Below are 56861 nucleotides of genomic sequence, written 5' to 3' on the forward strand. Positions count from 1 at the left end.
CCGGTCCGGGCGGACGATGATGCGGCCGCCGGAGAGGCCCTTGCCCACATAGTCGTTCGAGTCGCCGTACAGCCGCAGCGTGATGCCTGCGGGCAGGAAGGCGCCCAGCGACTGGCCGGCGGTGCCGCTAAGGGTGATGTCGATGGTATCCGTCGCCAGGACATCCGTGCCGAACGTCTTGGTCACGACGTGGCCCAGCATGGTGCCCACCGAGCGGTCGGTGTTGATGACGTCGACGGCGATCTTCACCGGGCTGCGGTCGGTCAGCGCCTCCGTGGCCATGGTGATCAGGCGCTGGTCGAAGTGCTTGTCCAGCTCGTGGTTCTGGCCTGTCAGGTTCCGCAGCGGAGCGTCGTCGTCGAACTCCAGCCCGTGCAGGATGGGGTCCAGGTCCAGGCCGTCGGCCTTCCAGTGGTTGACGGCGTCCCGGGCGTCCAGCACCTCGGCGTGGCCGATTGCCTCCTCCAGGCTGCGGAAGCCCAGCTCCGCCAGGATCTCGCGGACTTCCTCGGCCAGGAACTCGAAGAAGTTGACCACGAACTCCGGCTTGCCGGTGAAGCGGGCTCGCAGCTCAGGATTCTGCGTCGCGACGCCCACCGGGCAGGTGTCCAGGTGGCAGACGCGCATCATGATGCAGCCTTCAACCACCAGCGGGGCGGTGGCGAAGCCGAACTCCTCGCCGCCCAGCAGCGCGGCGATCACAACGTCTCGTCCGGTCTTGAGCTGGCCGTCCACCTGCACCACCACGCGGTCGCGCAGGCCGTTGAGCATCAGGGTCTGCTGGGTCTCGGCCAGGCCGAGCTCCCACGGGACACCGGCATGCTTGAGCGAGTTCAGCGGCGAGGCGCCGGTTCCGCCGTCGTGGCCGGAGACCAGGACGACGTCGGCCTTCGCCTTGGTGACACCGGCGGCAACTGTGCCGATGCCCACCTCGGAGACGAGCTTGACGTGCACCCGGGCCGAGGGGTTGGCGCGCTTAGCGTCATAAATCAGCTGCGCGAGGTCCTCGATCGAGTAGATGTCGTGGTGCGGGGGCGGGGAAATGAGCCCGACGCCGGGGGTCGAGTGGCGGGTGCGGGCCACCCACGGGTAGACCTTCTGCGCCATCAGCTGGCCGCCCTCGCCGGGCTTTGCGCCCTGGGCCATCTTGATCTGAATGTCGTCGGCGTTGGTCAGGTACAGGCTGGTCACGCCGAAACGGCCGGACGCGATCTGCTTGACCGCGGAACGGCGCTTCGGGTCGAGCAGGCGGTCCACGTCCTCGCCGCCCTCGCCGGTGTTGGACTTGCCGCCCAGCTGGTTCATGGCGATGGCCAGCGTTTCGTGGGCCTCCTGGGAGATGGAGCCGTAGCTCATGGCACCCGTGGAGAACCGCTTGACGATGCTTGACACCGGCTCCACTTCCTCAAGCGGAACGGCGGGGCGCTCGTTCTTGAACTTGAGGAGGCCGCGGAGGGTCATCAGGTTCTGCGACTGGTCGTCCACGCCGCGGGTGTAGGCCTTAAAGATGTCGTAGCGGCGCTCACGGGTTGCGTGCTGCAGCCGGAAGACGGTCTCCGGGTTGAACAGGTGGGGCTCGCCGTCACGGCGCCACTGGTATTCGCCGCCGCCCAGCAGCGGGCGGTGGGGCTGCTCGATGCCGCCCTCGGGGTAGGCCATCTGGTGGCGGGCCGAAACTTCCGCGGCGATGACGTCCAGGCCCACGCCGCCCAGCTGCGAGTGGGTGCCGGCGAAGAATTCGTCCACGAGGTCCTGGCCCAGGCCAAGCGCTTCGAATGTCTGGGCGCCGGTGTAGGAAGCCACCGTGGAGATGCCCATCTTGGACATGATCTTCAGGACGCCCTTGCCGAGGCCCTTGATCAGGTTGTAGACGCCGTCCTGCGGGGTGACCCCGGTGACGTCGCCGGCAGCGATGAGCTGCTCCACGGATTCCATGGCCAGGTACGGGTTGACCGCGGAAGCGCCGTAGCCAATCAGGACTGCCACATGGTGCGTCTCGCGGACGTCGCCGGCCTCGACCACCAGTGCGGTCTTGGTGCGGTTGGCGCTGCGGAGCAGGTGGTGGTGCACGGCGCTGACAAGCAGCAGCGACGGGATGGGCGCCCACTGCGCGTTGGAGTCGCGGTCGGACAGCACCACGTACTGGACTCCGCGGTTGATGGCGCCGGAGACCTGCTCGCAGATCTCGGTGAGCCGGGCACGGAGCGCGTTCTCGCCGCCCTCCGGGCGGTAAAGCCCGCGGACCTTCATGGCCACCTTGTCGCCGTCGGCGTTCTCGATGTTGGCGATCTTGGCGAGCTGGTCGTTGTTGATGACCGGGAACGGAAGCTGGACCTGCGGCTGGCGCACCTGCTTGGTGTCCAGGAGGTTGCCGTTGGGCCCGATGGCACAGGTCAGCGACGTGACGAGTTCTTCGCGGATGGCATCCAGCGGCGGGTTGGTCACCTGCGCGAAGGACTGCACGAAGTAGTCGAAAAGCAGGCGCGGGCGCTTGGACAGCACGGCCACCGGGGTGTCCGAGCCCATGGCGCCCAGCGGCTCTGCGCCGGTGCGGGCCATCGGGCCGAGCAGGATCTTCAGTTCCTCGGTGGTGTAGCCGAAGGTGCGCTGGCGGATGTTCACCGACGCGGCGGTGTGGACCACGTGCTCGCGCTCGGGAAGGTCGTTGAGGTCGATCAGGTTGTCCTTGACCCACTCCGCCCACGGGTTGGCGGCGGCGACTTCGGCCTTGACCTCTTCGTCGTCGATGATGCGGCCGGCGTCGGTGTCCACCAGGAACATCTTGCCCGGGGAGACGCGGCCCTTCTTGACCACCTTGGAGGGTTCGACGTCGATGACGCCCACTTCGGACGCGAAGACGATCAGGCCGTCCTCGGTGATCCAGAAGCGGCCAGGGCGCAGTCCGTTGCGGTCCAGGGTGGCGCCCACGAGGTTGCCGTCGGTGAAGGAGACGGCCGCCGGGCCGTCCCACGGTTCCATCAGGAGGGAGTGGTACTCGTAGAACGCACGGCGGGCCGGATCCATGGTGGCGTGGTTTTCCCAGGCCTCGGGGATCATCATCATGATGGAGTGCGTGATGGGGCGGCCGGAGAGCCACAGCAGCTCGGCCACCTCGTCGAAGGACGCGGAGTCCGAGGCACCAGGGGTGCAGATCGGGTACAGCTCTTCCGGCGTATCGCCCAGCAGCGGGTTGGCGAGCTGGGACTGGCGGGCGCGCATCCAGTTCCGGTTGCCCTTGACGGTGTTGATTTCACCGTTGTGGGCGATAGTGCGGAACGGCTGGGCCAGGGGCCAGGAGGGGAACGTGTTGGTGGAGAAGCGCGAGTGGACGATCGCCAGCTTGGTCTTGAAGCGCTTGTCCGAAAGGTCCGGGTAGAACGGCTCAAGCTGTGCAGTGGTGAGCATGCCCTTGTAGACAATGGTGCGCGAGGACAGCGACGGGAAGTACACGCCGAACTTGTTCTGGGCGCGTTTGCGGATCCGCCACGCGCGGGAGTCCAGTTCGTTGCGGTCAAGTTCCTCGCCGGTGGCGGAGGCCAGGAACGGCTGGGAGAAGTAGGGCATGCAGGCGCGTGCCATGGCACCCACCAGGTCGGCGACGATAGGCACTTCGCGCCAGCCGAGGACCTTCAGGCCCTCGTCAGCCGCGAGGCCCTCGATCCCGGCCTTGGCGGCGTCTGCCTCGCGCTGTTCGGCGGGAAGGAAAGCGGTGCCGGCCACGTACTGGCCGGGGGCGGGAAGTTCGAAGTCCGTAACTGCACGGAAGAATTCGTCCGGGATCTGCATGAGGAGGCCGGCGCCGTCACCGGTGCCCTCGTCCGCACCCACCGCACCGCGGTGCTCAAGGTTGCGCAGGGCGGTGAGGGCGGCGTCCACGATGTCATAGCCGGGCTCTCCGCGGAGGGTGGCGATGATCGCAAGACCGCAGGCGTCCTTCTCCTGCTCCGGGTTGTAGAGCCCGTGTGCCTCCGGAAGGGCCGCGAAGCGCTTGAACGGCGACATGGCAGTCTCAGGCTGATCTGGTTCAGACCAGCTGGGAGTGTGAAGAGTTTGGGTCATGGGAGACGTCCTTCCTCCTGATCGTGCGTATGGAAGGGACACCGTTGGCCCCACTCGTCGGGCGCCGCTCACATGGGCACAACAAAGTGTTATTTACTGGAAATTGTAGGTCAGCATGGCCTGCTGAACTAACAGTTACGCAGGCCCCTGCCCCGGGCAACACCTGACAGCATTTCCATGCTGTCCGGGGCGGCCCCGCTGCCACGACGCTGTGGTGATTGGGCGCTTCGAGCGGTGGCTCTGCTGCCCTGCCTGGCCCGCGCGCTACTTGGTAGTGCCGGCTTCCGGCGCGCTTCCTGTGGCTGTGCTGCCGGACTTTCCGGCAACTGTTGCGTCCGGTCCGGGCGTGGGGCCCGCCGGCGCAGCCGCGGCCTCTTCCGTTGGGACGGAAGCATGCCGGGAACCGCTTTGGTTATCAGGGAGATTATCACGCGATTCACTATCTGAGACAACAGGGTCCGGATCCCGGACCTCGTCGCCGCCCTCCACGGCCGCCGTCCGATCATCATCCCCGGCGGGCTCCCGGCCCGGAAGATAGGGGCTGTCCGGGTCTGTCCGCTTCTTCATGCCCAGCAGGATGAACGCCACGAGCGCGGCCAGGAACACGAAAATGCTGGTCCACACGTTCAGGCGGGTGGTGATGCCGAACAGGGAGATCTGCTCGGCGTCGTCGATGCGCATCGCCTCGATCCACACCCGGCCCAGCGTGTAGTACATGGCATAAAGCCAGAACAGCCGGCTGCGGCGGAAGTTGAACTTCCGGTCCAGCGCGAGCAGGATGACGACGCCGGCCACGTTCCACAGTGATTCGTACAGGAACGTGGGGTGGAACAGGGTGTCCGCCGGGGTTCCGGCCGGAAAGTTCGGGTTGTCTGCGTCAATCTGCAGGCCCCACGGCAGGGTGGTGGGCCCGCCGAAGAGTTCCTGGTTGAAGTAGTTGCCCCAGCGGCCCACGGCCTGGGCCAGCAGCAGTCCGGGCGCCGCCGCGTCCAGGAAGGCGCTGAGCTTGACGCCGCTGCGGCGGCAGCCGATCCACGCGCCCACGACGCCGAGGACCACGGCACCCCAGATGCCGAGGCCGCCGCGCTGGATCTGCGGGATCAGGGAAAGGTCGCCTGTGCCGTCAAAACCGGGGCCGAAGTAGGCGTCCGGCGACGAGACCACATGGTACAGGCGGCCGCCGATGATGCCGAAGGGAATGGCCCAGACCACGATGTCCCAGACGCTTCCTTCAGGTGCTCCGCGCTTGGCCCAGCGGACGGAGGTGAGCCACAGGCCCGCCACAATGCCTGCCAGGATGCACAGGGCGTAGGCGTGGATGCGCAGCGTTCCCCACGGCAGGGGAATGTCGAAGCCGGACCAGTCCGGGCTCGGAATGCTGGCCGGCACCATTGCTGCTGCCTGGAGGAGGGTCTGCATGGCCTAGGCTTCTTCCCTGGTCAGTCCGGTGCGGCTCAGTCCGGTGCTGAGGTCCTTGGTGAGGGCGGCTACTGCGTCCACCCCGCCGTCGCGGATTGCGGCCACCAGGGCGGTGCCCACAATGACGCCTTCGGCGTAGGCGGCGATCTCGCGGACCTGGTCCGCAGTGGAGACGCCCAGTCCGACGCACACGCGTTCGGCGCCTGCGGCGTGTGCCGCCGCCACCACGTCCTTGGCTGCGGTGCTGACGGACGTCCGGGCGCCGGTGACGCCCATGATGGACACTGCGTAGACGAAGCCGCGGCTCGCGTCCACGGTGCGCTGCATGCGCTCGGCCGTGGACGACGGCGCCACGAGGAACACCCGGTCCAGCCCGTATTTATCCGATGCTTCCATCCACTCCGCTGCCTCATCGGGGATGAGGTCAGGGGTGATGAGCCCTGCTCCCCCGGCTTCGGACAGGCGGCGGGAGAACTCGTCCACGCCCATCCGGACCACGGGATTCCAGTAGGTCATCACCAGGACGGCGGCGTCCGTCTTGCTGGTGATGCCGGCAACCACATCAAAGACCTGGCGCACGGAGAAGCCCTTGGCAAGCGCCTCGGTGGTGGCGGCCTGGATGACCTGGCCGTCCATGACGGGGTCGGAGTAGGGAATACCGATCTCGATCAGGTCGGCACCATTCTCAGCCAGGGCAATGCCTGCGGCGATGGTCTCCTCCACGCTGGGGTAGCCGGCGGGCAGGTAGCCGATCAGCGCGGCGCGGCCTTCAGCACGGGCCTTGTCAATGGCCGCGGCTGACTTGCTGGTGGTCTGTGCGGTGCTCACAGCTGCTCCCCCTCTTTGCCGATTTCCGACTCGGCGGAATCCTTGTCCAACAGGTCGAACCATTCGGCTGCGGTGGCCACGTCCTTGTCGCCGCGCCCGGAAAGGTTCACGATGATGATTTTGTCCTGCGCGGAACCGCCGGCCTCGGCGGCTTCGGCAGCCAGCCGCTGCCCTACCTTGATGGCACCGGCCAGGGCGTGCGAGGACTCAATGGCGGGAATAATGCCCTCCGTGCGGCACAGCAGCCGGAAGGAATCCATGGCCTCGCTGTCCGTGATGGGCTCGTAGCTCACCCGGCCGATGTCGGCGAGGTAGGAGTGCTCCGGGCCTACGCCGGGGTAGTCAAGGCCGGCAGAGATCGAGTGGGACTCGATGGTCTGTCCGTCGTCGTCCTGCATGAGGTAGGAGCGCGCACCGTGGAGGACGCCGGGCTTGCCCAGCGTGATGGTGGCTGCGTGCCGTCCGGTGTCCACGCCGTCGCCGCCGGCTTCGAAGCCGTAGATCCTGACGGACGGATCGTCCAGGAAGCCGTGGAAGATGCCGATGGCGTTGGAGCCGCCGCCGATGCAGGCGCAGACGGCGTCGGGCAGCCGCCCGGCCTGTTCAAGGATCTGGGCGCGGGCTTCTTCGCCGATGACCTCATGGAAGTAGCGGACCATGGCCGGGAACGGGTGCGCGCCGGCGGCGGTGCCCAGGAGGTAGTGGGTGTTGTCCACGTTGGCTACCCAGTCGCGCAGGGCGTCGTTGATGGCGTCCTTGAGGGTCTGCGATCCGCTCGTGACGGGAATGACGGTCGCGCCCAGGAGCTCCATGCGGGCCACGTTGAGGGCCTGGCGGCGGCAGTCCTCTGCGCCCATGTAGACAACGCACTCAAGGCCCATCAGGGCGGCAGCGGTTGCGCTGGCCACGCCGTGCTGGCCGGCGCCGGTCTCGGCGATGACGCGGGTCTTGCCCATGCGCTTGGCGAGCAGCGCCTGGCCCAGCACGTTGTTGATCTTGTGCGAACCGGTGTGGTTCAGGTCCTCGCGCTTGAGGAAGACCCGGACGCCGCCGGCATGCTGGGAAAAGCGCTTTGCTTCGGTCAGCAGCGACGGCCGGCCGGAATAGTTCTTGTTGAGGTCCGCGATCTGCGCCCGGAATTCGGGGTCGTCCTTGGCCTTGTTGAACGTCTCCTCGAGTTCGTCCAGGGCGGCGATCAGGGATTCAGGCATCCAGCGTCCGCCGTAGCTTCCGAAGTAGGGTCCCGGGGCGTGCTTGAGGGAGCCGCCCTGCAGGAATGCTTCTGCGGCGTTGTTGTCAGCGTTTCCTGAGGGTGCTTCAGCCATCAGTCCCGTCCTGTTCGAGTTGGTGGTGCAAAAGTGTGTCGTCCCGGCAGGGCAGCCTGCCGGGCGTGCTCGGCGGGCGGGATCCATCCCCGCCCGCCTGTGCGCAGGTGCGTTGGCCTCAGCCCCGGGCTGCTATGGCGGCGGCGCCGGCTGCCTTGAACTCGGCGATCCGCTCCCGCGGCGACGAGTGGCTGACCAGCGCCTCGCCCACAAGCACGGCGTTGGCGCCGCTGGCGGCGTAGTGGGTGACGTCGCCGGCGTCGCGGACGCCGGACTCGGCTACCACGACTGCGCCGGCCGGGATCCGCCCGGCCAGGGAGGCGAAAACTGAACGGTCGACGTCGAGCGTCTTCAGGTTCCGCACGTTGACGCCGATGATGCGCGCCTGCGCGGCCACTGCCCGCTCGATTTCCTCTTCCGTGTGCGTCTCCACAAGGACGTTCATGCCAAGTTCGTGGCTGAGGCCGCTGAATTCGGCGAGCTGGGCGTCCGAGAGTGCAGCAACGATGAGCAGGATCAGGTCCGCGCCGTGGGCGCGGGCCTCCCAGATCTGGTACTCGTCCAGCGTGAAGTCTTTCCGCAGCAGCGGCACGTCGACGGCGGCGCGCACCGCATCGAGGTCGGCCAGGGACCCGTTGAAGCGGCGCTGCTCGGTGAGGACGCTGATCACGGAGGCACCGCCGTCGGCGTACTGCCGGGCGAGGGACGCGGGATCGCCGATGGCGGCGAGGTCACCCTTGGAGGGGCTGCGGCGTTTGATTTCCGCGATGACCTTGAGCTCGTTCCGTGACGGGGAGGTTCCGCCAAGGGCTGCCCACGCGTCGCGGGCAGGTGCCGCCGCCTCCGCCAGGTCCTTCAGTTCAGCCAGCGAAACGAGCTGCTTCCGGGCCTCCATATCCTCCCTGACACCAGCGTTGATGTCATCGAGAACAGTGGACATCAGTGGCCGGAGTTCTTCAGCTTGCTGCCTTCGACGCCGTAGCCTGCCTTACGCATGACGTATCCGAGGATCAGGCCCAGCACCATGACGCCGGCGCCGGCGATGAAGATGGGCGTGCTGGCGATCACGAAGGCAATGGATGCGATGAGGGCGCCCACCAGCATGACGATGACGCAGGTCCAGGCTGCGGGGCTGTTGCCGTGGCCGAGTTCCTGGCTGTGGTCGATGGCGCCGGGGGCCACCGTTCGGGTGCCGGACTTGGAAACGGATGCAGGTGCTTTGCTCATGGAAATCTCCTCAGGGTGAATACTGCTTACATTCTGCCATTTTTTGGCCGGTGACCGGTTATCCGCCGGGACCCTGCCGGGAGCGGCGGTGCGTATCCGCCGGGTCAGGTGGGATCGTCGCCTCGTGACAGCCGGTCCCAGCTGTCGATTTCATCCACGGGACCGGAGGCGGCAACGCTGCCCGTGGCCGGCACGTCATATTTCGTCCGCGCCTTCCAGTGCCGCGCGGCGAAGGGAATAACCAGCGCGGCGAGGGCCAGCAGGCAGCCTGCGACGACGGCGAGGACGGGAAAGGCGGTGACGGCAACAAGCGCCTGGCTTCCGGTGATGCCGGTCGCTTCCGCAATGGAGCCCTGGGCGGCCGCCAGCGGGTTGGCCAGGACTGTTGCTGCTGCGGCGACAATTCCAGCGGAGGCAAGGACAATGATGGCGGTGATGATCCACCGCGCAATCCTGCCCGCTATGGCTGCCGCCAGGCCGCCGGCGAGGGCCACCAGCGCCAGTGCAGTGACGGTGGTGGCAGCCTTGCTTCCCTGGACCTCAAGCGCGTCCTGCGCGGCCCCGGCCTGGCCCACCTGGTTCGGATCGAGCGTGACGGTCATCCAGGTTTGGGTGGTGGTGCCGAAGACCGCCAGCGCCAGGACCGCAATAAGCAGCACCAGCGTGGACTTGCGTGCCCACGCCGGCGTGCGCCTGCCGGCAGTCCCCGTTTGCGCTGCCGCCGGTCCGCTGCCAGTCACCGGGAGTCCGCCCCGGGCAGCGAGTCCGCCGAAATGTTCTGCAGGGAACCGGCCGTGTGGACCGCCCGGAGCGGTGCCGCTGCCTTGTTGACCGTTTCCAGGGCCTCCGTCGGGTTGACCGAATCAGCAACGATCCCGCCTCCGGCCTGGACGTACGCACGCCCGTCCCGGATCAGCGCCGAACGAATGGCAATGGCCATGTCCATGTCGCCCGCGAAGTCCAGGTAGCCCACCACGCCGCCGTAGATACCCCGGCGGTGCGGCTCGAGTTCGTCCAGGAGGCGCAGGGCGCGGGGTTTCGGGGCCCCGGACAGGGTGCCGGCCGGGAACGTGGCCTTGAGCACGTCATAGGCCTTGGCCTTGGGCGAGAGCCGGCCAACGACGGTGGACACCAGGTGCATGATGTGGCTGAAGCGTTCCACCTCCATGAACTGCGTGACGTCCACGGTTCCCGCTACGCAGACCTTGGAGAGATCGTTGCGTGAGAGGTCCACGAGCATCAGGTGTTCGGCGCGTTCCTTCTGGTCCGCCAGCAACTCGTCGGCGAGGGCTTTGTCCGCCTCCACCGTCTTGCCGCGCGGGCGCGAGCCGGCGATGGGGTGGGTGATGACTTCTTCACCGGTCACCGTGACGAGGGCCTCCGGCGAGGAACCCACAATCGAGTACTCCCGGCCGTCGGCGTCCTCGAGGCTGAAAATGTACATGTACGGGCTGGGGTTGGTGTTCCGCAGGACCCGGTAGACGTCCAAGGCAGACGCCTTGCATTCCATCTCGAAGCGGCGCGAGATGACCACCTGGAACACCTCACCGTCAACGATGGCTTCCTTGCCACGGTCCAGGGCCGCCAGGTACTCGGCTTCGTCCCAGCGTTCCTGGACGCTGGAGGCGAAGTCCAGTGCCGCCGGAGCGAGGACGGACACGGGCTGCGCAACGGGGCTGCTGACCTTGGCAAGGAGCGCCTTGACCCTGGCCACGGCGTCGTGCCAGGCCTCATCCACCCGTTCGGAGCTGTTGTCGAAGTTGATGGCGTTGGCAATGAGCAGCACCGTGCCGTCAACGTTGTCGTGGACGGCCATGTCGGTCACCAGGTTCAGCGCCATTTCCGGCAGGTGCAGGTCGTCCTCCGGAGGGCTCACCAGGCGTTCCCAGTGCCGGACGGTCTCCCAGCCCAGGAATCCCACCAGGCCGGAGGTGAACGGCGGCAGCCCCTCGAACCTGTCGGTGCGGAGGGCTTCGATGGTGTCGCGGATGGCGTCGACGGGGCTGCCGTCCACGGGAACACCCGCCGGCGGTTCACCCAGCCAGTGCGCGTGGCCGTCCTTGGTGGTCAATGTCGCCCGGGATTTGGCGCCGATGAACGAGTAACGGGACCAGGCGCCGCCCACCGCAGCGGATTCCATCAGGAAGGTGCCAGGCTGCCCCTGCGCCAGCTTGCGGTAAAGGCCGATGGGCGTCTCGGCGTCCGCGAGCACCTTGAGCCGGACGGGGATGACGCGGCTATGGCCGGCCAGTTCCCGGAACTCCTCAAGGCCGGGGCTGATGATTCCAAGGTCCTGCATGGCTATGCTGTTCCGCCTGTTCTGGTAGGGGCCGGTTCTGGAAGGGCCAGGTGCCTGGGGCCGGGAATCCCGGCGGTGGTTGCGCTTGGAGGGGGTGGCCCGGCCCCCTTCCGCAGCGGGCTGTCAGAAAAAGGGTCAGCCTGCCTGGCCTGTGGCAACAGCCAGGTCCCGGCCGTCGAAGCACGTGCGTGTGCCGGTGTGGCACGCGGCCCCCACCTGGTCAACGCGCACAAGCAGCGCGTCGCCGTCGCAGTCCATCGCCACCGATTTGACCCACTGCACATGCCCGGAGGTGTCCCCCTTGCGCCAGTACTCCTGGCGGGAGCGCGAGTAGAAGGTAACGCGGCCGGTGGTCATGGTCCGGTGCAGGGCTTCGTCATCCATCCAGCCCAGCATCAGGACCTCGTTGGTGTCGTACTGCTGGACGACGGCGGCCACCAGGCCGGCGCTGTCACGCTTCAGCGCGGCTGCCAGCTCCGCGGGAAGCGGGCTCGCCAGCGGGGCCGGGGACTGGCCGGGCGAAGTGGCTGCGGGCGCGGCAATACCGGGGTTCAGGACGGGGGCGGGCTGCTCAGACATCAGGTCAAGTCTAGTGCCTCCACCCGGCCCCCGATTGTGTGTGAACGACGGCACGCCAGCAGGGGCGGACGTGCTGCCCAACCCTGCGCGTGTCGTGCTAGTTTCACAAGTGATGCATTTCGTCGAACCGTCCCGAGAAGTCCTTGCCGAGACCCTGCTTGCGGCGGGACCTGACGCGCCCACGCTCTGCAAGGGCTGGCGTACCAGGGACCTTGCCGCCCACCTTTACCTGCGCGAACGCAAGGCGGCCGTGGGGCTGGGCCTGATCATCAAGCGCCTCGCCAAGGCCTCGGACCAGGCGACTGCCAGGCTCGCCGCGAAGCTCACCACGCCCGAGGAGTACGCGAAACTCGTCAACACCTTCCGCGCGGGGCCCCCGGCACTGTCGCCGATGAACATCAAGGCGCTGGACGAAAGCTCCAACCTCATCGAGTACTTCGTCCACACGGAGGATATCCGCCGGGCGGTTGACCGCTGGGCGCCCCGGGCACTGGACGAGGCCTACTCGGAAGCCCTGTGGGACGAACTCGTCAAACGCGCCGCCATCCTGTACCGCGGTGTGGACCTGGGCATCGTCCTGGTGCGCCCGTCCGGGCCTCGCCATGTGGCCAAGCGGGCCCCTGTTTCGGTGGCCATCGTGGGCGAGCCGGGCGAACTGCTGATGCATGCCCACGGCCGGACCCGCCACGCGCTGGTGACCTTCGAAGGCCAGCCGGACGCCGTCGCGCTGCTCCAGTCAGCGGAAGTCGGGCTCTAAAAACAACGCGGGGTCACATCCGGCTCAATAAACCAAGGTTTTTGGGCTGGAAGTGACCCCGCGTTGCTATTGGTCAGCGGACTTCGAAACCCGCGTCCCGGATGGCGTCCTTGACCTGCGACATCATGTTGTCCGGGCCCCAGTGGAAGATGGATGCTGCCAGGACGGCGTCAGCTCCGGCCGCGACGGCGGGCGGAAAGTGCGCAGGCTCTCCCGCGCCGCCGGAGGCGATGATGGGCACCTTGACGGCGGCCCGGACCAGCTTGATCAGTTCGAGGTCGAACCCGTCCTTGGTGCCGTCGGCATCAATGGAGTTCAGCAGGATCTCCCCCACGCCGCGGTCCGCGGCTTCCCTGGCCCATTCAATGGCGTCGATCCCGGTGCCTGTGCGTCCGCCGTGGGTAGTCACTTCAAATCCCGACGGCGTTGGCCGGGATCCCGGGCGGGTGCGGCGGGCGTCCACGGACAGGACGAGGACCTGGGAACCGAAGTGCCGGGTAATCTCGTTGATGACATCCGGCCGCGCCACCGCCGCCGTGTTGATGGACGCCTTGTCCGCGCCGTAGCGCAGCAGCTTGTCCACCTCCGCGACTCCCCGCACGCCGCCCCCAACGCACAGCGGGATGAAGACCTCTTCGGCCGTCCTGCGGACTACATCGAACGTGGTTTCGCGGTTGCCGGAGGACGCCGTCACGTCCAGGAAGGTCAGTTCATCCGCCCCGGCGTTGTCGTAGCGGTGGGCGAGCTCCACGGGGTCGCCGGCGTCGCGCAGGCCCTCGAAGTTGACGCCTTTGACGACGCGCCCGGCGTCCACGTCGAGGCAGGGAATGACTCGTACAGCTACAGCCATGGGATTCTCCTGGAAATCAGATGCGGCAGGCGTGGATGCTGCTGACCAGGATGGCGCGGGCGCCGAGATCGTACAGCTCGTCCATGATCCGGTTGGTTTCCTTCTTGGGCACCATGGACCGGACGGCAACCCAGTCCGAGTCGCGCAGCGGCGAGACCGTGGGCGATTCCAGGCCTGGCGTGAGGGCAGCGGCCTGTTCCACGAGCTCCTTGCGGATGTCGTAGTCCATCAGCACGTACTGGCGTGCCACCAGCACGCCCTGGAGCCGGCGGATCAGGACCTCGATCTCCTTGGCCGTGCCGTTCGCGGCACCGCCTTCGCCGGTCCGGCGGATCAGGACGGCTTCGGACTTCAGGATGGGTTCGCCGAAGATCTCCATCCCGGCGGCCTTGAGGGTGTTGCCGGTTTCGACGACATCCGCGATGGCGTCCGCGACGCCCAGGCGGACCGAGGACTCCACGGCGCCGTCCAGGCGGACCACCTTGGCCTTGATGCCGCGCCCGGCAAGGTAGCCGCGGAGGAGGCCGTCGTAGCTCGTGGCAAGCCGCTTCCCTTCCAGTTCCTCAACCTTGGCGAAGTCTCCCACGGGACCCGCAAAACGGAACGTGGAGGCAGCAAAACCAAGCGGAAGGAGCTCTTCAGCCTCCACCTCGGCGTCCAGGAGCAGGTCGCGGCCGGTGATGCCGACGTCGAGCGTTCCCTGGCCGACGTACACGGCGATGTCGCGGGGACGGAGGAAGAAGAACTCAATCTCGTTGTCCGGGTCCACCATCACCAGCTCGCGGGAATCACGGCGCTGGCGGTACCCCGCCTCGGACAGCATGGCGGATGCGGCTTCGGACAGGGAGCCCTTGTTGGGGACGGCAACTCGCAGCATGGAAGGTCTTTCTGGGTGGAGGGAGGTCTAGGTGTGCAGGCAATGCAGGCCACGGCGGGCACCGGCGGCGTGGGGCGCGCCGGGCCGGTGGCTACAGATGCTTGTAGACGTCTTCCAGGGTGAGGCCTTTGGCGAGCATCAGGACCTGCAGGTGGTACAGCAGCTGGGAGATTTCCTCGGCCGCGGCTTCATCGGATTCATATTCGGCAGCCATCCACACTTCGGCTGCTTCCTCAACGACTTTCTTGCCGATGCCGTGAACACCGGACTCCAATTCAGCGACGGTGCGGGAGCCTTCCGGGCGGGTGGCTGCCTTCTCGCTGAGCTCAGCGAACAGCGTCTCGAAATTCTTCACGCCCTACAGCCTACTTGCTGCGGCCCAAAGGGCGCTTCCCGGGCCGTTGCATGACGGGCGCGATGTGAGCGAATACACACGCGCCCGCCATGCGGGGCGTGCTACTTGCCGTACTGCTTGAGCACAACGGCAGTGGCGAGGGCCGCGGTGACGGCCTCGTGGCCTTTGTCTTCCTTGGAGCCCGGCAGGCCCGCACGGTCCAGGCCCTGCTGTTCCGTATCGCACGTCAGGACGCCGAAGCCCACCGGGACCCCGGTGCGCACGCTGACATCGGTGAGGCCCGACGTCGCGGCCTGGCACACGTAGTCAAAGTGCGGGGTTCCGCCACGGATGACGACGCCGAGGGCAACCACGGCGTCAAAGTGCGGCGCCAGCCGCGCGGCAGCCACGGGAAGCTCAAAGCTGCCGGGGACGCGCAGGACAGTGGGCTCGGCAATCCCGGCGTCCTTGGCGGCCCGCAGGGCGCCGTCCAGGAGGCCATCCATGATCTGCGTGTGCCAGCTTGCTGCCACGATGGCCAGCCGCAGCTGCGAGGTTTCCGCGGGGTTGAGGGTGGTGAGGTCGATGTCGGGGGCGCCGTGTCCGCTCATAAGTCAGTTCTGTTCCGTTCAGTCTTGTGGTGTGGTCAGTCTTGTTCGTGGTCAAAGGAATCAGCGGCGGCGGGGACGGCGGCCACGTGGGTATCGAGCGTCAGCCGGTGCTCCATGCGGTCCTTCTTGGTCTGCAGGTACCGGATGTTCTGGTCGCGGGAGGGCACCTCCGTGGGGACCATCTCCACCACCCTGACACCGGCCTTCGCCAGCCTGTTCTGCTTGTCCGGATTGTTGCTCAGGAGCCGCACCTCGTGCAGCCCCATTTCCGCGAGCACCTGGGCGGCAGCCTTGTAGCAGCGGGCATCCACCGGCAGGCCCAGCTGCTCGTTGGCCTCGACGGTGTCGAAGCCGGCTTCCTGCAGCGCGTAGGCCTTGATCTTGTTGGCGAGGCCGATGCCGCGGCCCTCCTGGCCGCGCAGGTACAGCAGGGTGCCGCCCTGCTCGCCGATCATCTCCAGGGCGTAGGCAAGCTGTTCCCCGCAGTCGCAGCGGTAGGAGCCGAAGACATCCCCGGTCAGGCACTCGGAGTGCAGCCGGACCAGGGGTGCTTTCCCGTCCTTGGGCGGGTTGGGGGAGCTGACGGCAAGGTGCTCGTGGCCGGTGACCAGGTCCGTCCACGCCTGGGCAATGAAGTCGCCGAAAGCCGTCGGCAGCTGCACGATGGGTCCGCCGCTGACGGGATGGGGCATCTGGCCGTTGCCCGCCTCCAGGTGGTGGCCGTTGCCCGACCCTGAAGGGTGGTGGCCGTTGCCCGAAGCTCCGGAAGCCGTCATCGTATCTCCTCTTCTCCGCCCGCGCGTCCTGCCCGGGTATTGCTGCCAACCGATGTGCCCGCTGCCTCGAGGTAGGCCACCAGGTCTTCAATCGAGATCAGTGGGCACCCGTGTTCGGCAGCGAAGGCGCGAAGCCCGTCCAGCCGCATCATCTCACCGTCGTCGTAGACAACTTCGGCGATTACGCCCACAGCTTCCAGTCCGGCGAGCCGGCACAGGTCCACGGCCGCTTCGGTGTGGCCGGGGCGTTCCCGCACTCCCCCTTTAACGGCCCGCAGCGGGAAAATATGCCCCGGACGGGTCACGGCCTCCGGCCCGGCCTGCGGATCCGCGAGGACGCGGGCCGTCAGGGCCCGGTCAGTTGCGGAGATCCCGGTGCTCACACCCAAGGCGGCATCACAGGACACCGTGTAGGCCGTACCTTTGGCGTCCTCGTTGACCGCCACCATCGGCGGCAGTGCCAGGGCGTCCGCCCGGTCCCCGGACAGCGGAACACAGATAACACCGGAGCTGTAGCGGATGGTCCACCCCATCAGGGCCGGGGTGGCATGCTGGGCGGCGAAGATGATGTCGCCCTCGTTCTCCCGGTCCTCGTTGTCCACCACCAGCACGGGCCTGCCGGCGGCGATGGCCCGTACGGCTTCTTCGATGGTGTCGAGTCCAAGGGCAGCCGCTGGCCCGCCGGTTCGGGCAGCAGGGGCGGCGGATCCGGCCGGCCCTGCCTGTTCCAGCTTTACTGCGGCGTTCATCGGGTCCCTCCCTCAACGGCGGCGGGCGACGGGGCATTGAACGCCAGCAGGCGTTCGGTGTACTTGGCCAGGACGTCCACTTCCAGGTTCACCCGGCTGCCGGTGCTCTTGGCGCCGAGGCCGGTTTCAGCCAGGGTTGTGGGAATGAGCCCCACCTCAAACCAGGGCGCCTGCTCACTGGCCTCACTGACTGCGGTCACCGTGAGCGAGACGCCGTCGATGGCGATGGAGCCCTTTTCCGCTATGTAGCGCGCCAGGTTGGCGGGCACGCCGAACCGAAGCCGCTCCCAGTTGCCGAGGGCCTCGCGTTCCAGCAGCACCCCGACGCCGTCCACGTGCCCCTGCACCACATGCCCGTCAAGCCGGCCGCCGGCCGGAACGCAGCGTTCAAGGTTGACCGAATCACCCGGCGCAAGTTCGCCAATGGTGCTGCGGACCAGGGTTTCCCCCATCACGTCAACGCTGAATTCCTTGCCGTTGATCTCCGTGGCCGTGAGGCACACCCCGTTGACGGCGATGGAGCCGCCGAGCGCGAGCCCTTCGGTGGTGCCGGGCGCGTGGAGCCGTACGGTGGCGCTGGCGTTCCCGTCCCGCTCCACGGACAGGACGTGCCCTTGTTCGGCAATAATTCCGGTAAACATCAGTAGCCTCCCTGGGCTGGCTCCGCGCTGTCGCGGGTTGGTTGAGGATCCAGTGCAACGGTCCGTTGCGGTCTAAGGTGAAGTCGCAGGTCCCGGCCCAGCTTTCGCACGGCACCGCCGTCGGACCCGTCCCAGTCCCATTGCTGGGCATCGGCGAGGGTGGTGATCCCCAGGCTCCCGAGGGCCGGCGTACCGGAGCCCAGCAGGGTGGGCGCCAAATACACGATGAGTTCATCGACCAGCCCGGCAGAGAGGAACGCGCTCAGGATGCGCGAGCCTCCCTCCACCATGACGTGGCGTGTCCCGGATCGGTACAGCATGGTCAGTGCCTCGCGCGGGTCACGGGTGCGGAGATGCGCCACGAGTCCGTCTGTTCCGCGTACGGCGGCGCCGGCGGGGACGTCCCGCAGCCCCATAACGGCCCGCACCGGCTGGCTCGCCGCCAGTGCTCCCGATGCGTTCCGGGCGGTGAGCCGCGGATTGTCCACCAGGACGGTCTGGGTGCCCACCAGGATGGCATCGATCCGGCTGCGGATGGCATGGTTGTCGGCCAGGGATTCCGGGCTGGAAATCCACTGGCTGGTGCCGTCCTCGGCCGCGATGCGGCTGTCCAGCGTCTGGGCGATGTGGAGGGTGACGAAAGGCCGTTTCGCCGTCACAGCCTCAAACCATTGGCGGTTCAGGTCCAGGGACTCCGCGGCCCCGAGCCCGCTGCGGACGCGGACGCCCGCGGCGCGCAGCGTTGCCGCTCCGCCTGCTGCCGGGTCATGCGGATCATCCACCGCGTACACCACGTCCGTTATTCCGGCGGCAATGATGGCCTCGGCGCAAGGGCCTGTGCGTCCCACGTGGTTGCAGGGTTCCAGGGTAACCACCATGGTGCAGCCGGAGAGATCCAGGCCCGCGGCTGTTGCCTGGCTGATCGCATCCGCCTCTGCATGCGCGGTGCCGGCGCCGCGGTGGAAACCGGTGACGAGGTGGCGGCCTGCAGGATCCACGACGACGGCGCCCACCAACGGGTTCGCCCCCCGCGGGCCCCGCAGGGCTGCCTTGAGGGCAGCCCCCATGGCTCCGGACTCGGCAGCACTGAAGGCGGTAACCACCCCGTCAGCGTGCCCCGGGGGGTGGCCCGGATGCGGCTCCGTGCTGATTGCGTCAGCCGTGGCCGGGTTGCCCGCCGTCATGCGGCGACCGGCGCGGCGGCTGCGCCCTCCGGTGAAGCGGCAGGGTGTTTGGCATCGAAGAGCCATCGCTTGGGGTTCATTCCGTGTCGTTCCTTCCCTCTCGAACCGCGATGGCTCCGGGGGTTTACGACAGCAGAAGGCTGCGGCGCCGGAATGGCCCCACAGATACAGCTGTACGTGCTTCTCTCATCCAGACTTTAACTGTCGGTACCGGAATTTCACCGGTTCAACCGTCCGCCGGGATTTCCTTGCGGAAACCACCGGCTCGCGGGTCGCGGACTGTCACCGCCGGTTCGGACTTACACCGACCCCGGAGCACGTATGTGTGTTGCTATTGTGCCATAACCGGCACCGGCTCCCGGCTATTCCCCCGTCACCGCGTGTAACGTCCTGCCTGCCTCCCGGCGCAGCCTCTCGATGGCCGCCGCGGGGTCTTCGGCGCCGTAGACGGCGGAGCCGGCAACGAATACGTTGGCGCCTGCTTCCGCGGCCCGGACGATTGTTTCTTCAGTGATGCCGCCGTCAACCTGGATGGCCACCCCGATCCCGGAGCCGTCGATGGCAGCCCTGGCCCGCCGGATCTTGGGCAGGGTGAGGTCCAGGAAGGCCTGGCCGCCGAATCCGGGCTCCACCGTCATGATGAGCAGCATGTCCAGCTCGGACAGCATGTCCAGGTAGGGCTCCACGGGGGTAGCCGGCCGGATTGCCATGCCGGCTTTCGACCCCCTGCTGCGAAGTTCGCGCGCCAGCTTCACGGGCGCGATCGACGCCTCCGCGTGAAACGTGACGGACGCCAGGCCGGCGTCGGCGAAGCCCGGCGCCCAACGATCTGCGTCAGCGATCATCAGGTGCGCGTCCAGGGGTATGGGGCTCACCTCTTGGATGCGCTGCACCACAGGCAGTCCGATGGTCAGGTTGGGGACGAAGTGGTTGTCCATGACGTCCACGTGCACGGCGTCAGCGGTGCTGATGCGCTGCAGCTCGGCCTCCAGGTTGACGAAGTCGGCTGAGAGGATGCTCGGATTGATGCAGCATTGCGTCACGGGGGAACCTTTCACGGGTCAGGGCTTCTTATGGATGAGCGCGAGGAACATGGCGTCTGTGCCGTGGACATGCGGCCAAAGCTGGGCCGTGGAGTCATGCCCGGCGTCCAGCTTTCCGGGGAGGCTGACGGCGTCCAGCGCCGCTCCGGCGTCAAGGAGTTCCAGGTCATCGCGTTTGCGGAGGGCATCAGCCACGACGGCCGTCGTCTCCGCCGGATGCGGTGAACAGGTCACATAGGCCACCACTCCCCCCGGACGAACCGCTGCCAGGGCGGAGGCCAGCAGCTCGCGCTGCAGTGGACCGAGGTCCGCGAGGTCCTTGGGTGAACGGCGCCACCGGGATTCCGGCCGGCGCCGCAATGCGCCGAGGCCGCTGCAGGGGACGTCCACGAGGACACGGTCGAATGATTCGGGCGCTTCGGATCCGACCTCGCGGCCGTCTCCGGTCCGGACCTGCCAGGTTTCCGGCGGCACGGCCGAGAGCGCCTGGCTGACGAGCTTGGCGCGGTGGGGAGCGGGTTCATTGGCCAGCAGCGTTGCGCCCCGCTGCCTGGCCAGGGCGCCCAGCAGGGCTGCCTTTCCGCCGGGGCCGGCGCAGAGGTCCAGCCACGCCTCCGCCTTCGAATTGCCTGTCCCGCCTGCCGGCACGTCGAGTTGAACGGCGGCCATGGCGCGGGCCACCAGCTGCGAGCCAACGTCCTGGACCCGGGTGGTTCCTTCCCGGACGGAGGAGTACCGCCCCAGGTCACCGCCGCTGGAAAGGGCAGAACCCTGGACGAGCTCGCCCGGAATGGCACCGTTCTCCAGCACCTCGTCCAGGTTGCCCAGGCCTGGCAGGGCCACCAGGTTGACCACGGGGGCGGCGTTGTCCGCTTCCAGGAGGTCGTTCACTTCGCTGGCCTGCCGGCCATGCGCCACCAGGGACTGGCGCATGGCGCGGACGATCCATTCCGGGTGGGCGTAGCGGAGTGCAGCGATTCTTGTTTCGTCGGTCTCTCCGGCCACCAGCACGTCCAGCCACTCCTCAAGGGTGCGTGCAGCAACCTTGCGGAGGACAGCGTTAATGAGCGCTGAGGGCCCTGCTCCGATCACGGCACGCGCCAGGCCGACGGTCTGGTCGAGGGCGGCGTGTGCAGGGACGCGCATGGCCAGCAGCTGGTGGGTTCCGATTCGCAGCGCGTCCAGGACTGCCGGGTCAAGCTGGTCAAGCGGGCGGTCCACGCAGCGCGCCAGGATGGCGTCGTAGGTGCCTTGGCCCCGCAGGGCACCGTACGTAAGTTCGGTGGCGAAGCCGGCGTCGCGCTTGTCCAGCCCGTGGTGGCGGATCCGTGCCGGCAGCACGAGGTTGGCGTAGGCGTCCTCGGCAGCGACGGCGCGCAGGACTTCGAAGGCCACCAGCCGCGCGGGATCGGCCCGGCGGGTCCGTTGGGAGGGCGCGTTTTCCGTGAAGCTGCGCTGCGGACCGCGGTTGCGTTCACGGCCCTGGGCATTCCGCCGGCTGCTGTCCCGGGATCCCCCCTTGCCGCGGCCGCCGCCCGCAGCGCCGCGCCCGGCGTTGCCGCCTCCGCCTGGATTGCCGCCGGACGCGCTCATTCGAACACCACACTTTCAAGGGAAGCCATGCCGCGTGCCCAGTCGGCAGCGGCCATCATTTTTTTGCCCGCAGGCTGGATGCGGGTCAGTTCCACGGCGTGCGATCCCGTGCCGACCAGCACGCTCTTGCCTTCGAGGAACAGGGTCCCGGGGGCAAGGCCGGTGACATCGGGCCGCAGCCGGACCGGTTCCAGCTTGACGCGCTGTCCGTCCAGGAAGGTCCACGCACCGGGTTCGGGGGTTACGCCCCGGGCCTGCCGCCCGATCGCCAGCGCCGGATGGTTCCACTGAAGGTGGCCATCTTCGAGGGTCAACTTCGGCGCGTGGGAAACCTCGCCCGCCTGGGGTTGCGGGAAGGCCTTCCCTGCCTCGATGGCGGACAATGTCTGGGCCAGGAGCACGCCGCCGCTGTGGGACAGCCGCTCAAGGAGCTCTCCCGCCGTGTCCTCCGGCCCCACTGATTCCGTGAGGGTGCCGAACACGGGTCCCGTATCCAGTCCTTCCTCCAGCTGGAAGGTCACCGCTCCGGTGACATCGTCCCCTGCCATGATGGCGCGCTGTACCGGGGCCGCGCCGCGCCAGGCCGGCAGCAGGGAAAAGTGCAGGTTGATCCAGCCGTGCCGCGGGATCGCGAGGGCGGCCGGCGGAACCAGTCCGCCGTAGGCCACGATGGCGGCGACGTCAGGGTTTACCCCGGAGATCCTGGCCGTTGCCTCCGCGTCCACGCGGGCGGCGTGGATGACCTCGATTCCCAGGTCAGCCGCGCGCGCAGCGACGGGGGACGGCGTGAGCACGCGCTTGCGGCCCACGGGGGCATCCGGGCGCGTCAGGACAGCAGCAACCTCGAAGCCGGCTTTTACGAGCGCATCCAGCGAAGGGACGGCGACGGCGGGGGTTCCCGCAAACAGGACCCTCACCCTGCGCCGCCGGCTGCCCCGGCGCCAAAGCTCGAGCCCCGCGGGGAGCCTTGGGCGGGGCCGCCGAAACTGGACCCGACAGTCCTGGCGCGTTTCGTCGTCGTACGTTCGGCGATGGAGTCGTAGTTGGCGTTGCGGATGGACCGCAGGGCGGTCTTCCGGTCCTCACCCTCGAGCCGGTCCGTGTAGAGGATGCCGTCCAGATGGTCGTTCTCGTGCTGGAAGCAGCGGGCCAGGAGCCCCTCCCCCTCCACCGTGACAGGGTTGCCGTGCATGTCGACGCCGGTGACGCGGGTGGCGCGGAAACGCCGCACCGGAAAGCTGAGGCCGGGGATGGACAGGCAGCCTTCCACATGGTCGGGCTGGTAGTCCTCGCTGTTTTCCAGCACAGGATTGATGATGTGGCCCTCGACGCCGTCGATGCGGTAGGTAAAAACGCGCTGGCTTACGCCTACCTGCGGCGCGGCCAGGCCTGCACCGTCCACGTCCTCCATGGTTTCGGTCATGTCCGCGACCAGCTTGGCCAGCTCCGGCCCGAATTCCGTCACGGGATCGGCAACTGTGCGCAGCACAGGGTCACCAATGATGCGGATATTCAGGATAGCCATGCGCTGTAGTTCCTCACGATTGACGGCAAAGGGGACCAATCCAGTTTAGGCGCAGAGAAACTGCTAGGCCGTTTGCACCTGCGCCAGCGGCGGCGGGGCGATGGGAAGCAGCGCCGCGCCGGCGCTGATGGTGTCCGCGGACAGCTCCCAGACCCGCCGCAGGGCGCAGAACTTCCACCAGTGATGCTTCAGGACTTCCGGGTTGGCGCGCACGGGACGGACCTCCGTCTCACCGATGGCCACCGCCAGCAGGACAGGGTTTTCACCGTACTGCCAGGGCTCCCACGTCCCTGCCTCGGGGTCCACCAGGCTTTCTTCGGCCTTCATGCCGGCCACCAGCTGCATCACCACTTTGTCATCGAGCGGCTTGACCAGGCCGTCCCGCGTGGTGCCCTTGGTCTTGTAATCGATCAGGCAGACGCGGCCGTTGATGCGGGCCACCAGGTCCAGGGTGCCGGCGTACCCCACGGCGTTGTTCCAGACGGTGATTTCCGGGGCGATGGGTTCCACCCGGAACAGGTCCCACCATTCATCGAACCGGACAGCGAAGGCCTCTTCCCCGTTGGCGGCCAAGGCCTCGCGGGCCTCCTTCATGGCGTGGGGACGCCCCAACGCACGAAGCGCCACCTGCTCGCAATAGTTATGTACCCGGTCCCCGCGCTTCGCCGCGTCATCGCGGTAGTTTTCGGCAGCCTTGGCCGCACGGTTGACGGCCTGCTTAATTTTGGCCGGGCTCCCCAGGCAGTCCGCCAGCAGCGGATCCTTGGCCAGGCTGCTCGCTCCCATGTACCCGAACCAGCCGTCCAGTCCGTGCGGCTGCTGGCTGATGACCGTGGTGATGGAGGGAACCGAGAACTGCTCCGACGTGGAGCGGGCGTACATCCGGCCGTATTCGGTGGCATGGGCGAGGAGTGGAGCTGTCATAGAAAAACTCTTTCACAGGGGGCCGACAAAATCTGCAGGCAGGATCCGCAAACAAAAAGGCCCGTTTCCGCTGCGAACGAGCGGAAACGGACCTCTGTGCGGTGGGCGATACTGGGTTCGAACCAGTGACCTCTTCGGTGTGAACGAAGCGCGCTACCACTGCGCCAATCGCCCTGATGCATTTGAATGCTAGCCGACGTTTACGTAATTCAAAAATCGCCGGCCTCGACCCGCCCGGGCCGCCCTGCTGCGGCCCCGCAACAGGGCAAGGGAAGAGCCAAAAGGTCCCCGTCCGCCGTCGTGAATTACACCCCTGTAACTCACCTGCTTCCGCGCCAGCACTGGGAAGCACGGTCACGCCGCGCGCACCTGGCGGGGGCGATTTGGAGAATCCCTGAACCTCCTATATTGTTTTTACTCGTTGGAACGCGAGGAAATGCCGGGAACGGCAAGGAATCAACCCTCCAAAATGCGGACGTAGCTCAGCTGGTAGAGCACCACCTTGCCAAGGTGGATGTCGCGAGTTCGAATCTCGTCGTCCGCTCGCAGGACACTGTCACAGCAAAAGTTCTCCGGAACCGACGCTTACACGGTGGGTTGGCCGAGAGGCGAGGCAGCGGCCTGCAAAGCCGTATACACGGGTTCGAATCCCGTACCCACCTCGGTGAAAACCATGGTTTCCGGATTGAACCGGATGCAATGGGCGATTGGCGCAGCGGTAGCGCGCTTCCCTGACACGGAAGAGGTCACTGGTTCGATCCCAGTATCGCCCACCAAGCAAGGAAACTTGCTTCATGCAGTACGCACCGGCTCCGGCCGGAACGCACTTCATACGCGGACGTAGCTCAGCTGGTAGAGCACCACCTTGCCAAGGTGGATGTCGCGAGTTCGAATCTCGTCGTCCGCTCTCTTACTCTAAAATCCCATAAGCCGGGCTTCCGGTTCCGGGCGATTGGCGCAGCGGTAGCGCGCTTCCCTGACACGGAAGAGGTCACTGGTTCGATCCCAGTATCGCCCACATGCAGCAGCTCCCCGGAGCTGCTTTTTTCTTGCCCGGTAGCCTGCATCCGCTACGGGCGAACGGCCAAAGCCCCCGGTTTCCTTGTTGGGTGTTCCCCGCAGGGCTAGGATCGAACGCGGAGGAGCGACCTGGCTCCGCGATTGAAGGGAGGTGCTCGTGGGACTGATTGACGATCTAAAGGGCAAGGCTCAGGGTCTCATCCGCGGCAACGAGCAGGCCATCAAGAACGGCATCAACAAGGCCGGTGATTTCGTCGACACCAAGACCGGAGGCAAGTACTCGGGCCACGTCGACAAAGTCCAGAATGGCGCTTCCAAGCTCATTGACAAGAACGGAACCCCGGGCCAGGCACCTGCCGCTGAGCAGGTTCCGCCGGTCACTCCCGTCAACCCGGTTCCGCCGGCTGACAGGACTCCGTAACAAGGATTTGGCCAGGGTCTTGCCCTAGCACGTCAAGGGGGTGCAGGTCCCGCCGGGAGGCGGCACCTGCACCTTTGGCGTTTAAGGACTGCCGGCATTCAAGGACGACGGCGGGTGGCCGGCAGCCGCCTGAGGCCTAGGACGGCTCGTGGTTCTGGCCCTCGCGGGCCAGCGCGGTGAGGCGGGAGACAGCGCGGAAGTACTTCTTCATGTAGCCGCCGGTCATCATGTCCTCGGTGAAGAGCTGGTCGAACGGCACGCCGCTGGCAAGGATGGGCACGTCCTTGTCGTACAGCCTGTCGGCAAGCACCACGAACCTGAGCGCCACAGCCTGCTCCGTGATGGTGTGCACGTTGCGCCACACCACCCCGTCAATGCCGTCGATCAGCTGGCGGTAGCGGCTGGGGTGCACCCCGGCCAGGTGCGCAATCAGGGTGCTGAACTCGTCCTGCGCAACCGTCTTTCCGTCGAACTCCGCCTTCATGTGGGAGGACAGTTCGCTGTTCTTCAGCGGGGCCGGCGCCGCGGGCAGGCCCCGGTGGCGGAAGTCTTCCCCGTCAATCCGGATGACGTCGAACTGGTCCGCCAGCACCTGGATCTCGCGCTGGAAGTCCACCGCCGCGAACCTGCCGTCGCCCAGCGATCCTGGCAGCGTGTTGGAGGTGGCTGCCAGTTTCACCCCGGCGTCGGCCAGCTCGCGCATCAGCCGGGACATCAGGACAGTGTCGCCCGGATCGTCGAGCTCGAATTCATCGATGCAGACAAGTTTGTAGCTGCTGAGCGCCTCAACTGTCTTGCGAAAGGACAGGGCACCCACCAGGTTGGTGTACTCCACGAACGTGCCGAAGGCCTTCGGGCCGGGCGCCGCGTGCCACAACGAGGCCAGCAGGTGGGTCTTGCCGACGCCGAACCCGCCGTCAAGGTAGATGCCGGCGCGGGAACCGTCCTTCTTCGCGAACAGTTTCTTGAACAGCCCCCCACCGCCGTTGGAACCGACGCCGTCGGCAAAGCCCTCCAACGCCCGCACGGCGGCGGACTGGCTGGGCTGCTTGGGATCGGGGCGGTAGCTGGCAAAGGAAACCTGGCCGAATCGCGGTGACGGGTAAAACCCTTTAAGGAGTTCATCCACCGAAACTGCCGGAGTGCGGGCGGCAAGCTGTTCGATCTGTACCAAGGTGGTCCGTTCTGCTGGTGGGTGGTCCCCAGAAAGGATACCGGCATTGCGCCCGGGCTTTTAATGCCGCAGGTCCCTGTGGCGGCCGGCGTGATGAAGGCAACATTGCGCCCTGTTAACGGAATGCGGACATGGCCCGGGGCGCTGGCTAGGGTGGAACCAGGTCCCCTTCAGGTCCAGCAGGCCGCCCGTGTCCTCAATGAAAGGCCAGGAAAAATGCCCTATCCCGTTGAACAGAATGAGAAGTTCGCCGCCTACGCCCACCCGGAGCGGCTGGTTTCCACGGAGTGGCTTGCTGCCGCCCTGGAAAGTGGCGCTGCCGCCAACGGAGAGCTGGTGGTAGTGGAATCCGACGAGGACGTGCTCCTGTACGAAACCGGCCACATCCCCGGCGCCGTAAAGATCGACTGGCACACGGACCTCAATGACGAAGTGACCCGCGACTACGTGGACGGGGCCGCGTTCGCGGAACTGGCGGCGTCGAAGGGGATTTCCCGTGACAGCACCGTGGTCATCTACGGAGACAAGTCCAACTGGTGGGCCGCCTACGCCCTGTGGGTCTTCACCCTTTTCGGCCACGAGGATGTGCGGCTCCTCGACGGCGGCCGGGACAAGTGGATTGCCGAAGGACGCGAACTCACCACGGAGAAGCCGGCACCTGCCAGGGCCGACTACCCGGTTGTTGAGCGCAACGACGCTCCCATCCGCGCCTTCAAGGAAGACGTCCTTGCGCACTTCGGCAAGCCGCTCATCGATGTCCGCTCCCCCGAGGAATACACCGGCCAGCGCACCCACATGCCGGCGTACCCGGAAGAAGGCGCCCTGCGCGGCGGCCACATTCCCACTGCTGCGTCGATCCCGTGGGCACGCGCTGCCGCCGCGGACGGCACCTACCGCAGCCGGGAGGAACTTGAAGCCCTCTATCTTGGCGAAGCAGGCCTGAAGGCAGGCGACGACGTCGTGGCCTACTGCCGTATCGGCGAACGTTCCAGTCACACCTGGTTCGCCCTCAAATACCTCCTCGGCTTCGACACCGTCCGTAACTACGACGGCTCCTGGACCGAATGGGGCAACGCCGTGCGCGTACCGATCGCCAAGGGTGCGGAACGCGGTTCCGTCCCTGCCGCCGTCGGCGCCTGACGCGGCCCGCGGCGGCGTAATTGCGTAGACTTGGACTGATGACTACTCAAGCCTTGCCTTCCGCCCTGGCGGCAATCGTGGACGACTTCCAGGCCCTCACTGAACCCGAGCGGCTCCAGTTGCTGCTGGAATTCTCCCAGGGCCTCCCGGAACTGCCGGACCGGCTCAAGGACCACCCCGAACTGCTGGAACAGGTCGTGGAGTGCCAGTCTCCGCTCTTCCTGACCATCGAGACGGAGAGTGAGGGCGGGCCCGGCGCCGCCGTGCGGCTGTTCTTCAAGGCCCCTGCGGAGGCTCCCACAACACGCGGCTTCGCCGGCGTGCTCCATGAGGGCCTGGACGGGCTGTCCGCCGAGGAGATCCTCTCGGTTCCGGACGACATGCCCGAGCTCCTGGGGCTCACCAGGGCCATCACGCCCCTGCGCATGCGGGGCATGACCGCGATGCTGGGGAGGATCAAGCGCAGGGTCGCTGCGGCTACTGCCGGACGTTCCTAGCACCCGCGGCGGAAAGCACCCATGGCACGCAAGAGCGCAGCACAGGGAACCCCGGCAACAGCGGCTCTGGCCGCGGCCGGGGTTCCCTTTGTGCTCCACCCGTATACCCACGATCCCGCAGCCGCTAGCTACGGTGCGGAAGCGGCCGAGGTCCTGGGCGTCGATCCATCGAGGGTCTTCAAGACCCTCATGGTGGAAGTGGAGGGGCGGCTGGCCGTGGGAATCGTACCGGTCAGCGGAACCCTTGACCTGAAGGCGTTCGCCGCAGCACTGGGAGCCAAGAAGGCGGCAATGGCAGATCCCGCGGCGGCCCAACGGCGCACCGGCTACGTGCTCGGCGGCATTTCACCGCTGGGCCAGCGGCTGCCGTCCCCCACTGTGCTGGACGCCAGCGCCCTGGCGCTGGACACCCTGCTGGTCTCCGGTGGCAGGCGCGGGCTGGACATCGAGCTGGCACCGGCGGACCTGGTCCGCCTCACGGACGCCGTCACGGCCTCCATCAGCTCACTCGCCCCCGGAAGCCATTGAGCTCAAGGCGCCCGGGTTGAGCCTGGGAGCCAGCTGCTGCCGCAGCCAGGCCTTGACCTGGCCTTCCCAGCGGTCGGGGTCGACATTCCATTCCTTGGTGTGCCGGGCCTGGTGGAAGGGCTCGAAGGTCACCATCTCCGGGTTTCGCTCCGCAAGCAGGGCCGAAGGCTCGTAGGGCACATATTCGTCGTCCACGCTGTGGAGGATCAGGGTGGGCGTCCGCAGCTCAACTGCGCGGGACACCCAGTCCATCACCTTCAGGTCCACGGGCGCGGACAGTCCGGTGAGCCGCCTGCCCAGGGGGTGCCCCAGCATAAGCTGGCCATACCGCCCCACCAGGGAGGGGATCCTGTTCAGCTGTGCGTGGTGGGCCAGCACATTGACCCAGTCGGTGACGGGCGCATCGAGCACCATGGCCCGGATCAGGTGCCGGTAGCGGGACAGGTCGGCGGTCTGCAGGCAGATGGCGCCTCCCATCGACCAGCCGAACAGCACGATTTCTTCCGCCCCGTTGGCCAGCGCGTACTCGATGGCAGCTTCAATGTCACGCCATTCCGTGGAGCCCAGGCCGTAGCGGCCGTCGTCGGCGGATGGCGCCAGGCCGTCATTCCGGTAGGAAACCAGGAGGCTGGTGAGCCCCAGCTCCAGCGCGGGACCGACCGCGCGCAGCGCCTCCTGCCGGGTGGCGCCGCGTCCATGCACCATCACCGCCCAGGTTCGGGCCGTGCCGCCGGCGCGGACCAGCCAGGCGGGAGCCTGCCCGCGCTCTACGTCGATGCTGACATCCTCATAGGGAATTCCGGCGGCGGCAGGGTCCGGATAGACGGCCCCGCTCCACCAGCCGCGGCGCGCCGCGGAAAGATCGCCGGCGTATACCGCCTCAACCTCGCGCAGCACGGTCCTGTCGGCGGGCGAGTAGGAGACGATGCGGCCGATCCGTGCGTGCCCCTTGCCGCCGTCGAAGAAGAATCCGTAGACGCCGTCAACCGTGGTGTCGTCAGTCGCGGCAAAGATGGCCCGCTGCCCCTGGCCGTCCCTGATGACGGCAAGCATCTCCTGGTCCGACGTCCGCTGCCGGGCGGGAGTGATGACCCGGCGTGCGAAGTACACCGCCAGCGCCGACGAACCGGCGCCCAGGAGTCCGGCCAGGCCGCCCCCGCCGATCGCTCCCCCGATTGCCCATTTTGCCCGCAACGACATTCCACCGGTTTCGGGGCCATGAACGGGGGCGGGGCGGGTTCGCTGGAAAGGTGCCATGGAACTATTCTTACCGCCCGGGCACCGAAGCCCGCATTTCGCCGCGGACCGTCAGGCCTGCCCCTGCCCGTCGCCGGTGCGGCGCCCCCTGCGCATGGACCGGCTCCGGGACTAGGCTAGGGCCATGAGTGAACCGATCGTCATCCTGACCGAAGAACCCCTGGGGGCGGACGACCGCCTGAACATCGAGCGCCTGGTGGACGGAGCGGAAACGCGCCTGGTGGTGCTCGTGCCCGCAAACACCGAGCGGCACCTGCTGGTGGACTTCCTTGAAAACCTTTCGATGCTGGACATTGCCAAGGCATTCAGGGAGCTCACTGCCCACACCCCCGATCCCACGCAGGAGCGGGCACAGGCAGCGGAGACCCTGGCCGTATCCCTGGCCGCCCTGGAGGGACTGGGCACAGGCGTCACCGGGGAAATAGTGGATGGCGGGGCCGTCAACGGGCTGGTCGCCAAGGTCCGTGAAACCGGCGCCGGGCAGGCCGTGGTGATCACCCGGCCGCATGCCGTCGCTGACACCTTCCATACGGACTGGGCCAACAAGGCACAGGACCAACTGGGCGTGCCGGTACTCCACCTGTATGCAGGCTCGGGATTTATCGGCGACTCGTAAGCGTTGACAAGTCTATGAGCATCTTCGGAAACAGCATCTTCGGAAACAAAGCCACGGAACCGCCGGCCACGGAGGCGCGTCCGGCCGGGGCCGGCGTCCCGGGCAACGGCGTGGAAAAAACCGACGCGCAATGGCGCGAGGAGCTCACGCCGGAGGAATACCACGTGCTCCGCCAGGCGGGAACCGAGCGTCCGTACACGGGCGAATACTGGGACACCCACACTGCCGGCGTGTACCAGTGCCGCGCCTGCGGAGCGGAACTGTTCACCAGCAACGAAAAGTTTGATTCCCACTGCGGCTGGCCGTCCTTCTGGGCCCCGCTTGCCGAAGGAAACGTCCGCTACATCCACGACCGCACGCTGGGAATGGACCGGGTGGAGGTCCGCTGCGCCACGTGCGACTCCCATCTGGGGCACGTGTTTGAAGGCGAGGGCTACGGGACCCCCACCGACCAGCGCTACTGCATCAACTCCATCTCCATCCGGCTGGTTCCCGCCGAGGAACCGCAGGTCAAAGGCCCGGAACAGGAGTCCTGATCCCGCAGGGAAAGACCTGCTCCGGGCACTGGAAAGGGCTCTGAGCCAAAGTAATTCTTATGTTTGGCTACTTTTTCAATTAGCTCTGCTGGTTGCTTGCTACGCTCGCCATAGATAGCAAGCAACCAGAAAGGCAGCCGACGATGACCGAAACCCTGACCACCGCCGTCACCGGGATTTCAGCCGAAAACAATGACTGGCTCCGGCTCAAGGCAGCCGCCACCGCCATCCAGGCCTTCCAGGTCCAGGACGGCTCCATTCCGGATCCCGCACACCACGCAGCAGCTGCTGCCCTGGTAAATGAGATCATCGATGCGCTTCGTGCCCTCAGCCCAGCCTTCCCGCATGATGCGGCGTACCTGGAAGCTGCCTGCACCGACTTCTCGCGGTGGGCCCAGGCCGGGTTCGCCACCCCCGACTTCCTTTCCTCCCTCCTGGCATTCCAGCCCCAAAAACAGCGCCGGGACGGCCTGCAGCACCTGGTTGTCTTCCCCATGTACACCCAAAACGGCAGCAGCAACCGTCTGGTGGAGGCAGTCCTGGTCGAAGTGATCTGGCCGGAGTTCATTGCCGGCCTTGAGGCGGGAGACTACTCGAACAAGCTGTTCGTTCCCATCCGCTTCGTGGACTTCACCGCCGGCTATGACACCAATTCCGCCGTGCTGTTCCCTGAGACCGTCGCTGTCAGCAAGACCCCCACCTTCACCTGGGGGGCCATCTTCGCAGACCGGGAGGCGGCCAGGTTCCGCCGCGTCCTCAAGGCCGCAGCCGAGACCACCTGCCTGGAACTGCCGGAAGGGGCAGCGGAGATGCTCGCCGACCAGGACCTGACCGAGGCCACGTTTGTCATGTGGGACCTGATCCACGACCGGACGCACATGCGAGGCGACCTGCCGTTCGATCCGTTCATGATCAAGCAGCGGATGCCCTTCTTCCTGTACTCCCTTGAAGAACTGCGCTGCGACCTGACCGCGTTCCGCGAATCCGTGCGGATAGAAAAAGACGAGGACGCCGATCCTGAAGCCCGCCGCCACGCCAAACTGGTGCAGTACGCCATCATCTTTGACCGCGTCTTCCGGTTCGCGATCACCGGCAGCCGCGTCCGGAACTACGACGGCCTGGGCGGCCAGCTGCTGTTCGCGTGGCTGCACCAGCAGCGCGTCCTGCACTGGACGGACACCCGGCTGACCATCGACTGGGATGAAGTAGCCAATGCTGTCATCGCCCTCGGCGCCCGCATCGACGACCTGTACTGGCGCTCCATCGACCGCCCCAAAACCGCCCACTGGCTGGCTGCATACCAGCTGATCTCCGCCACCGTCACGCCCCACCCGGCATCTGTTTGGGCCAAGGGGCCGGAAGCGCTGCCCTTGGCGGGGCCGCCGCGCGGCCTCACCGACCAGGTGCTCGATGACGAATTCCCGCTGTCCATGTTCTACGAAGCACTGGAAAAGAAGATGCGCCCGGTCATTGAATCCACTGCCGGCATCACTGGAGCATCCGCGCTGTGACAGCTGCTATGGAGTCGGCAAAACCGCCGCTGAACGTCCTGGTTTCGGGCGGCAGCGGCGCGTCCGGCGTCGCCGTGGCCCGGGCACTGCGCGAGGCCGGGCACCGTGTGTTCACCGTGGGCTCAGACCCGGAGCGGATCAGGTCCGCGGCAGGACGGGCGGGCGACGGCGTTGCCCCCTTCGTGTGCGACCTTGCACGCCTGGAGGAGGTGCGGCAGCTGCGGGCTGATGTCACCGCCGCTGCCGGGCCGATGGATGCTGTGATCCACCTGGTGGGCGGCTGGCGGGGCGCACAGGGGATCGCGGACCAGACCGACGAGGACTGGGACTTCCTTGAGCGCGGAGCAATTACCACGCTCCGCAACGTCTCACGGGTTTTCTACGACGACGTCGCCGCCTCCGCGTGCGGGCGGTTCGCCATGGTGTCCTCCACCACCGCCGCCGAGCCCACCGCGGCAACGGCCAGTTACGCCGCCGCGAAGGCAGCGGCCGAAGCCTGGACCCTTGCCATCGCTGATGGCTTCAGGCGCGCCGCCGGCAGGAACGGCGGCAGCGCGGCAGCCGCCGTCGTGCTGGTGGTCAAGGCGCTGGTCGATGAGGAACTGCGCCGCCGCCACCCCGAACGGTCCTTCTCGGGCGCCACCGACGTCGAGGACCTGGCGCGCGCCGTCGTCGGACTCTTTGATGCCCCGGCCGCCGAACTGAACGGCCGGCGGCTGCAGCTGGCGGCGTCACTGTCCCCGGCCCGGACTTTACCTACACTGAAAGCGTGAGCAAAGCCATGACAACAACCGCTGAAACCGCCGCCGGTATCCGCCTCCATGATCCGAACGTGCGGGGTTTCGCCTCGGACAACTACTCTGGCGTCCATCCCGAGGTGCTGGCGGCACTGGCGGCCGCCAACGACGGACACCAGGTCTCCTACGGCGAGGACGACTACACCGCCCGGCTGCAGCAACTGATGGAGGGCCACTTCGGCCCAGGCATCGAGTGCTTTCCGGTCTTCAACGGCACCGGCGCGAACGTCCTTTCACTGCAGTCGCTGCTCCCCCGCTGGGGCGCGGTGGTCTGCGCCTCCACCGCCCACATCAACATGGACGAGAACGGCGCGCCGGAACGCATCGGCGGCATCAAGCTGCTGCACGTCCCCACGCCGGACGGCAAGCTCACGCCCGAACTGATTGACCGGGAGGCCTGGGGCTGGGGGGACGAGCACCGCGCCCAGCCGCTGGCCGTGTCCATCACCCAGACAACGGAACTTGGCACCTGCTACACGCCGGAGGAAGTCCGGGCCATTGCCGGGCATGCCCATGCCAAGGGGATGAAGCTGCACATGGACGGTGCCCGGCTGGCCAACGCCGCAGCCCACCTTCAGGTTCCGCTGCGGGACTTCACGCGCGACGCCGGGGTGGACATCCTGTCCTTTGGCGGCACCAAGAACGGCCTGCTGTTCGGCGAAGTGGTGGTGGCACTGAATCCGGAAGCAGCCCACGGGCTCCTCTACCTGCGCAAGATGGACATGCAGCTGGCCTCCAAGATGCGCTTCCTGTCGGCGCAGTTCATCGCGCTCCTGGAAGGTGACCTGTGGTTGCGGTCCGCCGCCCACGCCAACGCCATGGCCGCCCGGCTCCGCGCCGCCGTCGACACCATCGACGGCGTCCGGCCCACCCAGGAGACCGAATCCAACGGCGTCTTTGCCGTCCTCCCCGAAGGCGTGGCCGACAGGCTGCGCGCGTCGTTCCGCTTCTATGACTGGAATGAAGCCACGCGCGAGGTGCGCTGGATGTGTTCCTTCGATACCACCGAAGAGGATGTGGATGCCTTCGTTGCCGCACTCCGCCGGGAACTGCACAATGGCGGGAACTGACGGTCCGCGCCGGAAGCCGGCGGCGAGCCTAACCGCCCTGCCCCGCCCAGTTGCGTAACCTGCGAAGGTGAACGCACTTGACCAGGTTCCCCCGGAGTTTCTCCACGCTCTGGGAACCCTCAGGAAAGCCCAGTGCCGCCGGGAACTGCGCCTGGCGGAGATCCCGGCGCCGGCCCGGCTGGCGCCCTTTGCCGTGGCCCTGGGCGCAGAAGTTTTTGCCCCCGGCTCCGGCGCTCCCGGCACCCCGCTTCACGGCCCCGCCGCAATGGCACTCGCTGCGGCGTCCGGAACGGAAGACGAGGACGGGCTGGAACTGGCGACGGGGCGGTTCATCCTCCTCCACGACCCCCAAGGCTCCGAGGTCTGGGACGGGGAATTCCGCATTGTCACCTATATCCGTGCGGAGCTGGAACCCGAGATGGGCAACGACGAAATGCTCGGAACAGTCGCCTGGACCTGGCTGGTGGAGGCACTGGAGAACCACAAGGCGGCGTACCGGGCCGCCGGCGGCACTGCCACCAGGGTCCTCTCGGAGAGTTTCGGCACCCTGTCCGAAAGGCCCGGATCCATCGACATCGAACTGCGCGCGTCCTGGACGCCCGCCACGTCCGACGTCCAGGCCCATCTTGAGGCCTGGTCCGACATGGTCTGCACCTTCGCCGGCCTTCCGCCCCTGCCGGACGGCGTGACGCCGCTGACGCTGCGCCGCCGGAACTGAGACCGTTTGTCAGTGGCGGACCGAAGGCGGACCGATGGCGCAGGGCCGCGGACGGGATGGCCGGGCAAGGCACCGGCCCGGCAGGCAGGCGTTTACCGGCCGGCCGGTAAACTGGAGGCATCATGACCCCTAACATTCCGGAAAACACCACGGCCGGCGTCCCGGCCGCTGATGCCGCACCCCACATCACGGTGGAAGGCTTTGACAGCCCCGTCCCCGAAATCGTTGAGCTGGCTGCTCCCCGGGAGGGCGTTCCGCTGGTCATCCAGACGCAGTCCGGCCTGGAGCGCTGCGCTGCGGCCATCGCCGCCGGAGCCGGACCGGCAGGGGTGGACGCCGAGAGGGCTTCCGGCTTCCGTTACGGGCAGCGCGCTTTCCTGGTCCAGATCCGGCGCGAGGGCGCCGGGACCTGGCTGATCGACCCCGAACCCTTCGAGAACCTGGACATCATCAACGATGCCCTCCGCGGCGTCGAATGGATCCTGCACGCCGCCAGCCAGGACCTGCCCTGCCTCTCAGAGCTGGGCATGTGGCCGGACAAGCTCTTCGACACTGAACTTGCCGCCCGGCTGGCCGGGCTGCCCCGCGTGGGCCTGGCCGCCGTCATCGAACAGCTGCTCGGCTTCGGACTCGCCAAGGAGCACTCGGCAGCGGACTGGTCCACCCGGCCCCTGCCTGAACCCTGGCTGCGGTATGCCGCACTGGACGTCGAAGTCCTCACGGAACTGCGGGAGGAACTCATCGAGCTCCTCCAGGCCGACGGAAAGCTGGAATACGCCGAGCAGGAATTTGCGGCGATCCTGGCCGCCGGATTGCCTCCAGCCCGCGTGGACCCGTGGCGGAAGACCTCCGGCCTGCACCAGATCAGGGACCGCCGGCAGCTGGCAGCAGTACGTGAGCTGTGGCTGGAGCGCGACTCCCTGGCACAGAAACGGGATGTGGCACCGGGACGGCTGATTCCCGACTCCGCCCTGGTGGCGGCGGCCAAAGCCATGCCGACCACCGTGCCGCAGCTGCTGGGCACCAAGGGCTTCCACGGCCGTGCGGCGCAACGTGAAGCGCCCCGCTGGCTGCGCTGCATCGCAGCTGCCCGGGATCTCGAAGAGCTCCCGCCGCTGCACCTGCCCACCAACGCGCCGCCTCCGCCCCGTGTCTGGGTGGACCGGGACCCGGAGGCGGCCGCCCGCCTGGCCACCGCCCGGCCGCTGCTGCAGGCAAAGGCAGAGTCGCTGAGCCTCCCGCTGGAGAACCTGCTCACCCCGGATTACCTGCGGCGCGTGGCCTGGCGGCCGCCGGCGGAGATCACCGAAGCAGCAGTCGCCACCGAACTCCGCGCCCTGGGCGCACGTGAGTGGCAGGTGGAACTGGCAACGCCCCTCATCGTTGAAGCGTTCCTGCACCCGCAGCCGCTGCCCGCCAAGGAAGCCAAGGCGGACGCCACCGCAGCGGGCAAGTAGGCGCAGCCGTCTGCACCGCCACCGGCTCCCAAACCGATTCCCCAGACGCTCTCTCACTTGATGCGTGAAAACCGCCAACGCTCTCTCACTTTCTTGAAGAGAGTGATAGAGCGTTGGCCAAAAATGGGCATTAAGTGAGAGAGGGTCCATTCAATCCGGGGACCTTGCGGGCTAAGTTACTCACGAGTAACATCGAACGTATTGCCGCCGGGCCATTGCCAGCAAAGGCATGCACCGGCGCCTACGTCTCGATGAGGAGTTATACGTGAGCCACCAGGGAAGCGGCGCATCCATGCGCACTGTCCGGGACGTCGTCTTTGTGGACGGCCTCCGCACACCATTCGGCAGGGCCGGGGACAAGGGCATCTACGCCGGCACCCGGGCTGACGACCTGATAGTTAAGTGCATCCGCGAACTGCTGCGGCGGAATCCGTCCCTGCCGCCCGCGCGGATCGATGAAGTGGCCATTGCGGCAACCACCCAGACCGGAGACCAGGGCCTCACCCTTGGCCGGACGGCTGCCCTGCTTGCCGGACTGCCCAGGACGGTTCCCGGCTTTGCCGTTGACCGCATGTGCGCCGGAGCCATGACCGCGGTGACCGCCGTGGCCGGAGGGATCAGCTTCGGCGCGTACGACGTTGTGGTGGCCGGGGGCGTGGAACACATGGGCAACCACCCCATGGGCTCAGGCACCGACCCGAATCCGCGGTTCATGTCAGAGCGGCTGGTGGACCCGGCCGCGCTCAACATGGGGAACACGGCCGAGAACCTGCACGACCGCTTCCCGGCCATCACCAAGGAACGAACGGATGCCTACGCCGTCGCCTCGCAGGCCAAGTACGAGAATGCCCGCCGCAACGGCCGCATCCAGCCGGACCTGGTTCCCGTCGCGGCCCTGAAGCCCGGTCAGGGCTGGACACTGAACACCGCGGATGAACCGCCGCGGCCAGGCACCTCCCTGGCCGACCTCGCCGGCCTCCGCACCCCGTTCCGGGCCCACGGCCGCGTCACCGCCGGAAACGCCGCAGGCCTGAACGACGGCGCCACCGCAGCGGTCCTGGCGTCCGCCGAGGCTGCCGCCGAGCTGGGACTGGCGGTCAAAATGCGGCTGGTCAGCTACGCGTACGCCGGTGTTGAACCAGAAGTCATGGGAATCGGGCCCGTGCCGGCCACCGAGAAAGCGCTGAAGAATGCGGGGCTCACCATCGCGGACATCGGCCTCTTTGAAATCAACGAAGCTTTTGCCGTGCAGGTGCTCAGCTTCCTGGACCATTTCGGCATTCCCGACGACGACCCCCGGGTCAACCGCTACGGCGGCGCCATCGCCGTGGGCCACCCCCTGGCCTCGTCCGGTGTTCGGCTGATGACCCAGCTCGCCCGGCAGTTCGAGGAGGACCACTCCGTCCGGTACGGCATCACCACCATGTGCGTCGGCCTCGGCATGGGAGCCACCGTGATCTGGGAAAACCCGCATCACCCGGAATACACAGACAACAGCGGAGCCCGGCCCGGGGGCTCCGCCGCCACCGAAACCGCTTCCGAAGGAGCCGCATGAGCGCCGCAGATTTCACCAAGCTTGCAGAAATGTTCCCGAACGAGACCGTCACGCACTCCTACGTCCAGGACATCGAACTGCCCGCTCCGGCGGGCAAGCCCAGCCCCGGCACGTTCGCGCTCATCACCCTGGACAACGGCCTGGACCACGCCAAGCCCACCACGCTGGGACCCAACACCCTGGTTGAGCTCGGCACGGTGCTGGAGGGCCTTCGCGAGCGCGCCGGCCGCGGTGAGATCGTCGGCGTCGGAATAACGGGCAAGCCCTACTACCTCGTGGCCGGCGCCGATCTTTCCGCCGTCAAGAACCTCGAAAAACGCGAGCACGGGCTGTGGATGGCGCAGCTGGGCCACGATGTTTACGCAACCCTGGCCAACCTTGGAGTCCCCAGCTTCGCCTTCATCAACGGCGCAGCCCTGGGCGGCGGCCTCGAAATCGCGCTGCAGTCCACCTACCGCACCGTGTCCACCGGAGCCGGGGCACTGGCATTGCCGGAAGCCTTCCTCGGACTGGTCCCGGGCTGGGGCGGTGTCTACATCCTGCCCCGCCTCATCGGGCCGGAAAACGCCGTGAAGGTGATGATCGAAAACCCGCTCAGCAACAACCGGACGCTGACCGGCCCCCAGGCATTCAGCCTCGGCATGGCCGACGCCATCTTCGAACCGGCCGATTTCCTGGAGCAGTCCCTGGCCTGGGCGGCGGGAGTCATCTCCGGCGACGTCATCCCGGAACGAGCCAACGCCGTCGACCCTTCCGAACCCGAAACTGCCGCCAGGTGGGCCGGTGCGGTCGCGGCCGGGCGGGCCTTCGTGGAGGCCAAGACCTCCAATGCAGCGCCCGCCCCCGAAAAGGTCCTGGACCTCCTCGAGGCGAACCGCACCATGACCCAGGCCGAATCCGCCGCGCTTGAATGCGAAACGCTGGCCGGACTCATGCAGACCGATGAATTCCGCGCCACCGTCTACGCGTTCCTTGACCTGGTCCAGAAGCGCTCCAAGCGGCCGGCCGGGGCCCCGGACCGCAAGCTGGCCCGCCCGGTCACAAAGGTGGGAGTTGTTGGCGCCGGCCTGATGGCCAGCCAGCTGGCCCTGCTGTTTGCCCGCCAGCTCAAGGTCCCCGTGGTGATGACGGACATCGACCAGGCCAGGGTGGACAAGGGCGTGGGTTATGTCCACGCTGAGGTGGACAAGCTGCTGGGCAAGGCACGCATCAGCCAGGACGCCGCCAACCGGACGAAGGCGCTGGTCACAGGCTCGGTGTCCAAGGAGGTCTTCGCGGACGCCGACTTTGTGATCGAAGCCGTCTTCGAAGAACTCAACGTCAAGAAACAGGTCTTCGCGGAACTGGAGGAGATCGTTACCCCGGACTGCATCCTGGCCACCAACACCTCTTCCTTGTCCGTCACGGCCATGGCGGAGGACCTGAAGCACCCGGAGCGCGTGGTGGGCTTCCATTTCTTCAACCCCGTGGCCGTCATGCCGCTGCTGGAAATCGTCCGTGCCCCGCGGACCGACGACGCCGTCCTCGCCACCGCGTTTGAGCTGGCCAAGGGCCTCAAAAAGACTGCCGTGCTGGTCAAGGATGCCGCGGCGTTCGTGGTCAACCGGATCCTGCTGCGGCTGATGGGTGAAGTGACGGCCGCCTTTGACGAAGGCACCCCGGCTGAAGTGGCCGACAACGCCCTGCGGCCCATGGGCCTGCCGATGACGCCCTTCACACTGGGCGCCATGGTGGGGCTTCCCGTGGCCCAGCACGTGCAGGAATCGCTCCACGCCGCCTTCGGCGAACGGTTCACGGTATCCGCCAACCTGCAAAAGCTCATCGACAACGGCGTGAAGGGCCTCTGGGCGGCCGGCCCGGACGGCTCGAAGGAGATCCCGCAGTCCACGCTGGCGCTGATGTCCTTCGGCACCTCCCCTTCCACGGCGGAGCAGGTGCTGCGGCGCACCCAGGACGCCCTCGCGGAGGAAATCGGCCTCATGCTCGCAGAAGGCGTGGTTGCAGGGCCGGAGGACATTGACCTCTGCATGATCCTGGGCGCCGGATGGCCCATGTTCCTCGGCGGCATCACCCCGTACCTTGACCGGGTGGGTGCCTCCGAACGCGTCAACGGCAGGCGCTTCCTGCCGCCGGGAGCGGCGTCCCGCCCGGCCTGATCAGCCGGCCGGATCACCCGGCCAGCAGGCCGCCGTCGAGCTCCACACCGCGGTGTGCCATTGACCGGGCATAGGCGAGATCGTGCGTGACCAGCACGACGGCGGCGCCCTCCCTTGCCGCGGCACGCACCGCAGCGTCCAGCAGGGCCAGGCCGTCGCCGTCGAGCGCCACGGTGGGTTCGTCCAGGGCCAGGACCGCGGGTTTGCGGGCAAGGACCGTGGCCAGGGCAAGGAGGCGCTGGCTGGACGCGGGCAGTTCGGCGGGGTGCTCACCGGCAGCCCCTGCCAGGCCGACGGCGGCCAGCGCCTCGAGGGCCCGGCCCGGCACCTCACCGGGGTGGAAGAGGCTGTCCAGGCCGAAGCGCACCTCCCGGAGTACGGTCCGCTCGAACAGCTGGTCCCGGGGTTGCTGGAACAGCAGGCCCACTGATCGGGCCACCGCGCCGGCCGGCGTCCCGGCTATGTCTGAGCCACGGACGAGGACTTGCCCGGAGGCGGGCCGCAGCAGTCCGTTAAAGTGGCGCAGCAGCGTTGATTTCCCTGCACCATTGGGGCCGGTCACTGCCACGATCTCCCCGGGGTTGACCGCCAGGTTGACGTCCCGCAGCACCCGCGGTTGCCTGGCGGGGCCGGGACCGCCTCCCGGCCGCGTGCGGCGAGGGGTCTTCCTCCCGCCATCCGGGTAGTCGAAGGAGACGCCGCGGAGTTCCAGCACCGGGACGGTTGGCGCCGTGCCAGGCGGCACACTGGCTGGCACGGCCGGGCGCGCTGCTCCGCGGGGCCGTGCCGCATCCTTTCCTTCCGGCAGGCTGCCGGGGCGCCGGATGCCCGACGGCAGCAGGCCGGAGCCCGGATGCAGTTCGGCAGGGGTGCCGCTGGCCGTTACCCTGCCGTCCACCACAACATGCCACGTCCCGGCGTCAAGGAGCGGCGTGTCGACCACCTGGCTGAGGATCACGACGGCGGTGCCTCGCCTGACGAGGTCCCGCACCAGCTGTGCCAGTCCGGCGGTGCCGGCGCTGTCCAGCGAAGCGAAGGGCTCGTCCATGATCAGCACCCGAGGTTCCGTGACGATGGCGCAGCCAATGGCAAGCCGGCGCAGCTGGCCGCCGGAAAGCCGGGCGGGGTGATGGTCCAGGAGGTCCGTGAGTCCCAGGAGCGCGGCGGTACGTTCCACCGTGGACTTCATGGCGGCGCGCTCCACCGCCCTGTTCTCGAGGCCGAACGCGAGTTCTTCGGCCACCGTGGCCCGCACCGTGGACAGGACGGCGGCTGGATCCTGGGGAACAAACCCGACCTGGCGTCCCCATTCCGCGGGATTGATGCGTGGATCCCCGCCGCCGCCGAACTGCAGGCGGGTACCCGCGAGCTCCAGGAAGCCATGGAGGGTTCCCCCGCTTCCGGGCGGAAGCCAGCCGGCCAGCACCCGGCCCAGGGTGGATTTCCCGCTTCCCGACGGTCCAAGCACAGCGGTGAACGTTCCGGGGACGAAGGCGAGCTCCACCCCGTGCAGGACCGGGGCGGCGTCGTCATGGAAAGTGAAGGTCCTGATGCCGGCCGAGAGTATCGGTCCGGCGGTTTCAAGGGCGTTCCGGCCGCCAGCCATGTCCTAGGTCCCCTCCGCGGCAAGCCAGAGCCGGGCACCGACCGCCGCTGCGGCGGCCACCAGCAGGACAACCCGGAGCACGCGCTGGAGTCGGGAATCCGGTACAACGCGGTAGCTGGTCCGGGGTCCCGGGTTGCTGAAGCCGCGGGACTCCAGCGCCGCTGCACGGGTTCCGGCGTCCTCGACCAGGGACAGGACCAGCGGGACCGCCTGGCGGCGGAAGGCCGCCACGCGGTGCAGGAGTCCGCGCCGGATCACCAGGCCGCGGGATTCCTGGGCCTGCCGGATCCCCTCCGCCCTGGAGGTGATGGCCGGCAGCAGGGTGAGGGTGGACGCCAGCACGAAAGCGAACCGGCCCTGGACGCCGCGTGCGGACAACGCCGCCACCAGGTCCGGAACGCTGACACTAAAGGAGAACACCAGGAGCGCAAGGATTACCGCTCCCAGCTGTGCCGCCCGTTCCACGGCGAAGGAAAGCCCCTCCGCGGTGACGCGGGCCGGCCCCCACTGCGCCAGGACGGTTCGGCCCTCGGGAAAGAACAGCCCATGCAGGACCAGCAGGGACAGCCCCAGCGGGAGCAGGACAGCCGCGGCGGCCGGGAGCATCCTGCGCGCCGTACCCGCGCGGGCCGACACGACGGCGGCCGCCGCCACGACGGCGAGGGACAGCGGCAAACTGGCTGCCGCCGTCGTAATGGCCGCCGTACTGCCGGCGGCTGCCAGCGAGGTGAGCGGGTGGAGGCGCATCAGACTGGTCAGGAACCCTGTTCCGGCATCTTGCCGGCCAGCACGCGGTGCCGGCGGATGAACGGGAACTGCAGCCGCGCGCGGCGCGGAAGCGCGTACGCCAGGATGGCCACCACGGTGAACACAATCGCTTTGTCCATGGGGTCGGAGATGAGCGCCTGTTTGGTGATGGCGGCCAGGAGGGTGTCGCCCATGGCACGGAAGGCACTGACGATGGCTCCGGTGGCCACGCCGGACGTGCCGCCAAAGACGAAGGCCGCCACCGGCGCGGACACCACGCCGCCGATGATGCCGGTGACGAACCCTGCCACGGGGGCGAGGTAGAAGCGGCGGAACATTCCATGGCGGGCGGCGAGGCCGGCAAGGCAGCCGATCAGTGCGGCCCCGGCGGCGAACGGCAGCACGGTGGGGTTGAAGAAGGACCAGACAATGCTGCTCAGTGCACCGGTCGCCGCGCCTGCCGCCGGGCCGGCCAGCACCGCGATGAGGACCGTGCCGATGGTGTCAAGGTAGAACGGGACCAGGGTGCTGCCTACGAACTGGCCCAGCACAATGTTCAGCACCAGCGCCACGGGGATCAGCACCACGGTGGAGGCCGGCAGCGTGGGCAGGACGGCGACAATCAGCAGCACGGCGCCGACGAGGAAGCCGGAAAGGGCGATCAGGGCGGACGCGCTGCCTGGTCCCCCGGTGATGTCTGCAGGCTGGTTCAGCACCAGGTAGACGTAGGTGCCGGCGATGGCCAGGGCGCCGAGGATTTCCAGCAGCCGGCGCCTGCGGGCAGCGGCGGGCGCCGGGGACGGCAACGTCAGGGAGTGCGATGACATGGAGGTTCCTTCAGGGTGCGGGGCGCGGGTGACCCGGAGTTCCCGGGCCGGGCGGAGCGCCGCCTATGTCACCTCGGCAGCAGCCGGCGGCGTGTGGCCGGGCCGGACGCGAACCATTCTACCGCGGCAGTTTTGCGCGGCCCAGCGAGGTTTCGGGGGCGCTCAGCCCAGTCGCCGGGCCATGCTCCCGACGGCGGACACCAGTTCCCGGAAGGCGGCTTCGGGCTGGTTTGCCGTCACCACCCTGGCATTGGGCGGAATGCCCCACAGTCCCCGGAAGTCCGCCACGGTGGTGCCCATCAGGAGCGGAGACCCGGTCTCGACGTCGACGGTGGCGGGCAGTGCCTGGAACTCCAGGGTGCCCGCGGCCACGCCCGCGGCAAAGAAGTCGTGGACATGGGCCAGGTATCCCTGGTCATAGTGGCGGTGGAATTCGAAGTAGAACCGCAGGGCATCGGACAGGTGCCTGATGAGCTTGTTGTCCGAGGTGCTGCGCTGTCCTTCGGGCTGGCCGGGCAGCACCAGCTCGGGAACTGTCGCGCCGGCCGCCTCGGCCAGCTGCTGGACGTGCGCCGGGTGCAGCTCGATCCGCTCAGTGGTGTCCAGCGAGCAGACCACCGGCAGTTTCTCCGGCGGCTGCCCGCGGAAGGCGGCATAGACTTCCTTGGCCGCGTGGGGATCCACGTGCGTGTTCCACTCCGCCGTGGGCGTGGTGTTGCCCTGGTGGTAGAAGCTTCCGCCCATGATCACAACCTTTGCCAGCAGCTCGGGCAGCCTGGGTTCCTGCCGCAGGGCCAGCGCGAAGTTGGTCAGGGGCGCGGTGATCAGGGCCGTGAGCTCCCCCGGCCGGTTGCGTGCGTGGTCAACCCACAGATCGACGGCGTGGCGCGCCGACACAGCGCCGGCCGGTTCCGGCAGGACCGCGTACCCGATGCCCTGCGGGCCGTGCGTTTCCGGGGTGGTCAGCAGCGGTATGGCCAGTGGTCCGCGCGCGCCGACCGCCACTTCCACACCGGGGCGTCCGCAGAGTTCCAGCAGTGCCAGGGTGTTGCGGGCCACCTGGTCCGCGTCCACATTTCCGGGGGTGGCCGTGACCGAGACGAACTCGGTGTCCGGGAGGGCGGCAAGGTACGCGAGTGCCAGGGCGTCATCGATGCCGGTGTCCACATCCAGCAGGAAGGCGGTCATGTCGTTTCCTAGAAGAGCGCCACCTTGGGCGCTGCGGGGAAGATATCGTCCAGCTCGGCAAGGTCCTTGTCAGAAGGAACCCAGTCCGCTGCTTCCGCGTTCTGGCGCACCTGCTCAGGCCGGGTGGCCCCGGCGATGACGCTGGCCACCGAGGGCTGGGCGGCCAGCCAGGAGAACGCAACCTGGACTTCGTTCAGGCCGCGGTCCCCGGCGAAGCGGCTGAACCTGTCCAGCTGGTCCCAGTCGGCGTCGTGGACGAGGTTCGTGCGGGTGTGGCTGAGCCTGGAGCCCTCCGGGGCATGGCCGGGCGAGTACTTGCCGGTCAGCAGTCCGTTGGCGAGGGGGAAGTAGGGCAGGACGCCGAGTCCGAACTCCTCGGCGGCCCGGGTCACCTCGAGTTCCGCCCGGCGGTCCAGGAGGTTGTAGTGGTTCTGGGTGGAGATGAACCGCGCGCCGCCGAGTTCGCGGGCGACGTACTCGGCCTGGGCGATCTGCCAGCCGGCGCGGTTGGAGTGCCCGAGGTAGCGGACCTTGCCGCTGGTGACGAGCGTGTCCAGCGCGGACAGGGTTTCGTCAATGGGGGTCAGCGGATCCGGGGTGTGGAACTGGTAGAGGTCGATCCAGTCGGTGCCCAGCCGCCGCAGCGACGCCTCCACCGCCTGGATGATGTAGCGGCGGGAGCCTCGGGCGCCGAAGTCCTGCCCGCTGGCGCCTTTCATGTCCATGCCGAACTTGGTGGCAAGGACGACGTCGGGGCGCCGGCTGCCGAGGGCCCTGCCCAGCATCGCTTCGCTGAGGCCGGGTTCCCGGCCATAGGTGTCTGCGACGTCGAACAGGGTGATTCCGGCGTCGAGTGCGGCGTGGACGACGGCGTCCGTGGCTTCCTGGGATTCGGTGACGGTGTTGGCGCGGCCAAGGTTGTTGCAGCCCAGGCCCACGGTGGAGACGGTCAGGCCGGATTTGCCGACGCGGCGGTACGCGGTCACGGGATGCTCCTAAAGGCTGAAGCCGGTGGCGGGCTTGGCTGAGTGCTTGAGCTTGAAGTGCTCGGGTTCGTTGTACGGGGCGGCCCCGATGCTCAGCTTGGTGAAGTCCAGGTCCTCGCCGCGGGTGCAGACCTTGATGGCGTTGACGGCCTTGTTCACGTCGGGGCAGAGGCAGAAGATGTTCAGCTTGTAATCCGTGAACCCGGAACGCTCCACGGTTCCCAGTCCACGCCAGGCGAGGTGGCTGATGAGGGCGTCCGTTGCCTTCTCTTCGAGGTAGCGGTCCCGGTCTGTGCCTTCCCTGGTTTTGAGTGCGAACTGGGCTACCACCCAGAACTGCTCCTCGTCGGGGATTTCGGCGTAGCCGTCCTCGGCGCACTGGGCCGCGAAGGCGTCCAGGAGCCCCTCGGCTGCCTCCGCATCGGGCACGTCGGTCTCTTCCGTTTTGCTCTGGTGCCCCACCGCGCCGTAGTTCATGACGAACTGGCTGTAGTCCCCGTCATACCAGGCCTCCCGGAAGTGGAGGGTGCCCTCGTCGTCGCGCTTGTAGACCCTGACAATTCCGCTCATTTTCGTCCCTCTGTGAACCATGCGACGTCAGTGCCGTCGAACGGAGCCTGTTGCGCCTTGACGGCATGGTAAAGCTGGTCCGCGGCATTCTGGATGTCCGCCACCAGCCGGTCCGGGTAATGCATGGAGATACTGTGCTCGGCGAACTCGTCCTGGTCGTCGATGAACACGCCGCGGTCTTCGGTGCGGATGACATCCAGGTCCATGTCGATCACATGGAACTCGGTGACGGCGGGCCGGATGACTGTCCACTCGTGGCCCACAGCCAAGTCCACGTACACCCGGACCTGGTTCGGGTGGGCGTCATCGTAGAACGTGGCAACCCAGTCGCCGGAGCGCGGAACCAGCAGCACGGCGTCGGATTTGGTGTAGAACGCCGCACCGGGCCTGGAGCAGAACTCATTGGTTCCCTGGAAGATCCACCACCCGTGTTCGTCTTCGCCCAGGTAGCGCCCCGGCACCACCCAGTGCGCCTTGCCGTTCCATTTCCTGTTCCTGGCCACTACCAGCTGGCCAGGCTTCAGCCCGGCGGGAACCCGGGTGGTGGTGGTGTGCATGGGCCGCCCGGACTCCCCCGCTGCACCCGGGTACTTCAGTGCGTCTTCTTCCCTCACAGAATCGGAAGGCTGCCGGTGGTGGGGTGCTGCTGGCCGGGCAAGGGACGGGCAAACGGGACCTTTGTCCCGAGAACCTGCGCGACGACGTCGTGCGTGATCTGCTGGGCTGTCAGGCCCACGCGTTCGAGGATCTGCCCGCGGGTGCCGTGGTCCAGGAATTCGACCGGCAGGCCCACCTCGTTCAGGGCGGTGTCCACGCCTGATGCGCGCATTTCCTGGCGGATCCGTGAGCCGACGCCGCCGGCACGGACGCCGTCCTCGATGCAGATGACCAGGCGGTGGTGGGACGCCAGGGCAACAATGGAGCGCGGCACGGGCAGGACCCAGCGCGGGTCCACCACCGTGGTGCTGATGCCTTGCGCGCCAAGCCGGTTGGCCACATCCAGCGCGAGTTCGGACATGGCGCCCACACTGATGATCAGGACATCGTTCTCGGTTGAGCCGCTGGGCCTGCGGGCCAGCACGTCCACGCCGTCACTGAGGCGTTCCAGCGCTTCCACTTCGGCGCCAACGGAGCCTTTGGAGAAGCGGACCACCGTCGGGGCGTCGCTGACCGCCACTGCTTCGCGGAGTTCCTCGCGCAGCCTGGTGGAGTCGCGAGGTGCGGCCAGGTGGAGGCCGGGAACGATCTGGACCATGGCCATGTCCCACATGCCGTGGTGGCTGGCGCCGTCCGGCCCGGTGACCCCGGCGCGGTCCAGGACGATCGTGACGCCTGCCTTGTGGAGGGCAACGTCCATCAGGAGCTGGTCGAAGGCGCGGTTGAGGAAGGTGGCGTAGACGGCAACCACCGGATGCAGGCCGCCGAACGCCATGCCGGCGGCGGAGGTGAGGGCGTGCTGTTCGGCGATTCCGACGTCGATCACGCGGTCCGGGTGCCGGGCAGCGAACTTGTGCAGCCCCACGGGGATGAGCATCGCGCCGGTAATGCCCACGACGTCCTTCCGCTCATCCGCGATGGCGGCGATCTCATCGGCAAACACGGACGTCCAGGACTGGGCCCCGGCGGTTCCGGTGGGTTCGCCGGTTTCGGGGTCGATGATGCCGACGGCGTGGAACTGGTCAGCCTCGTGGGCGCGTGCCGGGGCGTAGCCGTGGCCCTTTTCGGTCATGGCATGGACAATCACCGGGCCGGCGTAGTGCCTGGCCGTGGCGAGGGCGTGCTCCATCGCCTGGAGGTTGTGGCCGTCCACCGGGCCGATGTACTTCATCCCCAGGTCCTCGAACATCCCCTGCGGCGCCCACCAGTCCTTGATGCCCTTCTTCATGGCGTGCAGGCTCTTGTAGGTGAACTGGCCCACGGGTCCACCGCTCTGCAGCTTCTTCTTCCACCAGTCCAGCGCCCGTTCGTACGCGGGGGTGGCGCGGAAGGAGTCAATGGTGGGGCGAAGCGAGGCCAGGTAGTCCGCGAAGCCGCCCACGGTGGGAGCATAGGACCTGCCGTTGTCATTGACCACAATGACAACGCCGCGCTTCTTGTCTGCGGCGATGTTGTTGATGGCTTCCCAGGCCATGCCGCCGGTCAGGGCACCGTCGCCCACGACGGCGACGACGTGCCGGTCGCCTTCGCCGGTCAGCTGCCGGGCGCGCGAGATGCCGTCGGCCCAGGACAGCGAGGAGGAGGCGTGCGAGCTCTCCACGATGTCATGTGCGGACTCCGCGCGGGACGGGTAGCCGGAGAGGCCGCCCTCCTGGCGCAGGGTGCTGAAGTCCTGGCGCCCCGTTAGGAGTTTGTGGACGTACGACTGGTGGCCGGTGTCAAAAACGATGCTGTCACGCGGCGAATCGAAGATGCGGTGCACGGCCAGCGTCAGTTCCACCACGCCGAGGTTTGGTCCGAGGTGGCCGCCTGTCTGGGAGACGTTCGTGATCAGGAACTCCCGGATCTCCGAAGCCAACTCTTTTAGCTGTTCTTCGGACAACTCGTTCAGGTCCTGCGGATTCCGGATGGTGTCCAAGATTCCCAATGACCCCTCCTTCGGATGGTAGACGTGCCGTTTAACTCTAACGCGTCGGCTCAAATGCAAAGCCGAAGCCCCGGCTGGTCGGTGACCGGCCGGGGCTTCGGGAGGTGGTGCCTGCTGGCGGAACCCGCTAGTTGGCGGAGATCTGGCGAAGCACGTACTGCAGGATGCCGCCGTTGCGGTAGTAGTCCGCTTCACCCGGGGTATCGATGCGCAGGACGGCGTCGAACGACGTCGAGGTGCCGTCCTCGGCAGTTGCGGTGACCTTGAGGGTCTTCGGCGTGGTGCCCTCGTTCAGGGCGGTGACGCCCTCAACCGAGAACGTCTCCGTACCGGAAAGGCCCAGGGTTGCAGCGGACTCGCCGGCCGGGAACTGCAGCGGCAGGACGCCCATGCCGATGAGGTTGGAGCGGTGGATGCGCTCGTAGCTCTCGGCGATGACGGCCTTGACGCCCAGCAGGGCGGTACCCTTTGCAGCCCAGTCGCGGGAGGAACCGGAACCGTATTCCTTGCCGGCCAGGACCACCAGCGGGGTGCCGGCCGCCTGGTAGTTCTGCGCGGCGTCATAGACATAGGCCTGCGGGCCGCCCTCCTGGGTGAAGTCGCGGGTGAAGCCACCCTCGACGCCGTCCAGGATCTGGTTCTTGATGCGGATGTTTGCGAACGTTCCGCGGATCATCACCTCGTGGTTGCCGCGGCGGGAACCATAGGAGTTGAAGTCCTTGCGCTCCACGCCGTTGGCCAGCAGGTACTGGCCGGCAGGGGTGTCGGACTTGAACGAACCGGCCGGGGAGATGTGGTCGGTGGTGACCGAATCGCCCAGCTTCAGGAGCACGCGGGCGCCCGTGATGTCCTTGACCGGCTCCGGCTTCGCCTGCATGCCCTCGAAGTACGGGGGCTTCCGGACGTAAGTGGAGTTCGGATCCCAGGCGAAGGTATCGCCGGCGGGAGTGTCGAGCGCCTTCCAGCGGTGGTCGCCCTCGAAGACGCCTTCGTAGCCCCTGGCGAACATGTCCTTGTCGATCGAGGAATCGATGACCTGCTGGACCTCAACCGGGTTGGGCCAGATGTCCCTGAGGAAGACGTCGTTGCCGGCCTGGTCCTTGCCCAGGGCGTCGGTTTCGAAGTCGAAGTCCATGGAACCGGCCAGGGCGTAGGCGATGACCAGCGGCGGGGAGGCCAGGTAGTTCATCTTGACGTCCGGGTTGATGCGGCCTTCGAAGTTGCGGTTGCCCGAGAGGACAGCAGCAACGGCGAGGTCGTTGGCCTGGATGGCTTCCGACACTTCAGCTTCCAGCGGGCCGGAGTTGCCGATGCAGGTAGCACAGCCGTAGCCCACGATGTAGAAGCCGAGCTTCTCCAGGTAGGGCGTCAGGCCGGACTTCTCGTAGTAGTCGGTGACAACCTTCGAGCCGGGGGCGACGGAGGTCTTGACCCACGGCTTGGAGGTCAGGCCCTTGTCCACGGCGTTGCGCGCCAGTACCGCGGCGGCCAGCATGACCGACGGGTTGGACGTGTTGGTGCAGGACGTGATGGAGGCGATGGTGACTGCACCGTGGTCCAGCTCGAACTCGCGGCCGTCAGCCGTCTTGACCGGTACAGGCTGGGAGATGCGGCCCGCTGCCCCGTGGCCTGCCGAGTACTTCGGGGGCTCCCGGTCGGTGTCGGAGATGTGCGTGGCGCCGGCCGTGAAGGAGGGCGAATCGGAGGCCGGGAAGGACTCCTCCAGCGATTCGTCCAGGGTACCGGCGTTGGCATCGTGGGAAACGTAGTTCTTGAGGTCGTGGCGGAACTCGTCCTTGGCCTCGGTCAGTTCGATGCGGTCCTGCGGGCGCTTGGGGCCTGCGATGGACGGAACAACCGTGGACAGGTCCAGTTCCAGGTACTCGGAGAACTTGATGTCGCGGGAAGGATCGTGCCAGAGGCCCTGTTCCTTCGCGTAAGCCTCCACGAGGGCAACGTTCTGCTCCGAGCGGCCGGTAAGGCGCAGGTAGTCCAGGGTGACGTCGTCGATCGGGAACATGGCCGCGGTGGAACCGAACTCGGGGCTCATGTTGCCGATGGTGGCGCGGTTGGCCAGCGGCACAGCGGCCACGCCTTCGCCGTAGAACTCCACGAACTTGCCCACCACGCCGTGCTTGCGGAGCATCTCGGTGATGGTCAGCACCACGTCGGTAGCCGTGGCGCCCGCCGGGATGGATCCGCTCAGCTTGAAGCCCACAACACGCGGGATCAGCATGGAGACGGGCTGGCCCAGCATGGCGGCCTCGGCTTCGATGCCGCCGACGCCCCAGCCGAGCACGCCCAGGCCGTTGACCATGGTGGTGTGCGAGTCGGTGCCCACGCAGGTATCCGGGTACGCACGGAGCGCGCCGTCCACTTCGCGGGTCATGACGGTGCGTGCCAGGTATTCGATATTGACCTGGTGGACGATGCCGGTTCCCGGGGGAACCACCTTGAAGTCGTCGAATGCGGTCTGGCCCCAGCGCAGGAACTGGTAACGCTCCCCGTTGCGCTGGTATTCGATCTCCATGTTGCGCTCCAGTGCGCCGGAGTTGCCGAAGGCATCGATCTGGACCGAGTGGTCTATGACCATCTCGGCGGGCGCCAGGGGGTTCACCCGCTTGGGGTCGCCGCCCAGTTCCTTGACCGCTTCACGCATTGTCGCCAGGTCCACCACGCAGGGGACTCCGGTGAAGTCCTGCATGATCACGCGTGCAGGCGTGAACTGGATTTCTGTATCGGGCTGGGCGTTGGGATCCCAGCCTGCCAAGGCGCGGACGTGATCGGCAGTGATGTTCGCGCCGTCCTCGGTCCTCAACAGGTTTTCAAGCAATACCTTGAGGCTGAACGGAAGGTTTTCTGCACCTTCAACGGAGTTCAACCGGAAAATTTCGTATTCGGTTCCGGCTACATTAAGTTTGCCTTTTGAACCGAAGCTGTCCACAGTGCTCATCGCAGGACTCCTCTCGCAACAGTTTCATCTTTGTCGCGCGGTTGACCGCCTGCTAGTTAGGAAGCCCTAATTAGTTTCGGGCCCGAAAATTGCACACGGCCGGCCGTGATTACGGAGCGCGACGTGGGACTACTACGGCCATCGTAGTCGAAAACGGCAGTGGCATCACGGAAGGGGCGCCAGCAGCGCCACAGTCTCCAGGTGGTGGGTATGGGGGTAGAGATCGAAGGCCCGGAGGCCTGACAGCCCCCATCCCGCCTGGCGGAAGTACCCCACGTCCCGGGCGAACGACGCCGGATCACAGGACACGTAGGCAATGGCGCGGGGGCTGGCCTCAACAAGCTGGCTCACCACTGCCTTCCCTGCCCCCGCCCGTGGCGGGTCCAGGACCAGGGCGTCAAAACTCCGCGGTTTCTGGCGGAGCACGCGCTCCACCCTGCCCTGGACGATCTCCACCTGGGGCGCCCCGTGCAGGTTCTTCCGTGCATCCCGGCTGGTTCCGGCGGCACCTTCCACGGACAGGACGGACCCTGTCTCCCCCACCGCGTCAGCCAGGACTGCGGTGAAGAGCCCGGCCCCCGCGTAGAGGTCGGCAACAACGGCCCCGGGGTGGAGGAAGCCCCCGCCGCGGAGGAATTCTGTGACAGCCCCCACAAGGGCCCCGGGCGCGTCGCGGTGGATCTGCCAGAACCCTGCGCCGGTGACCCGGTAGTCGTGCCCGGCCGCTGATTCCTGCACCCACGTGCGGCCGCGAAGCTGCTGCACGGCCTCGGTAGCGGGGTCGAAAGTGGCTACGGACACCTCGCCGGGCAACTGGGCTGCGATGGCGCTAAGCCGCTTGGGCTTGGTTCCCGGACCTGGCGCCAGCAGCACCAGCGGACGGGAACCGTTGGCCGGGGCTGCCACTTCCACGCGCTCGATGCCCTGCAAATCGATGTCCCAGAGGCGCAGGTTGTTGATTGCCTCCGAAGCGAGCGGCATCTCCCGGACCGGAACGATGTGCGTGGAACGGTGTGCGTGCATGCCCAGCTTGCCGCCGGGGGTGACCGAAAAGCCCGCGCGCGTGCGCCACCCAAGGCCGTCCCCGCCGTCGGCCGTTCCGCCCACGGCTTCCACGCTCCCGGCGCCCGCGGGCAGCTGGTCGACGCCGGCGAGCCGCCTGAGCTGTTCGGCAAGCACTTCCGCTTTGAGGCTGCGCTGGCGGGCAAGGGTGATGTGGCCGAACTCGGCTCCGCCCACCGGGGGGTGTCCGTGGCTCCAGGCCCGCGCTGAGTCGGCCAGGTGCCAGAAATGGTCCGCGCGGTCCGGAGAGGCTTCAAGGACCTCGGTGACGTCCGCCCGCCAGAATTTGGCCTTTTCCTCCGCATCCGTCAGCCGCACCCGCACCCTTTCCCCGGGAATGCCGTGCCTGACAAAAATCACCCGGCCCTCGTGCCTGGCAACGCAGTGGCCGCCGTGGGCCACCGGGCCGACGTCGAGCACTACTTCCCTGCCTGCTTCTCCGGTCAGGGGCGGCTGTGTTTCGGTGTTTGCCATTATTGGACGTCCTGCAGGTTTTTCGCTTCTTCGGATGATTTCAACTGCCAGGGGACGCTCGCCACCATGACGCCGGGTTCAAAGTGCAGCCGGGTCTTGATGCGCAGGGCAGTCTGGTTGTGGACCAATTGCTCCCACCACTTGCCCACAACGTATTCGGGGATGTAGACCACGATCAGGTCGCGGGGAGAATCCTTCCGCATGTGTTTGACGTACTCCATGATGGGCGTGACCGTCTCCCGGTACGGACTGGCCAGCACGGTCAGCGGCACCGGAATCTCCAGCTTTTCCCAGTCAGCCACGGTCTGCGCGGTTTCTTCGGCATCGATGTCCACTGTCACCGCATCAAGCCGGGACGGCCGGGAGGCCCTGGCGTACGCCAGCGCCCGCAGCACGGGCTTGCGCACATGGGACACCAGCAGGACGGCGTGCACCCTGGTGGGAAGGGCGCGCGGCGAAGAGTCCTCGTCCACGGCCAGTTCCCTGGCCACATTGTCGTAGTGCGCCCTGATGCTCCACATGATGAGGAACAGGATGACCATGGCGAGCAGGGCAATCCAGGCGCCCTGCTCGAATTTGGTGACCAGCACGATGACCAGGACCGTGGCCGTCATGCCGAAGCCGATGCTGTTGATGACGCGGGACTTGGCCATCCGGCGCCGGACTGCCTTGTCCTTGGCCAGCTTGAGCTGCCGGCCCCAGTGCCGGATCATCCCCAGCTGGCTGGCGGTGAATGAGATGAAGACACCCACGATGTAGAGCTGGATGAGCTTGGTGACGTCCGCGTTGAAGGCGATGATCAGTACCAGCGCGCCTGCGGCGAGGGCCAGGACGCCATTGCTGAAGGCCAGCCTGTCACCCCTGGTGCGCAGCTGCCGCGGCAGGTAGCCGTCCTGGGCGAGGATGGAGCCCAGCACCGGAAAGCCGTTGAAGGCGGTGTTGGCGGCAAACACCAGGATCACGCCGGTGGCGGCCACCACGATGTAGAACGGTATGGATCCCGGGCCGAAGATGGTCTGGGCGATCTGGCTGATGGCAGGGTTCTGGATGTACCCCTCCGGCAGGGGGTTGCCGTTGAGCAGGAACTCGGTGGCCGGGTCCAGGACGATGTGCACCTTGGTGGCGTTGGCCAGGTAGATGATGCCCGCCAGCATGGTGGCGCCGATGACGCCCAGCAGCAGCAGGGTGGTGGCGGCGTTCTTGCTCTTCGGCGGGCGGAAGTTGGGCACTCCGTTGCTGATGGCTTCGACGCCGGTGAGCGCCGCGGCGCCGGAGGAAAAGGCCCGCAGCAGCAGGAAGGCGCCGGCGAGGCCCACAAGGCCCTCGTCGAAACCGGGGGCCGGGACGATCGTGAAGGCAGCGGAGGGCGCCTGGCCCAGCTGCCCGGTTGCCGCCTGGAACAGTCCCACCGCCGTCATGCCCAGGATGGATGCCATAAAAATGTAGGTGGGGATGGCGAAGAGGGTGCCGGCCTCTTTGATTCCGCGCAGGTTCACCAGGGCAAGGATGACGACGCCGACAGTGGCTATGGCGGCCTGCTGGCCGTGCAGCGACGGGACGGCGGTGGTGAGGTACGTGGCGGCGGAGGAGATGGACACCGCGACGGTCAGGACGTAGTCAACCAGCAGCGCAGAGGCCACGGTGAGGCCTGCGTACCTGCCCAGGTTCTCACCGGCGATCTCGTAGTCGCCGCCGCCGGAAGGATAGGCGTGGACGTTCTGCCGGTAGGAGGCCACCACCGTCAGCAGGACCACCATCACCGCCACGCCCACCCACGGCGAGAACGCCACCGCGCTGACGCCCGCCAACGCCAACGTCAGCAGGATCTCGTCCGGAGCATAGGCTACGGAGGAAAGTGCGTCGGAGGCGAAGACCGGAAGTGCGATCCGCTTGGGAAGCAGCGTATGGGCCAGCCGGTCATTTCGAAATGGCCGGCCCACCAGCACACGCTTGACGGCGTTCAATATTGTCAACACCCCACAAAGCTAGTCTGATTCCCGGACGATGTCATGACGGACCGGGGACAACGGGAGCCGGCACGCTGGCGGTAGAGTTCTAGCAGCAGGACCTTGACAGGAATACAGAGGAGAGACCGTGGCGCATTTCGTGATCATGGGATGTGGCCGGGTAGGGGCAACGCTGGCGCACACGCTGGAGGACGCCGGGCATTCCGTGGCCATCATCGACCAGGACGACCGCGCCTTCCGCAGGCTCCGGCAAGGATTCACCGGACGCAAAGTCACGGGCGTCGGCTTCGACCGGGACACCCTGAAACAGGCCGGCGTGGCTGAAGCGTACGCGTTCGCCGCCGTTTCCAGCGGCGACAACTCCAACATCCTGGCCACCCGGGTGGCCAGGGAAACGTTCCACGTCCCCCACGTTGTGGCCCGCATCTATGATCCCGGCCGTGCCGAGATTTACCAGCGCCTTGGGATTCCCACAGTTGCGGCCGTGCGCTGGAGCGCGGACCAGGTACTGCGGCGTATCCTGCCCGAACAGCACCTCGCAGGCGATTTCCGGGAGCCGTCCGGACGGCTGGTGCTCGCCGAACTCGATCTCGACGCCAGCTGGATCGGACAACGGGTGAGCACCATTGAGAAAGCCGCCGCTATCCGGGTGGCCTACCTGACCCGTTTTGGAGAGGGACTCCTGCCGGACGCTGCCACCGCCTACCAGGACGGCGATACCGTGCACGCGATGCTGCAGGTTGACCGCAGCGCCCAGGTAGCCCATATCCTCGCCAAAGCACCCGCCAAGGAGTACCAGTGAAAGTCGTGATTGTGGGTGCCGGCAGCGTCGGCTCGTCCATCGCCAGGGAACTGCTGGCGCACAAGCATGAGATCCTCCTGATCGACCTCAAGCCGGAGGTCATTGGACGCAGCGGCCTCCGCGGCGCACACTGGCTGGTGGGCGACGCCTGTGAGCTGAGCACGCTGCAGGGAGCCAAAGTGGAAGACGCAGACGTGGTGGTGTCGGCCACCGGCGATGACAAGGTCAACCTGGTGGTTTCCCTGCTGGCCAAGACCGAATTCGGGGTGGGCCGCACCGTGGGGCGGGTGAACAACCCCAAGAACGACTGGATGTTCAACGATTCCTGGGGCGTTGACGTCGCCGTCAACACTCCGCAGCTCATGACCGCCCTCGTCGAGGAAGCCGTGGAGATCGGCGACCTGGTCCGGCTGCTCACCCTTCAGACCGGCGTTTCTTCCCTCGTGGAGTTCACCGTGCCGCACGACTCGCACGTGATCGGCCAGACGGTCGGCGACATCCGGTGGCCGGAGGATTCCACCCTCGTGGCCATCCTGCGTGATCATGCACCCATCACGCCGAGCCGGGACGACGTGATCGACGGCGGAGACGAGTTGTTCTTCGTCACCACCATTGCAGCTGAGGACCACCTGCGCGCCCTGTTGGCGCCTGACGCCCTTGATACGGCCGGCGAGGCGGACGCTCCGCTGCCGGCCGGCGCCAGGACCGCCCAGCAGGCGCCCGAGGACGACGGCTTCGACGGCTAGGACGGTCCGGCCGTCGATGCGTCAGGCTTTCAGGCCCGCGTCCTCCCCGTTGGAGTCCGTGCCGGCGTCGACGGCGGCCGGCCGGGTCACCAGCCAGGCAATCCAGACACCCAGGATGTACAGGGGCGCGCCCATGATCAGCCGGGTGGTGGCCAGCGCCGCAAGCCCGTCCGGACCCATGAGGTAGAGCGGAACCTGCACCACGAGCCGAAGCGCCAGGACCGCAACGATGATCCAGGTGCCAAGCTGGTAGGCCCTGACCCGGACCGCGTCCTTGCGCCAGTCAAGGCCCTCGT

General features: G+C 67.2%; 52 protein-coding genes, 6 tRNA genes and 1 riboswitch (2 of these 59 only partly in view). Of the genes, 21 read left to right on the forward strand and 37 right to left on the reverse strand.

The annotated features are described in order from the left end of the window. The 9 genes from gltB to hisI all read right to left on the reverse strand — a co-directional run. Positions 1-4059, reverse strand: the 5' portion of a protein-coding gene (gene gltB, locus GK109_RS01550) for a glutamate synthase large subunit (RefSeq protein ID WP_157238434.1). Its footprint begins 555 nt before the window's first position; only the first 4059 of its 4614 coding nucleotides appear in the window; its start codon is at positions 4057-4059; its stop codon lies beyond the left edge, outside the window. Between the two features lie 264 nt (positions 4060-4323). Then, positions 4324-5478: a prolipoprotein diacylglyceryl transferase gene (lgt, locus tag GK109_RS01555; protein ID WP_157238435.1), complete on the reverse strand. Its 1155-nt coding sequence runs from the start codon at positions 5476-5478 to the stop codon at positions 4324-4326. A 3-nt stretch (positions 5479-5481) separates the two neighbouring features. Then, positions 5482-6306, reverse strand: a complete 825-nt coding sequence (gene trpA, locus GK109_RS01560; protein ID WP_321215987.1) for a tryptophan synthase subunit alpha — start codon at positions 6304-6306, stop codon at positions 5482-5484. Further along, positions 6303-7631: a tryptophan synthase subunit beta gene (gene trpB / locus GK109_RS01565; protein ID WP_157238436.1), complete on the reverse strand. Its 1329-nt coding sequence runs from the start codon at positions 7629-7631 to the stop codon at positions 6303-6305. Before trpB ends, trpA begins: the two co-directional genes overlap by 4 nt. 118 nt (positions 7632-7749) lie before the next feature. Next, positions 7750-8571 carry an indole-3-glycerol phosphate synthase TrpC gene (trpC, locus tag GK109_RS01570; protein WP_157238437.1) on the reverse strand — a complete coding sequence of 274 codons (822 nt, stop codon included), beginning with the start codon at positions 8569-8571 and terminating at the stop codon, positions 7750-7752. Then, positions 8571-8858 (reverse strand): HGxxPAAW family protein, encoded by a 288-nt coding sequence (locus tag GK109_RS01575; protein ID WP_157238438.1) that lies wholly within the window; start codon positions 8856-8858, stop codon positions 8571-8573. Before GK109_RS01575 ends, trpC begins: the two co-directional genes overlap by 1 nt. 104 nt (positions 8859-8962) lie before the next feature. Further along, entirely contained in the window at positions 8963-9598 is a 636-nt protein-coding gene (locus GK109_RS01580) for a Trp biosynthesis-associated membrane protein (protein WP_323057345.1), read from the reverse strand. Beyond that, positions 9595-11157 carry an anthranilate synthase component I gene (locus GK109_RS01585; protein WP_157238439.1) on the reverse strand — a complete coding sequence of 521 codons (1563 nt, stop codon included), beginning with the start codon at positions 11155-11157 and terminating at the stop codon, positions 9595-9597. Before GK109_RS01585 ends, GK109_RS01580 begins: the two co-directional genes overlap by 4 nt. Before the next feature lie 135 nt (positions 11158-11292). After that, entirely contained in the window at positions 11293-11736 is a 444-nt protein-coding gene (gene hisI, locus GK109_RS01590) for a phosphoribosyl-AMP cyclohydrolase (RefSeq protein WP_157238440.1), read from the reverse strand. Between the two features lie 112 nt (positions 11737-11848). On the opposite strand from hisI, the gene GK109_RS01595 reads away from it, so the two are divergent. Continuing rightward, complete coding sequence (locus GK109_RS01595; RefSeq protein ID WP_157238441.1) at positions 11849-12493, forward strand: TIGR03085 family metal-binding protein; 645 nt, start codon at positions 11849-11851, stop codon at positions 12491-12493. A gap of 73 nt (positions 12494-12566) precedes the next feature. On the opposite strand, the gene hisF is transcribed toward GK109_RS01595, so the two are convergent. From hisF to GK109_RS01665, 14 genes are all read right to left on the reverse strand, one after another. Beyond that, entirely contained in the window at positions 12567-13343 is a 777-nt protein-coding gene (hisF, locus tag GK109_RS01600) for an imidazole glycerol phosphate synthase subunit HisF (protein WP_157238442.1), read from the reverse strand. A 16-nt stretch (positions 13344-13359) separates the two neighbouring features. Continuing rightward, positions 13360-14220, reverse strand: coding sequence for an ATP phosphoribosyltransferase (hisG, locus tag GK109_RS01605; RefSeq protein ID WP_157238443.1), 861 nt, complete (start codon positions 14218-14220; stop codon positions 13360-13362). A 91-nt stretch (positions 14221-14311) separates the two neighbouring features. After that, positions 14312-14575 carry a phosphoribosyl-ATP diphosphatase gene (locus GK109_RS01610; protein ID WP_009358176.1) on the reverse strand — a complete coding sequence of 88 codons (264 nt, stop codon included), beginning with the start codon at positions 14573-14575 and terminating at the stop codon, positions 14312-14314. A 101-nt stretch (positions 14576-14676) separates the two neighbouring features. Next, a complete protein-coding gene (gene ribH / locus GK109_RS01615; RefSeq protein WP_157238444.1) occupies positions 14677-15165 on the reverse strand; it encodes a 6,7-dimethyl-8-ribityllumazine synthase in 489 nt (162 codons plus the stop codon). A gap of 35 nt (positions 15166-15200) precedes the next feature. Next, positions 15201-15941, reverse strand: coding sequence for a GTP cyclohydrolase II (ribA, locus tag GK109_RS01620; protein ID WP_157238445.1), 741 nt, complete (start codon positions 15939-15941; stop codon positions 15201-15203). Continuing rightward, a complete protein-coding gene (ribB, locus tag GK109_RS01625) occupies positions 15938-16690 on the reverse strand; it encodes a 3,4-dihydroxy-2-butanone-4-phosphate synthase (RefSeq protein WP_157238446.1) in 753 nt (250 codons plus the stop codon). Before ribB ends, ribA begins: the two co-directional genes overlap by 4 nt. After that, positions 16687-17331 carry a riboflavin synthase gene (locus GK109_RS01630; RefSeq protein ID WP_157238447.1) on the reverse strand — a complete coding sequence of 215 codons (645 nt, stop codon included), beginning with the start codon at positions 17329-17331 and terminating at the stop codon, positions 16687-16689. The genes ribB and GK109_RS01630 overlap by 4 nt, the downstream gene beginning before the upstream one ends. After that, positions 17331-18398 (reverse strand): bifunctional diaminohydroxyphosphoribosylaminopyrimidine deaminase/5-amino-6-(5-phosphoribosylamino)uracil reductase RibD, encoded by a 1068-nt coding sequence (gene ribD / locus GK109_RS01635; RefSeq protein ID WP_231754931.1) that lies wholly within the window; start codon positions 18396-18398, stop codon positions 17331-17333. Before ribD ends, GK109_RS01630 begins: the two co-directional genes overlap by 1 nt. A gap of 290 nt (positions 18399-18688) precedes the next feature. Further along, positions 18689-18838, reverse strand: a riboswitch (FMN riboswitch). A gap of 39 nt (positions 18839-18877) precedes the next feature. Further along, the gene (gene rpe / locus GK109_RS01640) at positions 18878-19558 is read right to left on the reverse strand and encodes a ribulose-phosphate 3-epimerase (RefSeq protein WP_323057416.1); all 681 of its coding nucleotides are present in this window, start codon (positions 19556-19558) and stop codon (positions 18878-18880) included. An 18-nt stretch (positions 19559-19576) separates the two neighbouring features. Next, positions 19577-21151, reverse strand: coding sequence for an RsmB/NOP family class I SAM-dependent RNA methyltransferase (locus GK109_RS01645; RefSeq protein WP_157238449.1), 1575 nt, complete (start codon positions 21149-21151; stop codon positions 19577-19579). Next, on the reverse strand, positions 21148-22068 hold the full coding sequence (fmt, locus tag GK109_RS01650) for a methionyl-tRNA formyltransferase (RefSeq protein ID WP_370460310.1): 921 nt from the start codon (positions 22066-22068) through the stop codon (positions 21148-21150). The genes GK109_RS01645 and fmt overlap by 4 nt, the downstream gene beginning before the upstream one ends. Beyond that, positions 22065-22676: a peptide deformylase gene (def, locus tag GK109_RS01655; protein ID WP_157238450.1), complete on the reverse strand. Its 612-nt coding sequence runs from the start codon at positions 22674-22676 to the stop codon at positions 22065-22067. Before def ends, fmt begins: the two co-directional genes overlap by 4 nt. 63 nt (positions 22677-22739) lie before the next feature. Next, positions 22740-23600, reverse strand: coding sequence for a cytochrome (locus GK109_RS01660; protein WP_157238451.1), 861 nt, complete (start codon positions 23598-23600; stop codon positions 22740-22742). 102 nt (positions 23601-23702) lie between these two features. Beyond that, a tRNA-Val gene (locus tag GK109_RS01665) sits at positions 23703-23774 on the reverse strand. A gap of 297 nt (positions 23775-24071) precedes the next feature. Here GK109_RS01665 and GK109_RS01670 point away from each other — a divergent pair. From GK109_RS01670 to GK109_RS01695, 6 genes are all read left to right on the forward strand, one after another. Next, positions 24072-24144: transfer RNA gene (locus tag GK109_RS01670), tRNA-Gly, on the forward strand. 47 nt (positions 24145-24191) lie between these two features. Continuing rightward, positions 24192-24262 (forward strand) — tRNA-Cys (locus GK109_RS01675). Positions 24263-24301: 39 nt separating this feature from the next. Beyond that, positions 24302-24376: transfer RNA gene (locus GK109_RS01680), tRNA-Val, on the forward strand. Positions 24377-24434: 58 nt separating this feature from the next. Further along, positions 24435-24507 (forward strand) — tRNA-Gly (locus GK109_RS01685). A gap of 39 nt (positions 24508-24546) precedes the next feature. Beyond that, positions 24547-24618 (forward strand) — tRNA-Val (locus tag GK109_RS01690). 159 nt (positions 24619-24777) lie between these two features. Then, a complete protein-coding gene (locus tag GK109_RS01695; protein WP_321215975.1) occupies positions 24778-25041 on the forward strand; it encodes an antitoxin in 264 nt (87 codons plus the stop codon). A 136-nt stretch (positions 25042-25177) separates the two neighbouring features. Here GK109_RS01695 and zapE read toward each other — a convergent pair whose 3' ends face one another. Next, on the reverse strand, positions 25178-26215 hold the full coding sequence (zapE, locus tag GK109_RS01700) for a cell division protein ZapE (RefSeq protein ID WP_157238452.1): 1038 nt from the start codon (positions 26213-26215) through the stop codon (positions 25178-25180). 216 nt (positions 26216-26431) lie between these two features. Here zapE and GK109_RS01705 point away from each other — a divergent pair, with 216 nt between their 5' ends. Genes GK109_RS01705 through ybaK form a run of 3 tightly spaced genes read left to right on the forward strand, consistent with a single transcriptional unit; the run spans position 26432 to position 28380 of the window. Further along, a complete protein-coding gene (locus GK109_RS01705) occupies positions 26432-27355 on the forward strand; it encodes a sulfurtransferase (protein WP_157238453.1) in 924 nt (307 codons plus the stop codon). A 38-nt stretch (positions 27356-27393) separates the two neighbouring features. Next, on the forward strand, positions 27394-27852 hold the full coding sequence (locus GK109_RS01710) for a SufE family protein (protein WP_197432387.1): 459 nt from the start codon (positions 27394-27396) through the stop codon (positions 27850-27852). Positions 27853-27873: 21 nt separating this feature from the next. Then, positions 27874-28380, forward strand: a complete 507-nt coding sequence (gene ybaK, locus GK109_RS01715) for a Cys-tRNA(Pro) deacylase (protein ID WP_157238455.1) — start codon at positions 27874-27876, stop codon at positions 28378-28380. Here the strand turns inward: ybaK and GK109_RS01720 are convergent. Next, the gene (locus GK109_RS01720; protein WP_157238456.1) at positions 28357-29637 is read right to left on the reverse strand and encodes a S9 family peptidase; all 1281 of its coding nucleotides are present in this window, start codon (positions 29635-29637) and stop codon (positions 28357-28359) included. The two genes, ybaK and GK109_RS01720, sit on opposite strands and share 24 nt — an antisense overlap. 124 nt (positions 29638-29761) lie before the next feature. Between GK109_RS01720 and GK109_RS01725 the strand changes: the two genes are divergently transcribed. The 9 genes from GK109_RS01725 to GK109_RS01765 all read left to right on the forward strand — a co-directional run bounded on the left by GK109_RS01725 (position 29762) and on the right by GK109_RS01765 (position 40053). Next, positions 29762-30253 (forward strand): hypothetical protein, encoded by a 492-nt coding sequence (locus GK109_RS01725; RefSeq protein ID WP_157238457.1) that lies wholly within the window; start codon positions 29762-29764, stop codon positions 30251-30253. A gap of 14 nt (positions 30254-30267) precedes the next feature. Continuing rightward, positions 30268-30789, forward strand: coding sequence for a peptide-methionine (R)-S-oxide reductase MsrB (gene msrB, locus GK109_RS01730; RefSeq protein ID WP_157238458.1), 522 nt, complete (start codon positions 30268-30270; stop codon positions 30787-30789). A gap of 143 nt (positions 30790-30932) precedes the next feature. Then, the gene (locus tag GK109_RS01735; RefSeq protein ID WP_157238459.1) at positions 30933-32300 is read left to right on the forward strand and encodes a DUF6421 family protein; all 1368 of its coding nucleotides are present in this window, start codon (positions 30933-30935) and stop codon (positions 32298-32300) included. Between the two features lie 8 nt (positions 32301-32308). Next, positions 32309-33073 carry an SDR family NAD(P)-dependent oxidoreductase gene (locus GK109_RS01740; protein ID WP_157242515.1) on the forward strand — a complete coding sequence of 255 codons (765 nt, stop codon included), beginning with the start codon at positions 32309-32311 and terminating at the stop codon, positions 33071-33073. An 8-nt stretch (positions 33074-33081) separates the two neighbouring features. Beyond that, positions 33082-34167 (forward strand): low specificity L-threonine aldolase, encoded by a 1086-nt coding sequence (locus tag GK109_RS01745; RefSeq protein WP_157242516.1) that lies wholly within the window; start codon positions 33082-33084, stop codon positions 34165-34167. A gap of 67 nt (positions 34168-34234) precedes the next feature. Next, positions 34235-34885, forward strand: a complete 651-nt coding sequence (locus GK109_RS01750; protein WP_323057353.1) for a DUF3000 domain-containing protein — start codon at positions 34235-34237, stop codon at positions 34883-34885. Between the two features lie 122 nt (positions 34886-35007). Further along, on the forward strand, positions 35008-36342 hold the full coding sequence (locus tag GK109_RS01755) for an HRDC domain-containing protein (RefSeq protein WP_157238460.1): 1335 nt from the start codon (positions 35008-35010) through the stop codon (positions 36340-36342). Between the two features lie 265 nt (positions 36343-36607). After that, the gene (locus GK109_RS01760) at positions 36608-37897 is read left to right on the forward strand and encodes an acetyl-CoA C-acyltransferase (protein ID WP_370460314.1); all 1290 of its coding nucleotides are present in this window, start codon (positions 36608-36610) and stop codon (positions 37895-37897) included. Continuing rightward, positions 37894-40053 carry a 3-hydroxyacyl-CoA dehydrogenase NAD-binding domain-containing protein gene (locus GK109_RS01765; RefSeq protein ID WP_157238462.1) on the forward strand — a complete coding sequence of 720 codons (2160 nt, stop codon included), beginning with the start codon at positions 37894-37896 and terminating at the stop codon, positions 40051-40053. Before GK109_RS01760 ends, GK109_RS01765 begins: the two co-directional genes overlap by 4 nt. A 13-nt stretch (positions 40054-40066) precedes the next feature. On the opposite strand, the gene GK109_RS01770 is transcribed toward GK109_RS01765, so the two are convergent. The 11 genes from GK109_RS01770 to GK109_RS01820 all read right to left on the reverse strand — a co-directional run bounded on the left by GK109_RS01770 (position 40067) and on the right by GK109_RS01820 (position 55026). Further along, positions 40067-41659 (reverse strand): ABC transporter ATP-binding protein, encoded by a 1593-nt coding sequence (locus GK109_RS01770; protein WP_157238463.1) that lies wholly within the window; start codon positions 41657-41659, stop codon positions 40067-40069. Positions 41660-41662: 3 nt separating this feature from the next. After that, the gene (locus tag GK109_RS01775; RefSeq protein ID WP_157238464.1) at positions 41663-42406 is read right to left on the reverse strand and encodes an energy-coupling factor transporter transmembrane component T; all 744 of its coding nucleotides are present in this window, start codon (positions 42404-42406) and stop codon (positions 41663-41665) included. 8 nt (positions 42407-42414) lie between these two features. Beyond that, positions 42415-43233, reverse strand: coding sequence for an ECF transporter S component (locus tag GK109_RS01780; protein ID WP_157238465.1), 819 nt, complete (start codon positions 43231-43233; stop codon positions 42415-42417). A gap of 162 nt (positions 43234-43395) precedes the next feature. Then, complete coding sequence (locus tag GK109_RS01785; protein ID WP_157238466.1) at positions 43396-44421, reverse strand: nucleoside hydrolase; 1026 nt, start codon at positions 44419-44421, stop codon at positions 43396-43398. An 8-nt stretch (positions 44422-44429) separates the two neighbouring features. Then, positions 44430-45407 carry an aldo/keto reductase gene (locus GK109_RS01790; RefSeq protein ID WP_370460317.1) on the reverse strand — a complete coding sequence of 326 codons (978 nt, stop codon included), beginning with the start codon at positions 45405-45407 and terminating at the stop codon, positions 44430-44432. Between the two features lie 9 nt (positions 45408-45416). Continuing rightward, positions 45417-45977, reverse strand: a complete 561-nt coding sequence (locus GK109_RS01795) for a hypothetical protein (protein ID WP_157238467.1) — start codon at positions 45975-45977, stop codon at positions 45417-45419. Further along, entirely contained in the window at positions 45974-46591 is a 618-nt protein-coding gene (locus GK109_RS01800; RefSeq protein WP_370460318.1) for a DUF402 domain-containing protein, read from the reverse strand. Before GK109_RS01800 ends, GK109_RS01795 begins: the two co-directional genes overlap by 4 nt. Further along, a complete protein-coding gene (dxs, locus tag GK109_RS01805; protein ID WP_157238468.1) occupies positions 46588-48561 on the reverse strand; it encodes a 1-deoxy-D-xylulose-5-phosphate synthase in 1974 nt (657 codons plus the stop codon). The genes GK109_RS01800 and dxs overlap by 4 nt, the downstream gene beginning before the upstream one ends. A gap of 127 nt (positions 48562-48688) precedes the next feature. After that, positions 48689-51514: an aconitate hydratase gene (locus tag GK109_RS01810; RefSeq protein ID WP_157238469.1), complete on the reverse strand. Its 2826-nt coding sequence runs from the start codon at positions 51512-51514 to the stop codon at positions 48689-48691. 165 nt (positions 51515-51679) lie between these two features. Beyond that, positions 51680-53050: a class I SAM-dependent RNA methyltransferase gene (locus tag GK109_RS01815; RefSeq protein ID WP_157238470.1), complete on the reverse strand. Its 1371-nt coding sequence runs from the start codon at positions 53048-53050 to the stop codon at positions 51680-51682. Then, positions 53050-55026 (reverse strand): APC family permease, encoded by a 1977-nt coding sequence (locus GK109_RS01820; RefSeq protein WP_370460320.1) that lies wholly within the window; start codon positions 55024-55026, stop codon positions 53050-53052. Before GK109_RS01820 ends, GK109_RS01815 begins: the two co-directional genes overlap by 1 nt. A gap of 118 nt (positions 55027-55144) precedes the next feature. Between GK109_RS01820 and GK109_RS01825 the strand changes: the two genes are divergently transcribed. Together GK109_RS01825 and GK109_RS01830 are read left to right on the forward strand one after the other, a co-directional pair. Further along, complete coding sequence (locus tag GK109_RS01825; RefSeq protein WP_104997563.1) at positions 55145-55819, forward strand: TrkA family potassium uptake protein; 675 nt, start codon at positions 55145-55147, stop codon at positions 55817-55819. Then, positions 55816-56565 (forward strand): NAD-binding protein, encoded by a 750-nt coding sequence (locus GK109_RS01830; RefSeq protein WP_321215960.1) that lies wholly within the window; start codon positions 55816-55818, stop codon positions 56563-56565. The genes GK109_RS01825 and GK109_RS01830 overlap by 4 nt, the downstream gene beginning before the upstream one ends. Positions 56566-56586: 21 nt before the next feature. Here GK109_RS01830 and GK109_RS01835 read toward each other — a convergent pair whose 3' ends face one another. After that, on the reverse strand, positions 56587-56861 hold the end of the coding sequence (locus GK109_RS01835) for a DUF3159 domain-containing protein (protein ID WP_157238471.1). Its footprint extends 514 nt past the window's final position; the window shows 275 of its 789 coding nt (coding positions 515-789); the start codon falls outside the window, past its right edge — the gene reads right to left on this strand; its stop codon occupies positions 56587-56589.

It is taken from the genome of Pseudarthrobacter sp. GA104 (assembly GCF_009741265.1).
Taxonomy (GTDB): domain Bacteria; phylum Actinomycetota; class Actinomycetes; order Actinomycetales; family Micrococcaceae; genus Arthrobacter.

Coding starts and splice junctions, on each gene's coding strand:
- lgt (WP_157238435.1), bottom strand. CDS start 5,478: ATGCAGACCCTCCTCCAGGCAGCAGCAATGGTGCCGGCCAGCATTCCG.
- trpB (WP_157238436.1), bottom strand. CDS start 7,631: ATGGCTGAAGCACCCTCAGGAAACGCTGACAACAACGCCGCAGAAGCA.
- trpC (WP_157238437.1), bottom strand. CDS start 8,571: ATGTCCACTGTTCTCGATGACATCAACGCTGGTGTCAGGGAGGATATG.
- GK109_RS01575 (WP_157238438.1), bottom strand. CDS start 8,858: ATGAGCAAAGCACCTGCATCCGTTTCCAAGTCCGGCACCCGAACGGTG.
- GK109_RS01585 (WP_157238439.1), bottom strand. CDS start 11,157: ATGCAGGACCTTGGAATCATCAGCCCCGGCCTTGAGGAGTTCCGGGAA.
- hisI (WP_157238440.1), bottom strand. CDS start 11,736: ATGTCTGAGCAGCCCGCCCCCGTCCTGAACCCCGGTATTGCCGCGCCC.
- GK109_RS01595 (WP_157238441.1), top strand. CDS start 11,849: ATGCATTTCGTCGAACCGTCCCGAGAAGTCCTTGCCGAGACCCTGCTT.
- hisF (WP_157238442.1), bottom strand. CDS start 13,343: ATGGCTGTAGCTGTACGAGTCATTCCCTGCCTCGACGTGGACGCCGGG.
- hisG (WP_157238443.1), bottom strand. CDS start 14,220: ATGCTGCGAGTTGCCGTCCCCAACAAGGGCTCCCTGTCCGAAGCCGCA.
- ribH (WP_157238444.1), bottom strand. CDS start 15,165: ATGAGCGGACACGGCGCCCCCGACATCGACCTCACCACCCTCAACCCC.
- ribA (WP_157238445.1), bottom strand. CDS start 15,941: ATGACGGCTTCCGGAGCTTCGGGCAACGGCCACCACCCTTCAGGGTCG.
- ribB (WP_157238446.1), bottom strand. CDS start 16,690: ATGAACGCCGCAGTAAAGCTGGAACAGGCAGGGCCGGCCGGATCCGCC.
- GK109_RS01630 (WP_157238447.1), bottom strand. CDS start 17,331: ATGTTTACCGGAATTATTGCCGAACAAGGGCACGTCCTGTCCGTGGAG.
- ribD (WP_231754931.1), bottom strand. CDS start 18,398: ATGGGGGCTGCCCTCAAGGCAGCCCTGCGGGGCCCGCGGGGGGCGAAC.
- GK109_RS01645 (WP_157238449.1), bottom strand. CDS start 21,151: ATGAGCGCGTCCGGCGGCAATCCAGGCGGAGGCGGCAACGCCGGGCGC.
- def (WP_157238450.1), bottom strand. CDS start 22,676: ATGGCTATCCTGAATATCCGCATCATTGGTGACCCTGTGCTGCGCACA.
- GK109_RS01660 (WP_157238451.1), bottom strand. CDS start 23,600: ATGACAGCTCCACTCCTCGCCCATGCCACCGAATACGGCCGGATGTAC.
- GK109_RS01705 (WP_157238453.1), top strand. CDS start 26,432: ATGCCCTATCCCGTTGAACAGAATGAGAAGTTCGCCGCCTACGCCCAC.
- GK109_RS01710 (WP_197432387.1), top strand. CDS start 27,394: ATGACTACTCAAGCCTTGCCTTCCGCCCTGGCGGCAATCGTGGACGAC.
- ybaK (WP_157238455.1), top strand. CDS start 27,874: ATGGCACGCAAGAGCGCAGCACAGGGAACCCCGGCAACAGCGGCTCTG.
- GK109_RS01720 (WP_157238456.1), bottom strand. CDS start 29,637: ATGGCACCTTTCCAGCGAACCCGCCCCGCCCCCGTTCATGGCCCCGAA.
- GK109_RS01725 (WP_157238457.1), top strand. CDS start 29,762: ATGAGTGAACCGATCGTCATCCTGACCGAAGAACCCCTGGGGGCGGAC.
- msrB (WP_157238458.1), top strand. CDS start 30,268: ATGAGCATCTTCGGAAACAGCATCTTCGGAAACAAAGCCACGGAACCG.
- GK109_RS01735 (WP_157238459.1), top strand. CDS start 30,933: ATGACCGAAACCCTGACCACCGCCGTCACCGGGATTTCAGCCGAAAAC.
- GK109_RS01740 (WP_157242515.1), top strand. CDS start 32,309: ATGGAGTCGGCAAAACCGCCGCTGAACGTCCTGGTTTCGGGCGGCAGC.
- GK109_RS01745 (WP_157242516.1), top strand. CDS start 33,082: ATGACAACAACCGCTGAAACCGCCGCCGGTATCCGCCTCCATGATCCG.
- GK109_RS01755 (WP_157238460.1), top strand. CDS start 35,008: ATGACCCCTAACATTCCGGAAAACACCACGGCCGGCGTCCCGGCCGCT.
- GK109_RS01765 (WP_157238462.1), top strand. CDS start 37,894: ATGAGCGCCGCAGATTTCACCAAGCTTGCAGAAATGTTCCCGAACGAG.
- GK109_RS01770 (WP_157238463.1), bottom strand. CDS start 41,659: ATGGCTGGCGGCCGGAACGCCCTTGAAACCGCCGGACCGATACTCTCG.
- GK109_RS01775 (WP_157238464.1), bottom strand. CDS start 42,406: ATGCGCCTCCACCCGCTCACCTCGCTGGCAGCCGCCGGCAGTACGGCG.
- GK109_RS01780 (WP_157238465.1), bottom strand. CDS start 43,233: ATGTCATCGCACTCCCTGACGTTGCCGTCCCCGGCGCCCGCCGCTGCC.
- GK109_RS01785 (WP_157238466.1), bottom strand. CDS start 44,421: ATGACCGCCTTCCTGCTGGATGTGGACACCGGCATCGATGACGCCCTG.
- GK109_RS01795 (WP_157238467.1), bottom strand. CDS start 45,977: ATGAGCGGAATTGTCAGGGTCTACAAGCGCGACGACGAGGGCACCCTC.
- GK109_RS01810 (WP_157238469.1), bottom strand. CDS start 51,514: ATGAGCACTGTGGACAGCTTCGGTTCAAAAGGCAAACTTAATGTAGCC.
- GK109_RS01815 (WP_157238470.1), bottom strand. CDS start 53,050: ATGGCAAACACCGAAACACAGCCGCCCCTGACCGGAGAAGCAGGCAGG.